We start from the raw sequence: 57,671 nt of genomic DNA, 5'->3' as shown, positions 1-57,671 counted from the left end.
TTGCCTCGACACCAATACCTCACGGGCTGAGCTTGCGCGGGGTGCCGCCGGTACCGGCGGTAAGCCCCTGCGAAAGCCGCTCGACGATGGCGCTGGTAGCCTGCATCAGGGCCGCACCATTATCTTTAACGCCGGTGGGTAGCGTGCGCACCTGGATATCCTTCCACAGGCGCCGCCCCTGTTGATCGATCAGTTCGAACTGCAGGACCACTTCGGCGGCGGCCCCCTGGCTGAGGCCCAAAAAGCCGCCGCTCACGTAGGTGCTGCTGCGCACCAGGCCGAGCATGACCGCGTCCACCCCGAGGGTACGCGCGAGCAACTTCGGGTCGCTGGTGAGCAGTTGGGCAGGCTCGATCCCCAGTTCGGCGAGGCGGGCAAAAGAGGCGTCCGGGTCGCTCACCTCCCAACCGAGATGGGCGAGTTTTTCGGCGAGCACCTGACCAAGGCTCTCCGCCCGGTTGGCCTTTTCGTTGTAGAGCGCCGAGTCCGGCCCCAACAGGGCCACCCGGTGGATGGACGCGAGCGATTCGTGGCGGGCGATAGGCGGCAGGTCGGCGCCGGGCTTGCCGTTTTCGGCCAGGGCACCCTTCGAAAACTGGTTAGCGACGTCCTGGGCAGTGATCACCAGGGCATTGCCCAGCATGGTGCTGTCGACTTTGCCGCTCAAAAACGGGTCGTCGCGGTTGGCGACTTCCGCCTTCCAGGTCGAATGGCCGTCGCGGTCGAACGCCTCCGCCCGGGCAACGACCGTGGGCGATTGCAACTGCGAGAGCACGAAGGGCATGTAGGGATTCCACAATCCTGCCAACCGCTCGATGGTGCGATCGGGCATCCCGACGCGCAGCGGCTCGCCCACCAGCACATAATCGGCACCGAGCAGCGAGGCGACCTGACGCACCGCCTCCGGATCGCCCGTGCGCAACTGGTCGGGGCTGAGGGCGAGGGTATCGAGGACCGTCTTAATCTGCAGCGGCGGCACGATCTCGAAGCGGCGGGTGCGCAGCAGGCTGCCCGCCACCACCTCCGACACGTTCGGGAAGCGGCCCCCGGCGCGGGCCTGGCCGGTCTCGAAGCCGACGACGGCCACCTTCGGCAGCGCGGCGGTGGGGGGCAGCGCGGAAGCAAGTATAGGCATCAACAGCCGGCTCGCCCCCGCCGGTCCGTCAAACTTATTGAGCTGCGGCAACTCTGCAGCCAGGGTGTCCCAGCGGCGCAGGTGGGTATTCTGGCCCGGTAGCCCGCCGTGAAGCGTCCACAGGTGCATCGAGTCGGGGTGCATGAACACGTCGCGCGGCGGTGCCGCCAGCGTCCGTTTGCGCACCGCCTTGCCCTTGAACGGATCCCACAGGAGCAACCCGCGGTCGTAGAGGATCCACAGGTGGCGGTTGTCGGCGGCGGGCAGCACCCGGGCGATGCGGGCATTTTTTTCCAGTTCAGTGCCCACGCGCAGGCGGCGGATGGCGGCGTTGGAGCGGGTATTGACGACGATGACGCTTTGGTCGGCGGCGATGAGGTAGAGCAGATTGCCGTCGGTGCTCAAGCTCATTTGCGTATGGCGCGGATCGAAGGCGATCGGCAGCGCCGCGCCGCGCTCGCCGGAAAGCGGGTTGATGGGATAAATCCGCCCGGCCGGTTCCGGCAGCAGTTCTATCGCCGCGACATACAAGCGTAAGCCGTCGCCCGCCACCGCCAGATCCGCAAGCCGCCCTACCCCCACGAAGGTCGAGAGCACGGCGAACTGGCGTGTTTTCGGCTCGAAGCGGTAGATAATCGTGTGCGCGTGCGGATCTTGCACCCCCAGATAGGCAAGCCCCGTGCGCTCCTCGTAGTCGAGGCCGAATAGACGCCACTGAGCGGCAGCGGCGCGCTGGAGCACCGGCAATTTTTCCCTGGGCAGGCCGTCGTCGTTTTTGGGCCGGTTCGGCCGCTCGTCCGGCACCATTGCCTCCGGCAGGGGCACGGTCGCCACAAGTTTGCCGGTGGTACCGTCCAGGACGCTGAGGGTGCTGTGACCGGCTACGAGCAACTGTCCTTCGCGGGTGCGCACGGCGTTGTGGTAGATGTCCGCCACCGGCACCGGCGTTTGCCCGAGAACCCTGCCCGTATCGAGATCCAGCCGGTGAACCTGCTGGTCGGCGGGGTCAATCAAAAAACCGCCGATATCGGCGGCGGCGTTCCCGGCTGTGCCCAACCAGGCGGCGAGCAGAGCGGGGATCAAAGCAGGAATGCGTGGAATGTGCATGACGGTGGGGAGATGGGGCTAGCGGGGGTCGGGAATCTGTTCGGCAGCCGGGGCGGTGCAGGCATGCTTGCGGACGGTGTCGATCGCTGCTTCGATCTGGCTGTCGCTGGCCACTCGGTCGGTGCGGCCCTGCGCCTCGACGTGATCGCTCTGCGGCAGGGCGCGCGCGGCGTAGTTCCCGGTGACACCCAGGGGCGGGCGGTAGGTCAGGAAGCGCCGGGTGCCCGCAAAGAGCGCGTTGCCCTGCTCCTCAGAGAGTTCCAGGTTGAGCAACCGCCCGAGTTGGAACATCGTCTGCAGAGTAACCACATCCGGGTGCCACCAGCGAAAGCCGCTCGCGAACAACCCCGAGCGCAGTTCGCGAATCGGCACGCGCACGGTCACCCGGCGGGTCTGGGGATCGACAAGGTAGTTGCTGTACTCGGGGTAGTCCTCGAACGCCTCGACGCGCACATGAGCCTGATCGGGATCGTCCACCAGCACAAAAGCGTCGATAGGCTCTCCCCCAGACTGTCTGACCAGGCGCCGGTTCCAGCGCAGGGCTCCCTCGCGCAGGCCGCTAACGGTCGTGGCGGGCACCGGCTCGGGGCTGTCCTTCATGGCGGCGGGCACATAAACTTTGAGCGGAAAGCAGTTTGCCTCAAAAGCACTGGCCCGGCTCAAGATCGTAAATTCGACCTCCCCCGGCGGCAGCGAGACGACCGTGCGGCCAATCGCCTCCTCGAGACTGCGGCGGGTGCGCTCGCGCTCGTCGCCCGTGAGCCCGTCGAGGCTGATTTGCGGTTTGACCAGCGCACCGCTGAGCAACACCGTGGCCTGCACACGGGCGGTTACATCCTGATAAAGTTTCGCAGGCAGCCGCCAGTTCTCCACCACCGCGTCACGCACCTTCTGGCCCGCCGCCGCGTCGCGCTCGACGCGCAAATTGACTTCAGGGGGGGCTTCCTGGGCGAGGGCGACCCCGATCCAGCTCACCCAGCCCGCCAGGGCCACCGACACGAAAAAGGCCGGGTTCATCTTTCCTCCTCGCGCAGAGCCGGGATCGCTACGCGTCACTTTAACAACTTCCAGCCGGTTGTAAAGGCTTTGAAGATGACAGACCACGGCAGTCGGTGCCGTGGTCTGTCGGGGAGCAATAGCGGGCGGTGCTAGCCGCCGATTTCGAAGCGCCCACCCACCCGGAAGGTTGTCCCCGGCGCCGGGATCCCGTCGATCGACTCGTACTGGCTGTCGGTGATGTTGAAGACGCTGCCCGTCAGGATAAAGAACGACGAGATTGGGACTTCTACGTTCAAGTCCAGCGTGAACCAGTTGGCTACGAACTCCGTCGAAGCGAAGCGCCGCTTGCCGCCGTCGTAGCGGCCCAGCAGTGTCGCCGTCAGCCCCTTGTTGGCGTAGGTGGCCGAGACGACCACATTGTTGAAGGGGATAAACGGATCTTGGAATCCGTAGAAGAACGGAAAGGTCGACTGGGTCGGATCGTCACTCAATCCGTAGGGCCGCGCGTCCTGGTTCGTCCACACCGCCCGCAGCGATACCTCGGGATTCACCTGCCACCTGGCGTCCACCTCGAGGCCCGAGGCGTAACGGCTGGCCAGGTTGCGCTGCTGCTGCAGCAAAGGGTTAAACCCGGGGGTGGCGATGAAACTGATGAAGTCTGGGTTGGGGAAGACGACCGTGCTGATCACCCCGTCGAGGTAGGTGTTGAAGTAGGTGGCGCGGATGCCGACGTTGGGGGCCGGCGTGAGGTCGATGCCCGCGTCCCAGGTGACGCCCGCCTCAGGCCGCAGATTCGGGTTCTGAAAGAACGGTCCTTGCGGACTGCCCACGAACAGGTCCGACAGGCTGGGCGAATTGAAAACGTAGGAGTAGTTGGTGCGGAACGAGATGAAGTTGGCGGGCGTGTAGCGCAGACCCACCGCCGGGGTGCCCACCGTGCCGTACTGGTTCGAATAGGTGAAGCGGGCGCCCAGGTTGGCCTTGAACTGGTCGCTGAAGCTGATGTCGGCAATGGCGAAGACCGAGGAGCGGGTGAAGGCCCGATCGAAGAAGGTGCTGCCGCCCGCTTTTTGCTGGTAGGAACGGTCCTCGCGGACGTTCACACCAAACTGGATGTTGCCGCCGGGGCTGAAGCGGTGGTTGAGCACCGACTCTATAGCAAAGAGCTGGCCTTCGAAGAAAGGCTGGGAAAGCGGAGGGATCGACAAGGAGGGAGCGCCGCCCAGGATGTCGGTGTTGACGCCGAACTGGGGGGGGACGCTCCCGTTGCCGGAGAACTTGAAGTAGTAGATGTAGCTGTTGAGGCTGGTGGTCGGGGTGATGTCGTAGTCCCACTGCAGGGCCACTTCCGTTTGTGACTGGCTGGTCACCGCGAAAAAGTCGATGGTGCCAATCGCCCCCTCCGCCGTCGGGTAGGCCTGCCCGGGGGCCAGAGGCACCCCCGAGAGCGAGCGGGTGTAAGTAAAGGGGGAGCCCCCCAAGATCAACAGGTTCGAGCGGGTGTTGACCAAAAAGCGTTGGGGGCTGCAGGCGACCTCGTTGCCGTTGGCGTCCAGGGGCAAGAAGCGATCCAAATTCAACGTGCCGTTGGGCAAGGTGCTCGGCCCGCCGAAGCAGCTGCTGAAGCTGTAGGTCCCCGGCCCGTTCTGGGCGTTGCGGCTGTTTTGCTGGCTGACGCGGAAGGTGAGCCGGTTGCTCGGATCGGGCTTGAAGGTCAGCTTGCCCGAGTAGGTGTCGCTGGCGTTGAAGGCCACATCGGCCACCCCCTGGACTTTGATAGGCGGTCCCACTTCGGGCTGCAAATAACCGAACAGGTCGACCGTCTCCGGCTGGTTCTCCGGGTCGGAGGCGAAGTTGGGGTTCGGCACGATCGTGCCCTGCGGATAGAACTGGGCGGAGTTGGGCAGGGTGTAAGAAAAGGGATAGTTATTGAAAGCGACGGTGCTGGTGAAGACCAGGTTGTAGCTGAAGGTGTCGTCGCCCCCGCCGTACTTGGCCAGGTAGCGCGAAAATCCGTAGCTGCCCGCTTCGTAAGAGAGCGTCAGCTTCGGCGGCCCCTTGGGCGTCTCGGTAATGAGGTTGATCACCCCGCCCACCGCACCGGAGCCGTAGCGCAGCGTCGCCCCGCCGGTGACCACTTCGATCCGTTCGAGGTCGGCTACCTGGAAGCGGGAGACGTCGGTGCGGTTGTTGGAGGAACGCTGCAAGGGTAAGCCGTCTTTGAGCACCTGGAAGCGTTGGTCGTCAAAACCGCGCAAAAAGTTGGCCCCGGAGTTGCGGATACCGCCCAGGGAGGGCTGTCCGACGAAGCCGGGCACCAACAGCAGCGCGTCGGTGACGGTGGTGGCCCCCTGCTTCTGGAAGTCTTCCCGGTTGATGGTGTAGGTGGTCGCGGTGGTGTCGCGCGCCCGGGTGAGCCTGCGGGTGGCGGTCACCGACACTTCGTCGAGAATGTCTCCGGCCGCGGCATCGTCGTCTTGGTCCGGGGTGTCCGCCGCCGGCTCGGGCGGGGCAGCCGGTGGGGCGGGCGGGGTGGCCTGGGCGGTGACGGACGGCACCGTCGCCGGTGCGGTCCAGTCCCAAAGCGGCGGCCGGTACTGCAGATCGGCTGCTGCGTTGCTGGTCTTCTCCAGCAATTTTTTCGCCGCCTCGATACCGACACTCCCGGCAGTGGGTAGCGCGCGCGCAAAGATATCTTTCGAATATTCGGATGAGGTTTCGACTGGCTTCGCCTGGGCGACGTTTCCCAGCAGACTCGCTCCCGCCAACGCAGGAATCAAAGCCGCAGCGAAAAACTGCGCGCTCCATCGGCGCTGATTTGTAATCATGATCCGTCCACTCCTTGCCGCTCATAGGTGCTCTACCCCGTTGTGCACGGGAAGCATCCTATGTATGTTTTGGTTCGATTCTACAGAGCTTTTTCGGCTGATCACAGAGTAGAGCCTTGCTGACAAAAACTTGTAGCTCACCGAACAATCACAACGACACAACCACTAGCTTCGGCTGCGGCAATCCAGCAATTGTCTTAAATTTGTATTTTTTACTGCGAGGTCTGGCTGTCGTCTCCGCCCATAAATGCTTTTTAGTGTGTTATCCACGACGACCAATCATGGCTCGATCCAGCAAAGTACTTGCTTTCGACGTGCGCACAGGCGATAAAGCAATGTGGCGAAATTTTTTGTTTGGTTATTTGTAAAATGATTAGAGATTATGAGTTTGTCGACTTGATTATTGACACTATTTATCCAGGTGATAACGCCTATATTGCTTGTTTGGCGAGCATTTGAGCTAGATTAAGTTTTAGCATTTAGCCGCGAATACTGTTAAATATGGCCAAAACAACTTGGTACTCTCAAAGACACACAAACTATGATGACACCAGGTTTCTAATAATTTTAAGGGCAGATTAAAGGCTCAATTGCTAAAGCCATGCTATGATCTTTAGACCACAAGTGGAAATCCATGAGGCGGAAGAGTAATCTTTCCGCCCATTTTTTTGCGAATAATTGTAAGAATATTGTTGAGAAGATGCATCCGGCATATGCGTGCAAATTTCACCAAATTCGATTAGCAATAGCGGGCGCACGACCGCTTCGCTGCGTACAGTGATGCAGCAATTTTTCTGAAAACGACAATTTTTTTGCATCACGCAATCGGCTGCTTTTGCGTACAACAAATTTGAAGATCGACAGCGGCACATCCGGTCAAGCCCGCATGCAGCGTCTTTCGAATTGTTGCGTTCGAGCTTGCGTACAGCCTCAGAAGCGTGCGCGGCAAAATGCGCATCTTCCTGCAGCGGCCTGGGCGGATTGGGCCGTTGACGAAGACCGACAGAGCGCTATTGATCGCCGATGAGCGAATCGAGTTCTGTGATCAGTGCTTCGAAGCGGGCGCGTTTGAGCGGATCTTCCCACTTGAGCTTTTTGATGCGGCGGTAGACGGTGGTCAGGCGCTTGAGCAACGGTTCCGGCTCAGGAGCGCCGCAGGTGGTCTTGATGAGCTGGCGCAACTGGCTGAGGCTGAGGTCGCGTTGGAGAGACTCCTTGAGCAGCATTTCCCGCTGGGTGCGATCTTTGACCTGGGCGAGGACACGGGCCTTGGTGTAAGCGAGCCGCCCCTCGCGCAACGCCTTGAAAACATCGTGGGGCATGTTGCGTAGCGGCAAGCGGTTGTTGACGAAGGACTCGCAGGTCATCTTGCCGACGGAGGCGAAGACCGCCTCGACGGTCTGGGCCTCGGTACTACCTATAACGTTATGGGTAGTTTTCTTGCGCGAGGCGTTCTGCAGACGATAGAGCAGCGAGACCGTCTGCTCCTCCGATTTGCCGAGCTTGAGCGCCAACAGCTGCAGGATGCTCTCGGTCTCCTCCAGAGGATTGAGGCTCTCGCGCTGCAGGTTCTCGACCAGGGCCTGCTCGACCGCCTCGGTGTCGCTCAGTTGGCGAATCACGACCGGCACCGCCTCCAAGCCCACTGCCCGGGCCGCCCGGAAGCGCCGTTCGCCGGCTACCAGTTCGTATTTGCCGTTCGCCAAAGGCCTGACCAGCAGCGGCTGCAAGATCCCGACCCGGCGGATCGATTCGATCAGTTCGCCCATGGCGGCCGAATCGAAGAAGCGGCGGGGTTGGCTGCAGCACACCACGATTTCATCGAGGCGAAGCGACCCACCAACGGTTTCTGTATGAGGACCTTCCAGCAGCTTGAGCTTCTCCTCGGGATGTATGCTGCGCTTGCTGCCCATCATCGCTGGTCCTCCCCTGCGGATTTGGCCTGCGGTCTAGAGCCTTGCCTTCATTCCATTGCGCTGCCGGGAGCCCGGGGGTAACTCCCGATGGGATTCTGATTGAAATAATCGGTCGAATAGAAGGTTGGGCTCGCGATCTTCCAAGTCTGACCGGCAATATAAAAATTTGTTCCCATGGACATTTCAATCAAGACGGCAACCGTTCGTGTGAAGTTCAATCGGGCATCTCTAGAACCACAATCGGCCACAGCAATCCCAAGACAAACTTTCTAGAAACTGGCAAAAACTGCAAGCTGCAGCATTTACCCGTCGGTTTCTCCTGAGACCGGCGTGTACTCGGACCAAGCTTCGGTGTAGGCGAACCCCTGGTCGAAGTTCAAAAAACTCGCTTCTCAGCTACACCGGATGGCCACCCACACCGCTCGAAATATCTACCTTGGATGTATCCAATATGGATAGTACGACCTCTATCTTCTGCCGTCAAGGTGCACCGTTTCGCCGTGGCCGTCCGCAGGGTCAAAACTGCCATTGCACCTCAAAACCCGTAGTCTGGTCGCCCGGCCCGAATTCCGATGCCGGGGTGTCGGTGTGGTAAATTCGCATGTCTGCATCCTCACCAACGGGGAACCGAGCGCTGTAGGTGAGTGGATCGGGTCCAAGGTCGTTGTCTTGGTACTGCACCCCCCAGTTCGACGTCGCCCAGTTGCACCCCGCCGCTGTAGGTGGTCGAGTCCGGACCGTTCCAGTCCTCGAAGCGGGAAATCCCCACCTGCGGCGCGCCCAAATCGAGCTTGGCGCCGAAGGTCGTCACGAACGTTTCATCTTCCTGGGAAGGACTATCGCTGTAACCGGTCTGCAAATTCAGTTCGAGCGCTCCTTCGGAGAACTGGACATCGAAGCCTTCAAACCGGGATTCCGCAGGTAGATAGAGCGGCTGAAGTATTTTGGTTGGATGAGCCAGCCTCCTGCTGAAATCCAGGTTCACAATCTCGACCACCTCGGCATCGTCGCTGGAATCATCGACTCTATCGGCCTGGTTGAAGAAGTTGACCGGCTGCTGGGCACCCATCCGCAGGAGCATGTGAGCTGCGGCCAAGTGCTCAAGGGCCTCATTCTCAACGGCCTCGGCTGCGTTTCGGCACCGCTGTACCTGTTCGAGCAGTTCTTTGTCGGTAAAGCCACTGAGCACCTGATTGGTCCAGGCGTGCTGCCCAAGCATTTTAATGATGACCGGTTGGGCCGGGTGCTCGCTAAGCTTTACGACGAGGGCACCACCAAAGTCTTCGTCCATCTGGCCCTCAAGGCGGCCCGGCAGTTTGGCGTCAAGACCGACAGTGTGCATCTGGACTCAACATTCTTTCATGTCGATGGCGAGTACACCCCAAACGGACGGGTGGCACCTCGCGCCGAAGACGAAGCGTAGCCGATTGTGATTACGCACGGTTATTTGCGGGATCACCGCCCGGACCTCAAGCAGTTCTTGCTCAGCATGATCACAAGCGGCGATGGGGACGTGCCGCTGTATCTGCAGGTGGGCGATGGCAATCAGGCCGACAAGGCCGTCTTCGCCCAGATAATCAAAGATTTTAAAGCTCAGTGGGACGTGGAAGCCCTATTCGTCGTGGACTCAGCTCTCTACAGTGCCCAGAACCTCAGCGAGTTAGCCGGGATGCACTGGCTGACCCGCGTCCCCTCCACTCTCAGCGCAGTCAAGCACGTGCTTGCAGCGCTCAAAGAGGAGCAGTTCGCCCCGGCCCAATCGGGCTATCGGGTGGTGGAGGTGGGCAGTACTTACGGGCAAGTCGTTCAGCGGTGGGTGGTGGTCGAAAGCGACGAGCGGCGCAAAAGCGACCTTGCCGCCCTCGAGAAGATACTAGGCGAGTCGGACGCCAAGACCAACAAGGAACTGGCCAAATTGTGCAAGGTGGAGTTTGCCTGTTAAGCCGATGCCCTGGCAGCGGCGGAACGCTTCGCCGGTGGGTTGAAGTACCACCTGTTGGGGGCAGTGCGGGCGCAAGCACAGGTGCGTCACCCCAAAAGCGGTAGACCAGCCAAAGCCAGCAGACCCGAAAAGACTGGGGTGTGGCTGCTCTCGGCCCAACTGCTGCGCAACCCAAGCGCCATCGAGGGGAAGCAGCACACCGCAGGCAAGCAAGTTCGTGCTGGCCACCAACGTGCTGGAGCATGAGCGGCTTTCGAGCACGCAGGTGCTGTCGCAGTACAAAGCCCAGCAGTCGGTAGAGCGGGGGTTTCGCTTCCTCAAAGACCCGCTGTTTTTTACCTCCAGCGTGTTCTTGAAGTTGCCCGAGCGCGTGGAGGCGTTGGCCCTGGTGATGGGGCTGTGCCTGTTGGTCTACAGTCTCGGGCAGCGGCAGTTGCGCCAGGCTCTAGCCGAAACGCAAACGACGGTGAAGAACCAACTGAAAAAGCCAACAGCGACCCCAACCTTGCGCTGGATCTTCCAAAGTTTCCAGGCGGTGCATCTGCTGGAGGTTGCAGGAGCCGGGCAGGTGTCGAACCTCAACGAGGAGCGGCGACGGGTGGTGCAACTTTTGGGCGAAGCATGTGGGCGCTACTACCTGGTGGGCTGAGCAGAGGAGGCACGAAAATACATGCGAGGCGAGAGACAATTATGAGCACAGAGAGGCTGAAAAGCCAGAAAAGACTGCGCCTGTAGCGGCAGGAGCCGCAGGAGCGATGAGTCGCTGGTAGGGGCTATGGCTGACATTCCGGTGAGAAGCGAAAATTCCAGCAATCACGCTTGAACCTGCGGAATGTCGGCTCAAAACCAAGAAATGCCAGAAAAAACAAAGCTCCGCTAAGCTTTGGATTCTCAAGGAGATTCAGTAACCGGATCAGAGCGACAGTTGAAGAAGCGCTGTACACAAAGAAACACAGGAGATGTTTTCCTCTAGCGGACTGCAGTTCCCTTCTTCCTCGATTAGACGCTTCGCTCGAAATCAAATCCGTCAAACAACCTCCCACCAAAACCGCACTGGACTGCGCCACCCAGGATTGAGCTTGATTGAGAACTCAGGCGCACAAGTCTAATTTTGCCGACGGGCAGCAATGACTTTATCGAGCAGATCAAGAAGTTGCTTGCGGACCGATTCGTGGGTGTATTCGTCATCCAGATGCGGGGCATGACCCGGCTGCTGAAAATGAGGTCGCTCACCGTAAATTTGTCCCCATTTTATATCAACTTGCCTCACAAGATCGTAGAGAAGTTGTTGATTGCCGATAATCGCCTCCAGCATCTCCTGCAAAGCAGTAAGGGGGGAGCCCATATGCCGACTCACCTGTGTTTTCTCCATCTCTACCAGATTGAGCAAGGCGGCTTTCAAAGCCCCTGAAGAATCGCAAACATGGGCGTCTATAAAGAGATTTATCTCTATGGTTGCCTGTACCAGTTTCGGGACAATGGATTCGCCTTTGAAGAAGGAGCCACCTTCTCTGGCGATCGCAGCAGCCAGGGAAGACTTCTGGCCCTGGAGGATTTCTTTTTCGATTTCACGATTTTTATCGTTGTCGTGATCCGGTGCCATGGCGTCTGAAAACTGTAGCTCACTAGAATCCTACATGAGCAGGCCGACAGCGCAAGATAGTCTCACAGTATAGAGAATGCCCACGCCTGCGACCCGCTGACTTGCAGCGAGCAAAGCTGTCTGCTCCCAGAGTCCTGGGCTAGCTTTTGGGAAGCACACCAGTAAAATTTGGGGAGGAATCATCATGAGCCTGACGGAACTTTTTCGCCGCTTCAGCGAACGCTTGCAGGATGGAGCCAGTGTGCGCTCCGTGTACGGAGCGCCGATTACTGTTGCAGGCCGGACGGTTGTCCCGGTGGCCCGCGTTGGATACGGCTTCGGAGCAGGTGCCGGAGGCCGTGCCCAGCAGGCCGAAGCCGAACAGCCCGACGTTCCCGGCGGTGGCGGTGGCGGTGGGATGGGGGCGGTGCCTGCAGGCGCGCTGGAGATTACCGCCGAGGGTACGCGATTTATTCCATTCGCGGATTACAAGATCCTGGGAGCGGCTCTGGGTATCGGTTTTTTGGTAGGGCTCACCGTCGGGCGCAAACTCGCCCGCTAGTTCCCCGCCCCTGCACAAAGAACCATGTCGGAAAAGCTTACCGGGCAGCTTTGTTGGGAAAGGAGCACTCGAGCACGACACAGCCTGTGTCGATCAGGAACGGCCCGTGGGCTTCTCCCGGCGGTCGGCTGGCATAATGCCCGGTCTCCAGCCACATATCGAAGGCCCGGTCGTACAGTCGGCCGCTGACAATAAACACTTCTTCGGGGTAGGCATGGCTTTTGCCGCCGAAAGGCGTCGTGTCGGCACCTGTCGTTCTTTGCATGCTGCAGTACCGACAGCACAGACCGGACGTGATACTGTCGAGGCGATTTGCACTTCTACGATTGCCGCGCCCGGCAACGCGCTCCGAAGCGAAGGCATACCCGTGTACCGATTCCAGCTCATCGCCCACACCCAGATCGGCGAGTGCATCGGCCTCGTCGGTTCCGCCCCCGAACTGGGCCGGTGGGATGTCGCGAAATGCATCCGCCTGTGCACGAGCGCCAAACTCTATCCGCTGTGGCGGACGGACGCAGCGATCAAGTTTCGGTCGGCATCGAAGGGGATTCAGTCCCAGAGGGTCGAATACAAATACATCCGCCTCGGTCCGGATGGCAGCGCGCAGTGGGAAGCGATCGGCCCCGACCGTTGGGTGCCGGTTGCTTCCGGCCGCCGCTCCTGCGTCACGGTGGACGATGGTGCCTTTGGTTACCTGCAGCCCCATCCGTTCGGGTGCGCCAAGCTGCCCGCCGTCGCTCACCGCTCCGAACAGGGCGCAGGATTGAAGATTGTCGTCATCGGCAGTTCGGTTGCCCTGGGCTACAAAGCCTGGTTGCTGGAGGGCTGGGCCTCGCTGTTGGGGAAGAGCCTGCTGCAGAAGTACGGGCACCAGTTGGTGAACGTGTCGGAGGCGGGCGCGAACGTCGGCACGACAGCGGCCCGGTTCGCCGCGGCGGTGGCCCCGGAGCGACCCGATGTCGTTGTCATCTCCCTGTCGTTGGGCAACGAGGGATTTGCCCACTGTCCCCCCTCCGAACGGCGGACGGGGGTGCGCCGCTTCGAGAGCGGGTTGCGGCGGCTTGTGCAGATGGCGCAGGATCTAGGAGCGCTTGCTATCCTGGGCGGGGTCTATCCCCATGGCGACTATTCCCCCGAACACCACCGGCTGTTGTGGGAGACGCACCTGCGCATGGCCCATTGGGGTGTGCCGGTGCTGGACTGGCTCGCAGCGGTGGACGACGGACGGGGGTGCTGGAAGCCGGGGATCAGCTTCGACCCGGCCCACCCGAACACCATCGGCCACCGCCTGATGTACGAGGCTATCGACCTGCGCTTGTTTTGCGTCGGCAAAGACGCACTGGAAGAACAGAAGCGGCGCTTTCGACAGCGGCCCGAAACCCCCATCTATCTCGACGGCCTGGGATTTCGCGTCTCGGGCAGCAGCGGGCAGCAGCGCCTGTGGATCGCCAATGCGTCGCCCCACGTCTACACCGTCGACACCGGCTGGCAGGAACTGCAAACGGCCCTGCGCTGCAAGGCGGTATTGACACCGGGCGTCTATGTTGCGGAGGAGGCCGCTCAGGGAGAGCCCGCCTTCCTGGCGGTGGGGGACGACGGCGCGATCGAGACGACGATCGTCGTTCCGCCCGGCGCCGCACTGGAATACAGACACGCCCTCGAGCGGTACCTGCAGGACGAACGGGCACTGCTGTTCCACGACGGGCACCTGTGGATTGTGCGGGAGGACGAACACCGCTTTCGGGTGATCAACGAATCGGACCACGAGTACAATATCCATCCAATGTGGCCGGAGGTGCGCGCCGCCTTCAAGGCCCTGCCGCCGGGCGTCTACGAGGACCCACTCGATCACCGCGCGCCGTTTCGCACCGCGATGATCGGCCACAACGGCCTGGAAAGCCGGGTCAAAGCGCCGCCCCGCTCCGCCGTGTCCTTCCGATACACCTGCGAGTTGTCCGCGCGCCGCCGCGTCGCGATCGTGCCGCTCGGCGACCGGTGTGCCGTCCGGATGTTGTTGTACAAGATCGGGTACGATGGGCCGGCGTTTCCGTTCGACCTGACGCGCACAGCCTCCATCGCCGAAGTGGCAGACATGGTCGCCCGCCGCTTCGAAGGCATGTGGGACCCCGCCTTGCTGTGCTACAGCCCCGAGGCAGGCAGGATTTACCACACCCGCTGGACGGGGCTGTCCTTCGCCCACGAAGTCGAAGCCACGGACGATGCCCTGCACGATCTGTCTCCCGTCCACGAACGCATGCGCATCCGGTACACGGCGCGCTGCGAACGGTTCTGGTACACCCTGCGCAGTTGCGACGAAGTGCTCTTCGTGCGCACGGGCGTCGCCGATCGCGGCGGTGTGATGGACCTTGTCGAAAAACTCGAACAAGCATGCGAGGGCAAGCCGTTTCACCTGTTGGTTCTCTCCGCACAGTCCTCGCAGGAATTTTCGGGACTGCCAAAGGTGGGGCACTACGATCTGGAGTTCAATCCCGACCGCATGTACGAGGATCCAGGTTACTGGTTGTTCTGCACAGAGACGATGCGCGGCATCCTCAACGCGCTTGACGTCTCGAGCAGGAACTTGTTCTGGTGCCCACCCACTCCCCCTCAGCCTGCCCCGCAAGGGCTTTGCACCATGGGGTAATGCAATACCCGCGAGAAAAAACAAAATTTGGCTCTCGACAGCAGTCGTCCCATTGTCCCACACCGGGTTTGCTACCTTTGGGACAGCCATTCCCCACAGCACGGCCATGGTGCACTTCGATGCCTCGCTACGCCTGCCCACCGCTCTGGAGTTGCCCGACTCCGATGAGACGCCCGTGGATAACGAACTGCAAGACTCCGTTCCCGCCGTGCTCAAAGCCGTCCTGGCACTCCTCTGGCAGAATCGTTCGGACTGGTTTTTCGGCATCGACATGGGCATCTACGCCAATACCGAAGCGCCCAGAACCGCGATTGTCCCCGACGGCTTTTTAAGTCTTGGGGTACCCCGGTTCAGACCTGAGTACGGCAAGCGCGGTCGCCCCAGCTATGTGCTCTGGGAAGAAGAGGGCATCGTGCCGGTCTTTGTCCTGGAGGTGGTCTCGCAAACCTACCGCGGGGAGTACACCAAAAAGCTCAAAGAATACCAGGACCTCGAAGTGCTGTACTACGCGGTCTACGACCCGGAAGGTTTTCAGCCGGAGCACGAGCGGCTGGAGGTGCATCACCTGGTTGGGGGGGCGTATGTGCGGATGGTCGGTGAACCGGTCTGGCTGCCTGAGATTGGTCTGGGTATCGGTCGATCGCAAGGGCAAATCGATGGCTGGCAGCGTGAATGGCTGTTCTGGTTCGCTGAAGGGGGCGAGCGCTATCCGGTGCCTGAGGAATATCAGCGCTACCGGGCGCAGGAGGCCGAACAGCAGGCCCAGCGGGAGCGGCAGGCGCGCCTGGAGGCAGAAAAACGCGCCCAGGCGCTTGCTGAACGGCTGCGGGCGATGGGCATTGATCCGGATAGTCTTTAACCAAATGTCCAGACAAGCAAACTCTACAAAACAAAAGGGCACAGCCGCCTGGACCGTGCTTCCTGCGCTTATTGCAGCAATAGACGTCAGATCACCAGCGAGGCATGGTGGGCCGGGTCGAGGATGTGGACGGTGTCCACGAAGCGGACGGTGTTGGATTGGCTGGAGATGACCATCGTCTCGGTGCGGGCGGAACCGGTGAAAAAGCGCACGCCCTTGATAAAATCGCCGTCGGTGATCCCGCAGGCGGCAAAGAGCACATTCTTGCCGGAAGCGAGTTCTTCGGCCTCCCAGACTTTGTCGGGCTGCTCGACGCCCTGGGCTTTGAGCTGCTCTTCGATTTCGGCTTTGGTGCCCTTGAGCAGGCCGGTCTGGACCACATCGGGATCGTAGATGAGCTGGCCCTGAAAGTGCGATCCTAAACAGCGCAGGGCAGCGGCGGAAATTACCCCTTCGGGGGCCGCGCCGATGCCCATCAGCGCGTGCACGCCGGTGCCGTTGATGCCCGCCGAAAGGGCCGCCGAAATATCGCCGTCGTCGATGAAGCGCACCCGCGCCCCCGTCGAGCGGATCTCGCTAATCAAGTCTTTGTGGCGGTCGCGCTTCATGACGATCACCACCAAATCTTCGATAGCGCGATCGAGGCACTCGGCGATGATCTGCAAATTCTTGGTGGCCGGGTAGTCGATATGGACCTTGCCTTTGGCCTGGGGCGGAGCGGCAAGCTTTTTCATGTACAGGTCAGGTGCCCCCAACAGACCGCCTTTTTCGGAGATGGCCAGTACCGCCATCGAACCCTGCCGGCCCTCGGCCACCAGGTTGGTGCCCTCGCAGGGATCCACGGCGATGTCGATTTCGAGCAGTTCGTCGATACTGCACATCTGGGCGGCGTTGGGCTGGGTGCAGATACCCACCTGCTCGCCGATATAGAGCATCGGGGCGTCGTCGCGCTCGCCTTCGCCAATCACGATCCGCCCGCGCATATAGATTTGGTTCATGCGGTCGCGCATCGCCTTGACCGCGACACCGTCCGCCTCGTTTCTGAGTCCTTTGCCCATCAAGCGGGCCGACGCGATCGCGGCCTGCTCGACTACCTCGATAATTTCCAAGCCAAGGGTTTTTTCCATGGCCGCGCACCTCATCTACATCCGCGGTCCTCAGTGTACCAGAACGCCCCGGACGCCTTGAAAGGGATTGCCGGAAGCCTCCGAGGCTCCTGGCAAATCCCCCGGCCGGCCCATACACTGGACGGGTGGAGGGCTACCCACCTGCAGTGGGCGAGGAGGTATCTTGATGCGCGCAGTACTGATGGCGGGCGGTTCGGGCACACGGCTGAGGCCCCTGACGTGCGATTTGCCCAAGCCGATGGTTCCGATTCTCAACCGCCCGATCTCCGAGCACATTCTCAACTTGCTCAAGCGCCACGGCGTCGATGAAGTGATTGCGACGCTATACTATCTGCCGGATGTGATGCGCGAGTATTTTCGCGACGGCAGCGACTTCGGTCTGCGCATGACCTATGCGGTCGAAGAAGAAAAGCCGCTCGGCACCGCCGGTTGCGTCAAAAATATCGAAAACCTGCTGCACGAGACGTTCATCGTCATCTCGGGCGATTCGCTCACCGACATCGACCTTTCGGCGGCCGTCGCCTTTCACAAAGAACACGGCTCGAAGGCGACGCTGGTGCTTGCCCGGGTACCCGATCCGATGGAATTCGGCGTCGTGATCACCGACGCCCATGGCCGGATCGTGCGCTTTTTAGAAAAGCCTTCCACCAGCGAAGTGTTCTCAGATACGGTCAACACCGGCACCTACATCCTGGAGCCGGAGGTGCTCGAATACCTGCCCGCCGACACCGAGGTCGATTTTTCCAAAGATCTCTTTCCGAAGTTGCTCGCCAAGGGCGAGCCGATGTACGGCTACGTGGCCGAGGGCTACTGGTGCGATGTGGGCAGCCTCGACACCTACCGCGAAGCCCAGTACGACGCCCTGGCGGGCAAGATTCGCCTGGAGCACGGCTACCGGCAGCACGCCGAGGGCATCTGGATAGGCGACAACACACTCGTCGATCCGAGCGTCCACCTGGAGCCGCCGCTGATCATCGGCCACAACTGCCGCATCGGCCCGCGCGCCCGGCTCTCCGCGGGCACGATCATCGGCGACAACGTCACGGTGGGGGCTGCGGCCGACCTCAAGCGCCCGGTGATCTGGAACGGCGCCATCATCGGCGAGGAAGTGCACCTGAGGGGTTGCACGATCGCCCGCGGGGCGCGCGTCGGCAGGCGTGCGCAATTGCTCGAAGGCTCGGTGGTCGGAGCGCTCACCACGGTGGGCGACGAGGCGGTGATCGCTCCTGAGGTGCGCCTCTGGCCTTCGAAGAAGGTCGAAGTGGGCGCCCATGTGACGATGAACCTGATCTGGGGCACCACGGCGATCCGCAATCTGTTTTCGCAGCGCGGTGTAAGCGGCCTGGCGAACGTCGAGATCACCCCCGAATTCGCCGTCAAGCTGGGGGCCGCCTACGGCGCCACCCTCAAGCCCGGTGCCCAGGTGCAGGTGAGCCGAGACCAGCGCGCCATCTCGCGGATGATCTCGCGCTCGCTGGTCTCGGGATTGATGAGCGTCGGAGTGAACGTCCAGAACCTGGAGGCCACCGCCATCCCGATCGCCCGCTACGTCGCCCCGATGCTCGAAGTGAACGGCGGCATCCACGTGCGCGTCCACCCCGAGCACAACGACCGCACCCTGATCGAATTTTTCGATTCCCAGGGGATCAACCTCGGCAAGAGCCGCGAGAAGAAGATCGAGTCGGCCTTCTTTAAAGAGGATTTCCGCCGCGCCCGCATCGACGAAATCGGCGAAATCACCTACCCCTCGCGCACGCTCGAATTCTACGGTGCCGGGTTTATCGATCACTTAAGCGCAGTCGCCTTGCGCAACAGCCCCGCCCGGGTGGTGATCGACTACGCCTACGGCGTATCCGGGGCGGTACTGCCGACTTTGCTGGGCAAACTGGGCTGCGAGGCGGTGGTCCTCAACGCCGCCCTCACCCCCAACGCCCCTCCCACCAGCAAGCAGCGCGAGAGTTTGCTCACCCAGTTGGGCAACGTCGTCGAAGCGCTGCAGGCCACCTTCGGGGTGCAGATTTTCGCCAACGGCGAGCGCTTCACGCTGGTGGACGAAGCTGGGGCCGCCATCAAAGACGAGCAGCTGACGGCGCTATTGGTCGAACTGGTGCTCACCGACAGCCCGCGCGCGGTCGTGGTCGTTCCCACCGAGGTCTCCGGCGTCGTCGAGCAAATTGCCCACCGCCACGACGGCCGCGTAGTGCGCACCAAGGCGAGCCCGACCGCGCTGATGGAGGCGGCGGCGGCCACCAACAACGTCGCGCTGGCGGGTTCGGCGGAGATGGGTTTTATCTTTCCGCAGCTGCACCCGGGCTTCGATGCGATGTTCGCGGTGGCGCGTCTTATCGAGATGCTGGCCGAGCAGGAGCGCTCGCTCTCCCAGACCCGCCAGGATCTGCCGCGCATCCACCACCGCCACCACGTCATCCACTGCCCCTGGAACGCCAAAGGGGCGATGATGCGGCAGTTGGTCGAATCACACCCCGAGGAGAGCCTGGAGTTGATGGACGGCGTGAAGGTGCACTTTTCTAAAGAAGACTGGGTGCTGATCTTGCCGGATGCGGGCGAGCCGCTGGTGCATATTTACAGCAACGGCCACAACCGCGAATCGGTCGAGCGCATGGCGCGCAAGTACCGCGAAGTGGTGCAGGAGTTCACCCGCGACCGCCGCTAGCTCGCCTGTCGGCCTGTTCCCTGATATCTGGGGCCATCGGCGGGAGAATTTAGGCTTTGGCCCCTTCGCCCTCAAAAGCCTGGTCGAGCAGGGGTTTCAATTCGCCGCGGTTGTGCATTTCGATCAAAATGTCGCAGCCGCCGACAAATTCGCCGTCGACGTACACCTGGGGAATCGTCGGCCAGTTGGCGTAGTCTTTGATGCCCTGGCGGATCTCAAAATCGTCGAGCACGTTGACCGCTTCAAACGGGTGACCCAGCGAAGAGAGAATCTGCACCGAGGCGGCGGAGAAACCGCACTGCGGAAACTGGGGGGTACCCTTCATAAAGATCAGCACTTTGTTATTTTTGACAAGGGAATCGATTTTTTCGTGTGTTGACTGGGACATGGTTTCAAGCTCCTGGCCATCAATACTTGATCTTAACGCAGCAATCCGGGAGGTCCGATGCTGGTCCACCGCCTCAACGCCCTGAAGGACAACTATGTGTTCGTGCTGGAGGACGAAGCGGCCAGAACGGCGGCCGTCGTCGATCCCGCCGAGGCCCGGCCGGTGCTCGAAGCGCTCGTCCGCCTCGGGCTCAAGCTCGTCGCCATCTTCAATACCCACCACCACCACGACCACGTCGGGGGCAACCGCGAACTGCTCGAAGCCTATCCCGGCATCGCGGTCTACGCTTCGCGCCGGGACCGCGGCCGCATCCCCGGCCAGACCGTCGAACTCGAAGACGGCGACACGGTCGCCTTCGGCTGTGAGCGGGCGCGCGTGATCTTCGTTCCCGGCCACACCCACGGCCATATCGCTTACCACTTTGCGGGTTGCGGGCACCTCTTCTGCGGAGATACGCTTTTTGCCGGGGGCTGCGGCCGTCTGTTCGAGGGTACCGCCCGGCAGATGCAGCACTCGCTGGGCCGTCTGCGCGAACTGCCGGGGGAAACCCAAGTCTGGTGCGCCCACGAGTACACCCTGGGCAACCTGCGCTTTGCGCACACCCTCGAACCGGACAACGCCGAACTGGCGGAGCGGCTGCGCACCGTCGAAGTGCTTCGGGCTCGAAAAATAGCGACGGTTCCCTCGACAATGGCCGCGGAGCGGGCGACCAATCCTTTCTTGCGCTGGGAAAGCCGTCAATTACAACGGGCGGCGGGGGCGATCGAGCCGGAGGAGGTGTTCGCCCACCTCCGGGCTCTCAAGGACCGCTTTTAGTAGCGGTTGGCCCGGCGGGTCAAGATCATCGCGAGGGTCTCGGCATCGTCGAGAGCCGGTTCGCGGTGGGCCTCGCAGGGAATCACCTGGCTGGTGATGCGGATGGAGCTGCGGGAATCTTGAACGGCCACCTGCCAGCAGTGGCAGGGAACCTGATCGATGGAGCGCTCACCCTGATAAAGAAAGAGGACCGTTCCGAAGGAGGTGCAAAAAAGTTTGGCGTTGGGCACGAGTGGAACCCTCAGAGAACCCCGCTGCAAAGCGCGGGCGCCGCTAATGGCCGGTTCTTTCATAGCATACCTCCAAATTTAGATTTCGTTACATCCTCGGCGAGGGCGGCCGCGAACTCGGAGATGCCGGACAAGTTCTACCCGAGGGCTGATCACCGTTTTGCGATTGCCGGTACACTCTAGACACAGTCAGGAGCGAGCCATGCCAGTCAAGATACGCCGGGATTTGTTGTACGCAATTCTTTCGCACATCCAGGCCCTTGAGCAGCAGGAAGTGCAGCCGAAACCGGCCATGTCCGAGCGCGACTTCGGCCACCTCGACGCCACACCGGCCGAGATTATCGGGCACATCGATTATCTCTATCAAAAGCGCATGTACCGGGGCGATTTTGAGCCCGGCTCCTACGGCGATCGCCGCCTGGAGCACGGCGTATTCGACGAGCGCAAGCAGGTGAGCGAAGACAACATCGTCGAGCCGCCGCCCGCCGGGTCGGTCTTCGAGGAAAAAGACTATCCCGCCCCCGAAGCCGCCCCCAACATCCGCGATGTCACCCCCATCGACGGGGCGGTGGATGTGGACAACGTGCGCCTTACCGCCGTCGGCAAAGCCGCCCTCGCCGAACTGGAGCGCGACGGCCACGCCCCGGAGCCTTCGAATTTGAGCTAGCCGGCCCCGGCGGGCTAACCTCCTCGCTCCTGCAACTGCCTGAGTTGATACTCGATACGGTCGAGGCGGCTTTTGAGCGCTTCGATCTCGGCCTGGTTCGGCACGTCGTACTCTTTGAGCACCGTTTTGATCTGGCGGCGGAACTGCTCTTCGAAATTGCCCTGCTCCTCGCGCAGCCGAAAGAGCAAGTCGTCGAGAAATTCCTTGGCGTCCTCCTGGCGCAGGCGGCCGTCGCTCACCCATTCGTCGACGGCCTGCTGGAGCCGCTCGGTAATTACGGCGGTGGCGCCGACACCCATCAACAGCAGCTGTTTGAGAACGTTGTTTTCCATGTGTTTGGTTTCACCGATCGGTCGAGGTGGAGGAGCCGGACGTAAGCCGGGTTCTGTTCCACCGCAGCAGAGCCGCGGCGGGGCGGTCATCTATCTGGGACGCCGGTTGCCCGGCGCCTCAAGCGGCGTGTTGGGGGACGGTCAACGAGCAACCCACGTGTCCCCCGCCTTGCTCAGGACGGGGTTTACCGAGCCGGCACCTCTCGATGCCGCTGGTGCGCTCTTACCGCACCTTTGCACCCTTACCTGCGGGGCGCAAGCGCCCCCATCGGCGGTATGTTTCTGTGGCACTATCCTCACGCTCGCGCGCACTGGGCGTTACCCAGCAATCCGCTCGTTGGGGAGCCCGGACTTTCCTCAGGCCGGTTGCCCGGCCCGCGACCACCGCACCAACTCCTCCACCTCTATTTTAGGGCGGCGGTGCGGCCGGTTTGGCATCCGGCGGACCGTTGCATCCACCCGCCGGTGGTGCATAGTAAAGGATGTGCCCAATCCCCCAATGTGCCATGCTGCGCGCGATTCAGCCCGAAAAAGTCTATCCCTCGATTCAGCGCTACCTGGAGTTGCTGTTCATGCTCACCTGGCGCAACCTCAAGGTGCGCTACCGTGGCTCCGCACTGGGCATTTACTGGTCGCTGCTCAATCCGCTGATCATGACCGGGGTCTACACGGCCATATTCGGCACCACGTTCGCTTCTTACTACAACGATTCGCTGCTGAGCTATCTGCTCGCCGCCTTCACGGGCCTGGTGGTAATCAACTTCTTCAACATCACCACCCTCCAGGCCCTGCCGAGCGTGGTCGCAAGCGGCGCGATGCTCAACAAAATCCGTATTCCCTTCAGCGTTCTCCCCCTTTCGCTGGTGGGTGCCAATATTTTTCAGTACGTGGTGGGTGTGCTGCCGCTTTTGGTGGTGATGACCTTGTTCATCACCGGGCAGCCCGCCCACGTGCCGTTGCTGCTTTTGCCTTCGCTGGCCCTGGCGCTGGTGGCGACCGGCATCAGCCTGATGGTGAGCGCCCTCTATGTCTTTTTTCGCGATTTGCCCTATATCTATGAATTGGTCACTTTTGCGCTGTTTTTGAGCAGCCCGGTGTTCTATCCGGCGGCCATCGTTCCGGATTCTGTCAAGCCTTTTCTTGCAATCAACCCGCTCACGCCGATCATCGAAAGCCTGCGCCAATTGATCTTAGGCGGCACCGCCATCGACTGGGGTCTACTGGGTTTCGCCCTGCTGTCGGGTGGGGTGGTCTGCGGCCTCGGTTGGGCGCTGTTCCACGCCTGGTCCGATCGCTACATGGACTTGTTGTAGCCTGGTCAACTGCGCTAGTCTGCCTAAAGGTTCATCCGCAACATCCCATTGGAAGCCATTCGACTCAGCAACGTTTCTCTCTGGCGGCGCACCCAGGAAGAATTCTCCTACGACCTCAAAAAAACTGTCCTGACTATTTTGGACGGCCGCTACCGCAAGCCCGGCCGCAAGCAGGTGCTCGCAGGCGTTGATCTGACGATCGAAAGCGGCGAGAAAGTCGGGATCGTGGGCTCGAACGGCTCGGGCAAATCGACCCTGCTCAAGGTGATCTGCGGCATCCTCAAGCCGACCACCGGCGAGGTGCACGTGCGCGGGGCGATTGCACCCCTGATTGAACTGGGGGCGGGCTTCGACTCGGATCTGTCGCTGGTCGACAACATCGTGCTCTACGGTGTGCTGCTCGGGTTCTCGCGCCGCGAGATGCGCGCTCGGGTGCGGCCTATCCTCGAATTTGCCGACTTGGCCGCTTACGCCGATGCACCGGTTAAGACGCTCTCCTCGGGGATGACCGCCCGGCTTGGCTTTGCCATCGCCACCGACGTGCCGCCGGATATTTTGATCCTCGACGAGGTGCTCTCGGTGGGTGACGAGCGCTTTAAGAGCAAGTGCCGCGGTCGGCTGGAGCAGTACTGGGGAGAAAATGCGACGGTGCTAGTGGTTTCCCACGATTTGCCCTATATCGAGCAAAGCTGCGAGCGGGTGGTGTGGATGAACGGCGGCCGGGTGATGCGCTCCGGTCCCCCCGCCGAGGTGATCGCAAGCTACTTGCACTCGACGCAGATCCCCGCCGGCGCCGAGCGGGGCTGAGGTGCCCACGAGCGCTTCGCAAATGTTTCAGGCTATGCTTTTATCTGGCCATTCGCTCCGGTCCCAGCGCGCATGATTGGCAAAGTAGGCGGGGATCCCACAGCAAGAGTCCTGAAGATTGTGGACCTCTATCTGGTCTCGGAGTTGCTGCTGCCGTTTTTGTTCGGGGTGGCGACGTTTGCCTCCCTGGGCATGATTGTCGGCTCGCTCTTTGAGCTGGTGCGGGCGATGCTCGACAACGGCCTGTCGGTGACGGTGGCAGCCCAGGTGTTCGCCCTGCGGCTTCCTTCTGTTATTGTCATTACTTTTCCTACAGCGATGCTGCTCGCCACGCTCCTGGCCTACGCCCGGCTGTCCGGCGACGCCGAGACGGTGGCGATGCGCGCCTGCGGGATGAGCGTCTACCGGCTGGTGCTCCCGGCCCTGGCGGTCGGTTTGCTGGTCACCGGGGCCACCTTTATGTGCAACGAACTGGTGGTACCGGCGAGCAACGCCGAAGCGAGCCGGTTGCTCTTCCAGGCCATCGACCGCGACAAGCCCGATTTTCAGAAGGACAATATCATCTACCCCGAGTACGGGTTTGTGACGCCGCGCGATGGTCGCCCCACCTACCACACCCTGGTGCGGCTGTTCTATGCCCGTCAGTTCGCCGGGGGAATCATGCGCGAACTGACGGTGCTCGATTATTCGCAAGATGCCATCAACCAGGTGATCACCGCCGCCGCCGCGGTCTACGACAACCGCTCAGGATCCTGGACACTCCAGGACGGCACCGTCTATGTGGTCGCCCCGGACGGCTCCTACCGCAATGTACTGCGCTTCAAGCGCCAGCAAGTCAAGCTCAGCGAGCGGCCCGAGCAGTTCGGGGGCGGTGCGCGCCCGGAGGATCTGCCCATTGCCCAGCTGAGCGATTACATCCGCCGCCTGGAACTCTCGCAGCAGCAGGTGCGCACTCTGCAAGTCAGCCTCCAGCAGAAGTACGCCATACCGGTCACCTGCTTTGTCTTTGCTCTGGTAGGCGCGACTTTGGGCCTCAGGCGGGTACGCACCAGCAACGCCCTCGGTTTGGGGCTGAGCATCTTGATTATTTTTGGCTACTACTTGCTGATGTTCGTCGCCCAGGCCCTCGGTCAGACCGGAGTGATCGCTCCCTGGTTGGGAGCCTGGGCACCCAATCTCGCGACCGGTGCCCTCGGGGTGCTGCTGCTGTGGCGCACCGCCCGCTGAGGGCGCGCTTGCGGCGGGTGCGCCGCCAAACGTAGTAGGATACAAGCTTTGAAAGTCCCGTGGAACCAGGGGGATAGACGGTGGCCTCGGTCATTCTCTGCTGGCTGTACGTAACCGCGCTGGGCAGCCTTTGCGGCTGGTTGCTCCTGCACCGGGCGGACCGTTCTTCGGAGGCGGTGCCCCCGGCGGTGGTGCCGATGGTGGGGCTCGCGGCGGTGACGGCGGCGGCAGGTTATCTTTCGCTGTTTATCGGTCTTGGGCTGGTGGCCAACCTGCTGGTGTGGCTTGTCGCCCTTGCTTTGCTGTGGCGGCGGCGCGCCGCTGTCGGGCCGGCCGTGGGCCGGGCGCGCGAGCAGGCGGCCAAGACCGATTTCTGGTTTTGGCCGGCGGCGGGTGTTCTGGCGGTCGTCCTGGCCTTCACCTCCATCGGCAAGCCCTGGCTTGGCCAGGGCTTTTTTAACTACGACACCGGGCTGTACCATGCCCCTTCGATCCGCTGGATCGAAAGCCACGGTGCGGTGCCCGGCCTGGGCAATCTGCTGCCGCCGCTGGCGGTCGATTCGCAGTGGTTTGTGGCGAGCGCCCTGTTCAGTTTCGCCTGGCTCTACAAGCATCCCCTGCACGCTCTGTTGGGTTTTGCGGCCTTCTGGGGTTTCTGCTTCGCCTTGGGGGGGGTGCGCGAACTGCTTACCGGCAAGCAGGACACCCGGATAAGCAGTGTCTTTCGGGCACTGTCGCTGGTCCCTTTGCTCGAACTGGTGGGCAACATCGCCTCGCCGACCACCGACGAACCCGCCGCGATCTTGACTTTGGTGGTGCTCGCCCTGGTCTGCCGCACCCTCGAAGCGCAAGGGGCAAACCGCGACACCCGCACGCTCCAACTGGCCGTCGCCACCCTTGCACTGTTCACCGTCGCCATCAAGTGGAGCGTGCTGCCGCTGCTGCTGCCGGTGGGCTATCTGGCCTGGCGCCAGTGGCAAAAAGAGGGCGCCCCGGCCCTGCTGGGCTACGCACTGCTGGCGGTGGGCCTATTCACCCCGAAGCTGGTGCGCAGCGTCATTCTCTCGGGGTACCTGGTCTATCCCTTTGCGGCCGTCGACTGGTTCGGTTTCGACTGGAAGATGCCCCTCGGGGTGGTCCAGGCCGAAAAGCGTTCCATCGAGGGCTGGGCGCGTATGCAGTTTCGCGATCCCGCCGAAGTGATGGCAGGCGGGATCGGCTTCTGGTTTCCGAGTTGGTTCGAGCAGTTCCGCACCACCCCGATCGCCTGGTGCCTGTTCGCGGCGGCGGGGGTGTTCGCGCTCTCGGCCGTGCTGTTGCGGGGGCGCTTCGTGACCATCCTGCGGCACTACGGGATCGTCTATCTCACCGCCGTGGCCGGGGTGGCCTACTGGTTCTGGGCGGCGCCGTTTTTGCGCTTCGGCTACGGGTTTCTGGCCGCACTTGCCATGGTGCTGGTGCTCCCGGCGGCGGACGCTCTGGCTGCGCGCCTGCCTCGGCTATCCTTCCGCCTGCGTCCGCAGGCCGTGGCCACCGCCGCCCTCGCCGCCCTCGTGCTGCTCACCGAGGGTGAAAAACGTCTACTGGGCACGGGTCTGACCTGGACAAAGCACTACCTGGAGACCGTCGAGCAGATCTACACGGGCTACCTGCCGATTGGATTGCTCTACCATCAGGTGGGCTATCCAAAGATCGAAACGCTGCTGTTGCCGATGCGCAATGCCTGGATCTATCGGCCCCTGACCGGTCAGTTATGCTGGCACGCGCCGCTGCCGTGCACTCCCTATCTCTACGGACGGATCGAGTTGCGCGACGGCTCGCTGCAGGGCGGCTTTCGCGCCCGGCCGGAGGACCAAACCACCCCGCTTGGCGATTTTGACGGTCGGCGCCTCGAGCGCGAACAACAAAAGCAACCTTAGGACCACGCATGCTCGCCGACTTGCTCCCTGTGCCCACAGGCCCCCTGACCATCCCCGTGACCGGCGAGACAGCCGTGCGCCTCTCCCTGGTGATCCCCACCTACCGCGAAGCCCAAAACATCGAAGCGCTGCTCGTGCAGTTGACCCGGTTGCTGAAGGCTGCCTTGCCCGGAACCTTTGAGCTGATTGTCGTCGACGACGACAGCCCCGATTTTACCTGGAAGCTGGCCCAGGGCCTGACGGCGGATTATCCTCACCTGCGGGTGATGCGCCGCACCGACGAGCGCGGTCTGGCGACGGCCGTGGTCCGCGGCTGGCAGGCGTCGCGCGGGCAACTGTTGGGGGTGATCGACGGCGATCTGCAGCACCCGCCCGAGAATTTGCTGAAATTGCTGGCCGCCGCCGAGCAGGGGGCGGATCTGGCGGTGGCCAGCCGCCACACCGAGGGCGGCGGCGTAAGCACCTGGCGTCTCGCGCGGCGGATCGTCTCGCGCGGCGCCCAGCTTATCGGTCTCGTCCTGCTTCCCGGCGTGGTCGGTCGGCTCAGCGATCCGATGAGCGGCTTTTTTGTGGTGCGGCGCGCCTGTCTGGCGGGCAAGCCCCTCAGTCCCCTGGGCTACAAGATCTTGCTGGAGGTCCTGGGCCGCGGCGACATCCGCACCATCCGGGAGGTGGGCTACGTCTTTGAGGAGCGCACCCAGGGCGAGAGCAAAGTGACCCTGCGCCAGTACGGCGAGTACCTGCTCCACCTGTTGCGCTTGCGCCTTTCGCGTTGAACCGAAGCTTTCGATCTTGCCAAGAGCGCGGGCAGGACAAATCGCCGTGAAGGCCGGTGCAGCAGACGTTACGGTACCCTGGTGTTGGGCGGCAAGGCTCTCAAGGCAGGCGGGCTCGGGCCGCAGCGAGGGCTGTGCTCATGGGGCCACCCGCCGGTACAGATACGGCGTCGTAACCGCAAGACCCAGCACTTCCGGCTGCGTCACGCGCTCGGAGCGGCCGACAAAGAGCACGCCCCCGGGGCGCAGGGCGTGGGCGAGCCGGCGCAACAGGCGGCGTTGGGCGCCCTCGTTGAGGTAAATCAACACGTTGCGGCAAAAAATCAGATCCCAGCCGCCATCGAATGACCGCCTAAAGACATCCTCGCAGCGAAACTCCACCGCCCGGCGCAGGGGCTCACAGAGCGTATATACACCGTCCGCCGCTTGCGCGTAAGGATGCAGGCGCTCGGGAATCGTTTTTTCGAGGGCCGACCGGTAGACACCCCGGCGCGCCTGCTCGATCGCCGCCGCGCTGCAGTCGCTGCCCACCAGCTTGCTGCCCGCAAGCCGCCCGGCCCCATCGAGGCACACGGCCAGCGAGTACGGTTCTTGCCCCATCGCACAGCCCACCGACCAGGCGCTCAGCGGCCCGCCTCCGGCCAACCGCGGCAGTACCCTGCTCTCCAGAACCTGCCACTGCTCGGGATCGCGAAAGAAACTGCTCACCGAGGTGACCAGGCTCTCGCGCAACCGGGCAAAAGCCTGCGGGCAATCGAGCAGATGGCGGCGGTAATCCGCCCAACTCTCCACGCCGGCCAACTGGCGGCGAATCACCAACCGCTGGTGCAACTGGTGCGATTTGTAAGCAAAAATATCGATGTTGGAGACGGTTGCCAGCCAGAGGCAAAAACCGTTCCACCCCGCCTCCTCTTCATCGATCGCTTCGGCCGCAGCCTCCCCCCGTGGGGCGGGGGTGGAGAGCTTGGCGACACGCGCCGGCAGGCCCGCAGCAGAAAGAGGCTTGAAATTGTCCGTCATAACCGGAGAGGAAAATATACAAGGTCGGCGCGGAGGCCGATCCGATGGGCCGCCTTCGATATTATCGGCGACGGACGGACAAACACCACAGGCTCAAAGGCGGCCCATCGGTCTAGCGGCGACGGACGTCGCGGGCAAAGTCCAGGATGTGCCGGGCGGTGTGCTCGGGTTGTTCGAGGTGGGGCGTGTGTCCGCACCCGGAAAGCCAGCGCAGGGAACTGCGGGCGATGGCCCGCCGGAAACGTTCGGCGTCGGCGGTGCCGAGCACGCCGTCCGCTTCGCCCCAGAGAATCAAGGTTTGGTGGGCGACCCCGCCGATGCGGGGCGCCAGAAAGTCGTACCCGCCGCTGTGGGAAAAGCGCAACAGCGCCTCCTGCCAGTGGGGCTGGGTGGTGTGCAGGGCGCAGCAGCGCCGGGCGGCGCGCTGCAGGTCGTCCTCGCCCCCCCAGGCGGGCCGGTTTTTAAACGCCCGCCACAGTTCGAGCGCCAGGCCGTCGAAGGGCGGCGAGAGCCATCGGTAGACCGCCGGGCCGCAGGTGAAGCCGACGCTGTCGATGAGCACCAGCCCGGCGACGGCCTCGGGGTGGGTGAGCGCAAAATCGATAGCGGCAGCCCCGCCCATCGAAGCGCCCACCAGCACCACCGGCTCGCCGATCCGCTCCAGCCAGAAGGACCACAGGTGCGCCTTGAGGGCGGCGGCGCTGCAGGCAAGATCCGGCCGCCTTTCAGTAAAGCCGAAGCCCAGCAGATCGATCGCCCAGGTCGAGCGGTGGGCGGCAAGCAAGGGCACCAGCCGAAAAAATTCGAGCAGCGAACTGTCGAAACCGTGCAGCAGCAGCACCGGCGGCCCGTCTGCACGGCCCGCGCGCACGAAGCTGGTGGCGACGGACTGGGAACCGGAAGGGCAGAGGACGGGGACGCGCTCGATGCGCTCCAGCAACCAGCGCGCCTGCGGATGATCGATATCCGCCGCGTCCGGGGCAAAGGGCGCCGGGACAGAAACTAATTGCTGCATGGCGCCGCCTCCAGGCGGTACTCCAGTTGCCCATACAGAGTCTCGAGGTGGGTGCGCTCCTCGTCGGTGGCCTGCCAGTAGCCGCGGCCGTGGGCCTGGGCCAGTTGCCGGGCGATCTCGGCTGCGGCATAGGGGTTGGCGGCGATCAGGCGATCGCGCATCGCGGCGTCGAAGACGAAGCGGCGGGCCACCTGGCCCCAGGTGGCGGTGCCGACGCTGGCGGTGGTCGCGTCGAGCCCGAGCAGATATTCGACCCGGTCGGCGATTTGCTGGGCGCCCTGGTGGCCGTGGGCGAGCATGCCGTCGATCCAGCGGGGATTGAATAGGCGGCTGGTCACCCCCTGGCGCACCGCCTCGGGGAGGGTCTTCACCTCGATGCGCTCGCCGGTGGTGTCGGCGATGAGCACCGCCGGGCGGCTGCCGCCCACCAGTTGGGAGGCGCGGGCCATGCCGCCGAAAAATTCGTAATAGTGATCGAGGTCGGTGACTTCAAATTCGTGGCTGTCGCGCACCTGGCTGATCAGCCGCACGCGCCCGAGGGCGCGCTCCAGCGCCTCCGGCGCTTCGCAGGCCCCTTGACCGTAGAGATAGCGGGTGCGGTTCAGGTACATCCGGGCCAGGTCCGTTTCTGCTTCCCAGGCACCGGTCTCGATCAGGCTGCTCAGCCGGTTGCCGTACTCGCCCGGGGGCGGACCGAACAAGCGGCCGTGGCGCGGTACCCCCGCCTCACCCTCACTCTCCAGCGTGTGGCGGCGCACGAAATTCTGCTCGGGAGGCTCCGCCAGCCCGGCCACCGCCTCAAAGGCCCGGTCGATCAGCTGTACCAGATGGGGAAAGAGGTCGCGAAAAAAGCCGCAGATATTGACCGTGACATCGATGCGCGGGCGGGCGAGCACTGCGAGGGGGACGATTTCGGGCTTCATGGCAAACCCGCGACCCCGGTCCACCCGCACGCCGATGTAGTGCAGAATCTGCCCGACCGTTTCGCCCAGGGTCTTGCAGGTCTCGAAACCCCACAAAATTACCCCCACCGCCTTGGGGTAACCGCCGTGCTCGGCCCGGTAGCGCCGCAAAGTCGCCTCGGCGATCTCCGCTCCCCGCTCGCAGGCGCTCTCGGTGGGCAGTTTGGTCGGATCGAATTGAAAGGTATTGCGCCCGGTGGGGTAGGTGGACGGGGTGCGCACCGGATCGCCCCCGAGCCCCGGCTCGACGTACCCCCCCGCCAGGGCCTGGATCAAGGCTGCGCTCTCGTCGGTGCAACCCACTTGATCGGCCAGCCAACGCAGATAGACCAGCGATTCGGCCAGATCTCCATCGCGGGGATCGCTCCCCAGCACCTGCCGTTCGATAACGACCCGCGCCTGGTGCGCGAGGTTCTCCAGTTCGGGGCCGGGCCGGTCGAGCAAACGGTCGTAGTCGAGGCGCGAGCGCAGCGCCAGTAGCCGCGGCAGGGCCGGCGCCTCCGGGCGGTCGTAGCGGGCCACCAGCGCCAAATAATCGACTAGGGCTTCTCCGGTGAGACGGTGGCCGAAGGTATGCAACCCAAGCGGCACCGCCACCCGCTTGAGGGCGAACAGTTCCCGGTGCAGCGCCTCCAGGGCCGCTTCGTAGGGTGCGGGATCGAACAGCTCGGAGGTATCCTGCAGGGCCGCTTCGTCGACGGCTAGGGGCACGGCGTGCTCGACCGAGATGCGGACCATCTGCCGCAGGACAGCTCGGGCGCGCGGCGGGCTCACCCGCAGTTGCTCTTCGTACTCGGCGAGCAATTCCTCCAGCTCAAGCAAATGGCCATAGAGGCCCGCTGCAACGAAGGTGGGCGAGGCGTGGCTCACCAGCTGCGCGTAGCTGCGCCGCCGGGCGATCGTCCCTTCGGAGACGTTGACCACGTGGTAGAGATAGACGTGGGGCAGATCGCCCATCAGCGCATCGGGAACCGAATCAGCCCCCAGGGCCACCTGCTTGCCCGGCAGAAATTCGAACGTGCCGTGGGTGCCGACGTGGACGACGGCGTCCGCCCCCCAACCGTCCGCCTCCGCCAGATAGCGGTAGAAGGCGATGTACTGGTGGTGGGCGGGCAGGCTCTCGTCGTGGTGGAGCTTGGCCGGATCCTCGTGGATGCCCCGCGAGGGCTGCACGGCGACCAGGACATTGCCGAAGGCGATCCCCGCCATCAGCAAGTCGGTGCCCTCCACCATCAGATCCCCCGGCGGCGGCCCGAAGACCTGCTCGCTGTCCCGGCGCAGGGAGGCGGGCAGTTTTTCGTACCAGCGCAGATAGGTCGCCAGCGGCACCCGCAGGGCGTGGCGGGCGGTGCGCTCGCTACCGACAAAGCCGCCATTGTGCAACAAGCCGCGACCGAGCAGCAGATCTTTGAGTGTCCCGGCTTTGGGCACCTCGAGGCTGTAGCCGGCCCGCCGCAGTTGGACCAGCACGTTTTCGACCGAGGCGAACACATCGAGAAACGAGGCGGTGCCGAGGGTGCCTTCTCCGGGTGGATAGTTAAAGAGCACTACGGCGACGCGCTTGTGGCGATTGGCCTTGCGCGTCAGGGCGACACGCTTGAGGATGCGCCGCGCCAGGTGCTCGCCGCGCCCCGGCACCGGTGCCACCTGCTGAGCGGGATCGAGGCCGTAGAGCATCACCGGATCGATCGCCCCGTCCAGTTCGGCGAGCGCCACCGTGGCGAGCGTCTCGACCGGAGACAGTCCGTCTTTGCTCGCCTCCCAGCAGGCGATCTCGCGGCTGTGGGAGGTGATCGCCACGTAGTAGGGCACATCGAGGGCACCCAGCAGGTTCACCGTCTTCTGGGCATCCCCCCCGAGCGGTCCGCCATCCAGGCGAAACCACAACAGCGAGACGATCGCATCGCAAATCGGCCGGCCGTCCTCAAAGAAGTGGGCCTTGAGGGCATCCGCCGTGCGGATGCCGTCGGCAAAAAAGCACACGACATTGGCACCCTCGGCCAGGGCAGCGAACAGTTCGCCGCCCCCTGCGAGGTTGGCGGCCAGGGTGGTGCCGCCGTAGAGCAGCACCGCCACGGTGGGTCGCTGCGGGTCCGGGGGGTGGGCGGTGCGGTACTCGCCGTAACCGGCGTAGCGCGCACCGGAGGCGGGGTCGATGAACCCGCATTCGGGATAGATCTGCGGCGGCGCCGGTTGGGTCTCCACCCCGGCGTATTCCGCCGCCACGAAGCGCAGCAGGTTGGCCAGATTCTCAGATCCCGAGTGGGTCCAGTACTGGACGCAGCGCTGCCAGTTGGCGGCGTGGCGACCGCCGACGCGGCCGTTGGCGGAGGCGGCCGGCGGGTAGCCGCCGGGCTGGAGGACAAAATCGCCCATGCGCAACAGTCCCAGGGCCGCCCCATCCCCCGCAAAGACCGCAATGAAAGCCACGGCCTGCCCTTCGCTCTCGCGCCGTGCCCGCTGCACCAGGGACACAGCCTGCTCGGGGGTGCCGCGCAGATCGAACAGCACCGCCCGTGCCCCTGCAATGCTCGCCAGTACGGTCTCGGCGGCCAGCGAACGGTCCTGAAGGCGATGGGTCAAGAAAACTTCCACCTCAAAGAGCGGACCTTCAGCTTCCAGCAGCCGCAAGGCTTCGGGCAGACTTCCCAAGGCCGTGGCTGAGGAAATGAGCACCAGACGGGGTACGGACATGGTGGTCCTCGCATGAAGGGTTCGTTTTGAAGGGTGCGCGGGGGTGAAAACGCCTCAGGACCAGACGGCGCGCACCGTCAGGTACGCCCCCAGGGCAAAGATGAACCAGGCGCTGGCCTGGCCGACCAGGGGTGCGTAGCGTTCACTGCCGTCGATGCGCTTTTCGAGCCAGTGGACCGAGAGCACCAGGCTGAGGCCCAGACCGATCAGCACCGAGGCCAGCCCGAGGCTGAAGACCACCACCAACCCCAGTCCCTGCAGAACGTCGGACAGCCCGCCCGCCGCCACCGCCGTGAGCAACACCGCGAGTGCCCCCGGACAGGGCACCACCCCCCCGGAGACGCCCAGGGCAATCAGCGCCCGGGTATCGAGCCGCTCGCCGGTGCGCACGCTCCCGTGGGGATGATCGTGGGAGTGGCCATGCTCGTGATCGTGATCGTGCTCATGATCATTGGAGTGGCCATGGTAGCCATGGTCATGGTCGTGCCGCATGTTGAGCGCGTGGCTGAGGCGATGATTCCAACCGGCCCAGAGCCGGGCAATCGCCCGCTGCCACACCAGCCAGGCACCCACCGCCAGCACCAATAGCCCCGAAATCAGTTCCAGATAGTGCTCCACCCACGCAGGCGCAAAATAGCGGGCCGCCACCAGCGTCAGCGCCGCCAGCAAATAGACGCTCAGCGTATGGGTGAGGGTGACCACCAGCCCCAGGACCACCGCGTCCCAGGGCCGGCCGCGGCTGCCCACCAGATAAGCCGCCATCAAGCTCTTGCCGTGGCCCGGCTCCAGCGCGTGCAGGGCTCCCAGACCAAAAGCGGATACAACGTACAGCATTCCAGACACGGCCATTCTCCGGGCAAGCCTGCTGTGTAACTTAGCAGACCGGGGGTGTGCTCTGCGCAACGGCGACGGGCTCGTTCAAGCTGCGGGCAGTCCATGAACGAACAGTTTCAGTTTGACCGAAGACATTGCTCATTTTCCAGTTCGGAGAATGTCCAATCGCTGCCCAATCCTCGCCGATGCTTCTAAAGAAGTAGACAGCCGTCCATCACTGTGCAGATAACGCCGCCGGGGGACTGGGATAGGCTTGCGGCAGAGCGAGCCGTGACACTATCTAGCGCCCAATTTCGGAGCACATCCATGGCCAGGCACCCCAACATCCCGCCCATCATCGAAACCCACGATCACGAGTATCGCGGCAGTGGCGTCGAGAGCACCGTGGCCGTTGCAGGTCATCCGCTCCATCCGGTCATCGTCACCTTCCCGATCGCCTTTCTGGTCGCCGCCTTCGGGAGCGACCTGGGGTACTACCTGACCCAAGACCCGTTCTGGGCGCGGGCATCCCAGTGGCTTTTGGGCGCCGGTATCGCCGGGGGAGTGATCGCCGCGATCACCGGCATGACCGACTTTTTGCGCATCAAGCGTGTGCAGGCCCGCTCGGCAGGCTGGATCCACATGGCGACCAACGTCGTGGTGCTGGGTATCTCCGTGCTCAACTTCCTGCCGCGCATCGACGACCCGGTAGGACCGATCTTGCCCCTGGGCATCGTCGCTTCGGCGGTCGTGGCTGTGCTGTTGGGCGTCTCCGGGTGGTTCGGGGGCGAGTTGTCCTTTCGCCATAAAGTGGGAGTGATCGGTGAGCAGGATCGCACCACTTCTTGAGCCCAACGTTCAAAATTCCTTGTATCAGTCAGAGCCTTGTGCGGTTCGCACAAATATTCATGATTTCTCCGCACGCTCACGGTAGTCTACGGGTTGTTTTCGTCAATATCTTTCAGGGCGATATTTATTCAGCCGAAGAGCAGTGACTGCCCCAAAGTGAGAATCTGGAGGTCCATATGATCTGCAAGCAGCGGACCGGTCGTGCCGCGCGGATTTGTAGCGGTTGATGACCGCAGAATTCAAGCGGCGGCTAATTTTCAGCCGCCGCAACCACCGGAATTTTTTGGCCTTCAGCAATTGCTCGAAAGATAGCAGAACCGGGTTAAAAAAAGATAAATAACCCTGTGCAATACCTGAGGAAGCGCTATTCTCCTGGTGGCCTCTTCGGATGATGTTTATGAGTGCCGTAAAGATTGCAATCAATGGTTTCGGCCGCATCGGCAGGCTGGTATTGCGGGCGGGTCTGGACAATCCCGACCTGGAGTTTGTCGGCATCAACGATCTGGTCCCGCCCGACAACCTCGCTTACTTGCTGAAGCACGACTCTACCCACGGCCGCTTCAAGGGCACCGTCGAAGCGCACCCGGACGGCATGGTCGTCAACGGCCGATTCATTCCGTGCACGGCGATCAAAAACCCGGTCGAACTGCCCTGGGGATCGCTGGGGGTCGATTATGTCGTCGAATCGACAGGGCTGTTTACCGGGTACGACGGGGCTTCCCACCACCTGGCGGCCGGGGCGCGGCGCGTGGTGATCACCGCTCCGACCAAAGACCCTGAGAAGGTGCCGACGCTGCTGATGGGCGTCAACCACGACCAATTCGATCCGGACCAAGACTTGATCGTCTCCAATGCCAGCTGCACGACCAACTGCCTGGCACCGGTGGCTAAGGTGATCCACGAGCGCTTTGGCCTTGCTGAAGGACTGATGACCACCGTGCACGCGATGACTGCGACGCAGCCCACTGTGGACGGCCCGAGCAAAAAAGATTGGCGCGGCGGCCGGGGCGCGGCCCAGAACGTTATTCCCTCCTCCACCGGGGCGGCCAAGGCAGTGACGCTGGTACTGCCCGAGTTGAAGGGCCGGCTCACCGGCATGGCCTTTCGGGTGCCCGTACCGAACGTCTCGGTGGTCGATCTCACCTTCAAGACCGAGCAACCCACCAGCTACAAGGCGATCTGCGCCGCGATGAAAGAAGCCTCGGAAAACGAACTGGCGGGCATCCTGGGCTACACCGAGGAGCAGGTGGTCTCCAGCGATTTTATCGGCGACGCCCATTCGAGCATCTTCGACGCCGGGGCCGGTATCGAACTCAATTCCCAATTTTTTAAAGTGGTCAGCTGGTACGACAACGAGTGGGGCTACTCCTGCCGGGTAAACGATCTGATCGTCGCGATGGCCCACAAAGAAAAACCCGCCGATTCCTAGAGGCAGGCGGCTCCAACCCCATCCCAAGGGATTTTTATGCAAGATCGACTGTTCGTCTCGATGGAGCACCCGCGTGCCCTTCCAGAAACGGATCTGATCAAAGGGGCGATCGTCGGAGCCGGCGCAGTCGGCATGGCGATCGCCTATTCCATGCTCATCCAGAACACCTTCGACGAATTGGTGCTGGTCGATATCGACCGGCGCAAAGTCGAAGGGGAAGTGATGGACCTGGTCCACGGCATTCCCTTTGTCGAGCCGTCCGTGGTGCGCGCGGGCACCCTCGCCGATTGCCGGGGGGTGGATGTGGTGGTGATTACGGCGGGGGCCCGGCAGCGGGAGGGGGAGACCCGCCTGTCGCTGGTGCAGCGCAACGTCGAAATTTTCCGCGGTCTGATTGGCGAGATCATGGAGCACTGCCCGAACGCCATTTTGCTGGTGGTCAGCAACCCGGTGGACGTGATGACCTACGTGGCGATGAAACTGGCCGGATTGCCGCCCTCGCGGGTGATCGGTTCCGGGACGGTGCTCGACACCGCCCGATTCCGCTATTTGCTCGCCGAACGGCTCAGAGTCGATCCGCGCAGTCTGCACGCCTACATCATCGGCGAGCACGGCGACAGCGAGGTGCCTGTCTGGAGCCGCGCCAACGTCGCCGGGGCTTTTTTGAGCGAGATCGAGCCGGCGGTGGGCACCCCCGACGACCCGGCGAAGATGTTCGAAGTTTTTGAGCACGTCAAAAACGCCGCCTACGAAATCATCGAGCGCAAGGGGGCGACTTCCTGGGCGATTGGCCTCGCCACCACCCAGATCGTGCGCGCCATCACCCGCAACCAGAACCGGGTGCTGCCGGTGAGTGTCTTGATGAGCGGCCTGCACGGCATTGAGGAGGTGTGCCTGGCCTATCCGGCGGTGCTCAACCGCCAGGGGATCGACCGGCTGGTGAAATTTTCGCTCTCGCCGGGTGAGGAAGAGCAATTGCAGCGCTCGGCCCGGGTGATGCGCCAGACTCTCGACGGGATCCAGTTTTAACCCTAATTTTCGAGGTAATGCGTTATGCAGCCTTTAGACCGTCGAACGAAAGTCGTCGCGACGATCGGTCCTGCGAGCAGTTCGCCGGAAGTGCTTCGGCAGCTGGTGAAGGCAGGAATCAACGTCGCGCGCTTGAATTTTTCCCACGGCAGCTACGAAGACCACGCGCGCATGGTCAAGCTGCTGCGGGAGGTCTCCGAGGAACTCGACACCCCGATTACGCTATTGCAGGATTTGCAGGGGCCGAAGATCCGCGTGGGCCAGATGCCCGAGGGCGGGCTGGCTTTAGGGGAGGGCGACGAGCTGACGCTGTTGCCGGTGGCGGAATTTGCGGGCGAACCCGGCACGGTATCCATCGACTACCCGTATCTTGTGGAGGAGGCGACGCCGGGTACCCAGGTGCTCCTGGACGACGGCTTGCTCGAATTTGCCGTGGTTGAGGTGAAGGGCAACGCCGTGCGCTGCCGGGTGGTGCGCGGGGGGGTGCTCAAAAGCCGCAAGGGGGTCAACCTGCCCAGTCTGGATTTGCGCCTGCCCTCGATGACCGAAAAGGACAAGCAAGATCTCGAATTTGGACTGGAGCAGGGGGTCGATTGGGTGTCTTTGAGCTTCGTGCGCCGGGGCGAGGACATTCGCGTGCTCAAAGGACTGCTCGCTGAACACGGGGCCGCCGATGTGCCGGTGATCGCCAAGATTGAGAAACCCCAGGCGATCGCCAATCTGGAGGAGATTCTCGATGAAGTGCAGGGAATCATGGTGGCCAGGGGCGATCTGGGCGTTGAGATGAGCCCGGAGAAGGTGCCGCTGCTGCAAAAGCGGATCATTCGGCTTTGTAACCGGCGGGGCATTCCGGTGATCACCGCCACCCAGATGCTCGACAGCATGATCCGCAATCCCCGGCCGACCCGCGCTGAGGCGAGTGATGTCGCCAACGCCATCCTGGACGGCAGCGACGCGGTGATGCTCTCGGGCGAATCGGCGGTGGGCGATTTTCCGGTGCAGTCGGTGGAGATGCTCGTGCGCATCGCCAAAGAAGTCGAGCGGGAGTTTACCTTCGACAACAATCCGCCCGCCAAATCCGATGAAATCCACGCCCTGTGCGAATCGCTGGGCACCATCGACAAGATCTTGGCCCTGCACTGTATTGCCACTTTTACTACCACCGGCTTCAGCGCTTCGATCGCGGCCGCGGAGCGGCCGAAGGCGCCGGTGGTCGCCTTCACCCCCGACTTGAAGGTGTATCACCGGTTGAATCTGGTCTGGGGCGTGAAGCCCTTGCTGTTGGAGCACCCGGCGGCGGAACTCGAAAAACTGATCGAGCAGATGGAAAGCTGCCTTGTCGAACGCAACCTCGCCGCCCCCGGCGACCGGATGCTGGTGCTGGGAGGTAGCCCCGTCCAGAGGGCGGGCGGCACGAATTTTCTGAAGATCCATACGCTGCACTAAAGCGGTTTTCAATGGCCTAGATAACGGCAACCTTGACGCGCAATGGTTTCAATCCAAACACTGACCTGGCAGTTGGTTTGGCACGACAATCTGTGGGTGCGAGAGGTGGAACCCCCTTCGGGTTCCCCTCTCGCGCTCTCCTCCTCCCCGCGTCGAGGGGGTGCCACCCCCCCGACACCCCCGGACTTCAGGGCACGGTTGGGAACGAGCATTGGCGGGTGGGATGGGCTTATTCTTCCAGGGCCTGCACGACGCGTGTCGACTGCGGCGGAGGGGATGGCTGGTCGCTGGGCTGTGGTGTTTTTACCCTGACACCTGCTCTAGGAGGCATCGGCGGCGAGTTTGACCCCAAGCACCTGTGAGTGGCCCGCCCGGGCGAGAGTGACGCCGATGGCCCGGTCCGCACGCTCGATCATCGGGCGCCGGAGCGAGACGACCAGAAACTGGGTCGAATTTGCCTGCTGGCGGACCATTTTGGCGAGGCGCTCGACGTTGGCGCCATCCAGGAACATGTCCACCTCGTCGAAGGCGTAAAAAGGCGACGGGCGGTAGCGCTGCAGCGCAAAGATAAAGCTCAGGGCGGTGAGCGATTTTTCGCCCCCCGACATTGCCTCCAACCGGCGCACCTGCTTGCCGCGCGGGTGGGCCACCAGCGTCAGGCCGCCTGCGAAGGGGTTGTCGGGGTCTTCGAGGGCCAGGTGGCCGTCGCCGTCGGAGAGTTCGGCAAAGAGTGACTGGAAGTGGGTGTTGACCGCGTCGAAGGCCTGCATGAAGGCGCTGCGCTTAAGAGTGTCACAATCTTCGATGCGCAGGAGCAGTTCGCTGCGCTCGCGCTGGAGGGTGGCCAGTTTCTCGCTCAATTCGCCCTGGCGCTCGGCGGTGCGGTCGTACTCTTCGATGGCGAGCATGTTGACCGGTTCGAGCGCTTCGAGGCGGCGCTGCTTGCGCAGACGGGTCGCCTGCAGCTGCTCAAGACTTAGATCCTCGGGGGGCGGTGGCACGTCTTCGGCGGGTGGCCCGAGTTCGTCAAGGCGCTCCTGGGCGGCGGCGAGGGCGGCGGCGCGCTGACCCTGGTGCAAGCGCTCCTGCTCGCGCTGGAGGTTGAGTTGTCCCTGGCGCTGCTGCAATGCGCGCCCGTGCGCTTCGAGGCGGTCGCGCTCGCGCTTGATGTCCACTAGGCGCTCCTCCAATTCGGCAACCTGGGCGGCAAGCTCCGCTATCACCCGGTCGAATTCGGCCAGCCGCGTGCGGCTCTCTTCCTCGCGCTGGCCGAATTCGACTTTTTGATCTTCCCAGTCGAGGCGGCGCGAGAGGAGGTTCTGGCGCTTTTCCTGGGCTAGCTGCTCGTCGAGGTGCGACTTTTGCAAATCGGCCTCGGCATGGCGCAACTGCAGTTCCCAACGGCGCACCTCGGTCTCCAGTTCGCGCAGGTGCTGCTGGCTCTGCTGCCAGCGGTGGTGGTTGTCGGATTGCTCCAGCTTTGCAAGCTCCTCGCGCACCTGGACAATCTGCTCGCGCAGCGGCCCTAAGCGCGCTGCCAGGTCGGCCTGTTCCTGGCGGTCCGCTTCGAGGCCGACCTGGCAGCTATCGAGAAACACCCGCAGTTGAGTCGCTCTCGCCTGCTGGGTGCTGTGCTCACGGCCCAGTTGCTCGGCGCGGTTTTCGATGGCGACCAGTTCGCGCTGGGCCGCTTCGGCCGCCGATTGCAGTTCGTGGGCGCGCTGCTCGCGTCGCTCCAGCCGCTCGGCCAGGGTGGCAAGCAAACGGTCGAGATCGCCCAGCCGGGCGCGCATCTCGGCCAACTCGGGCGGTTCGCTGAGGGCAAAGCCGCTGCCGCCGCGGCGGGCGTCCAGGCTGCCGCCGGTCATCGCCCCGGATTTTTCGAGCAGTTCGCCCGCCATCGTCACCATCCGGTAGCGCCCGAGCTGGCGGCGGGCCAATTCCAGCGACCGGAAGACGACCGTGTCGCCGAAGACCTGCACGAAGGCCGCCTCGTAGCGCCGGTCGAATTCGATCAGATCCAGCGCGTAGCCGATCGCCCCTTCTTCGTGCAGGCGCTCCAGGTAGCGGCCGGAGCGCAGCTTGTTGAGCGGCAGAAAGGTCGCCCGCCCGGCCCGGCGCGATTTGAGCAGTTCGATCGCCTGGGCGGCCACCGCGTCGTCTTCGACCACGACGTTGTTGAGCCGGTTGCCGGCCGCCACCTCCAGAGCACCCTGGTACTGGGCTTCCACCCGCCCGAGCTGCGAAATCAGACCGTGGACGCCTTGGATGCCGGAACCGAGCACCTCCTGGGTGGCGCGGCTGCCCTCCGCTTCGCGCCAGACCTGGCGCTGGGTCTCCAGGCGATCGAGTTCGCGGGCTTTCTCGGTGCGTTCTTTTTCGAGGCGCCGCTGGGTGGTGCGGTCGGCCAGGATCTGCGCGCGCTCCGCTTCGAGATCGGCGCGGGTCTGTTCCAGGCGGGTGCGGGCGGCTGCCAGGCGCTCCTGGGCGACTTTGGCTTCCGTGGCAAGCTGGGCGTGGCCCGCTTCGATGCGCGCCAGTTCTTCGCGGTGGCGCTCGCCCTCCCCGGTCGCCTGCACCAGCCGGTCGCCCAGCCGGTCTAGGGTGCGCTGTAGAGGGTCGTGTTCGCTTTGCAACTGGTCGAGGCGGCGGCGCAGTTGCGACTGCTCCTCCACCCAGCGCCGGGAAGAAGCCGACAGCTGCTCCAGGTCGTTGCGGCTGGTCTCAAGGACCTGCCGGTCGCTCTCCAGCCGTGCCGTCCACTGGGCGACCAGGGCCTGCTGATCCTGCTGGCGGCGCGAAAAACCGGTGAGGGTGAGCGCCAGTTCGCCCAGTTCGAGTTCGAGCTGTTGCTGGCGACCCTGCGCCTGACGCTGCTGTTGAGCAAGATCGGCCAGGGCCGCTTCCGCCTGGGCGCGCTGGGCCTGCACGCTCGCCATCTGCGTGCGCAGCGCCACCTGCTCGTTCTCACCCATCGCCTTGACCCGGGTATTGGCCGTATCGAGTTCGTCGAGGGCTTGCTCGCACCGCTCGGCCAGTGCTTCCGCCTCGCGGTCGAACCCGGCAAGCACCGCCTCTGCGGCGGCCAGCTGTGAGGTGATCTGGGCAATTTGTGCTTCGAGAGAGCGCACAGAAAGCAGGTGCTCCCAGAGCGCCAGTTCCCCCAGTTCAGCGCGCAACTTGCGGTACTCCTCGGCCTTGGCGCGCTCCTTTTGGAGGCGCTCCATCTGCTCGAGCAGTTCGCTGACCACCGCCTGGATGCGGTCGGAGCGGACCTCGACTTCGCCCAGTTCGCGGCGGGCCGCCTCGATTTTGCGGTCGAATTCCGCCACCCCGGCCAGTTCGTCGATGATTTCGCGCCGCTCGCGGGCGGGCATCGCGATGATGCCGGTGACGTCGCCCTGGAGCACGACGTTGTAGCCTTCCGGATAGATATGGTGGCGGGCCAGCTCCTCGTGCAGATCTGTGAGGGTGCAGGGGCTGCCGTTGAGCTGGTAGCTGCTGGTGCTGTTGGGGCCGTTCACCTTGAGGCGGCGGCAGACGGTCAGCTCCCCGCCGCCCGCTGCCGCATCGAGGGCAAATGTGACGGTTACCGCCACTTCGCCCTTTGCGGCCCCCTGGTGGATTAGATCCGAGAGCTTCTCGGCGCGCATCCCCCGGCTGGTCGAAAGCCCAAGAGCAAACAGCAGCGCGTCGATGATGTTCGATTTGCCCGACCCGTTCGGCCCCGAGACGACCGTAAAGCCTTCGAGCAGGGGGATGCGGGTGTAGGGGCCGAAGGACTTGAAGCGCTCAATCTCAAGACACTTCAAATGCATACAGGAAACTCGTGGGCAAATGTCCCATTGCGGTTTCAGTGATTCTACATATAGCGTCGTATTTCCGCAAGCCCCCCGGCCCAATACACCACCATTAGGGAAGTGCCGGACACTCGGCTCTACAGAATGTCAGCAGTCCAAGCACATAAGGGGCGAATGCACCGGGGCCGAGTGCATTGCACAGCTGCAGATCGGTGCTCACCATCCGGCAACCGCAGTGCACGGCCAGGGCCAGATGGAGACTGTCGTAGACGCTGCGGCCTGTACGAAGGGCAATCGCCAGGGCCGGAAGGAATGGTTTTATTGCTATTTTGGGTGCCGTTGCTTGGCATTGAACGGCAGAACGGTACGAAATGGATGTCGGGGAACCGCTCGAAAAATTGTTCCACGGCACGTTTTCGGATGTAGCCAAGCTCATCAGTGTCGAAGGTTTCAAGCCAGGACGTTTTGGCACGGTCTTTTTCGCGGAAGATTTGGAAATTGCAAAGCAATTCTCCACACAAGCACTTCCGCTTTTGGGGCAGAGAAGCTCAATTAACCGAACCGCCTTTTCAGTAATCCAGTTGACAGTTCCTGTATCAATAGCCGATCAGCTCGAAATTAGCTATAGGTACAGGAGGCCCATCGGCGAATTCACAGGAAGCATCTACTGGGAGGGATACGAAAGGATCTTGAAACAAGAATATATACAGCAATTGAATGATGCGATCGCTCGCCGTACAATAGATCTATAGGGCGAGGATCGGCCTATGAGCGTTGCTTTGGAGCACTTGATCAGCCGTCTCGACGAGAATCGGCTAACTCCAGAAACTGAGCTACAGTTTCTCCGTTGCGGAGAAGAGGCTTTCCAGTTCTTGCTGGACTGTATAAGGAGCAGCAGGCTTTCAGCCAGGCAAGTGGTACGAGGACTTGACATACTATTCTTGCTCGTTCGTGAGCCTGCCCGTCCACACTACGACAAATTTGCAAAACTTTTGTACGAGCTTTCCGAAAGCGACGAACTAGAAATCAGAGACGCCGCACTCGGGTTGTTGATGAGGCTCGCCATTGCGAAGAAGATTTCCCCTCGGTTGCCACTCGAACTTGCCGAGCCCACGGTTGTAGCATACGTGGTGGAAAGAGCTTTGAAAAGAGGAATAGCCGACGACACTCTAGAAGACAATGCTTACCTGTTCCTTAGAAAAGTCGGTGCCACTAGCACGGTGAGTCTCTCCCTGCTCACCGAATCCACGCCCCTCTTGGCGGCGCAGCCTATCGGAGGTCTCACCCCTCAGCAGCTACGAAATGCGAAATCGGGCAAGATGCTTGTCGCGAAGTATTTATCCTGGGTCAGGAGTGACCTGCCCACGCACAGCCTCGGTCGCTTATCGGAACTCGTTGAGAAGATCGGTGCCAAGCGGGCTAAGTTAACTTGGTTCGACAGCCTCTTTGCAAGGGCCTCGTCGCGACTTCTCGAATTGCTTGCGGCACTCCTTGGCCCATTGCTATTACTGTCGCAGCTTGTGAGTGCAATAGATCTCAATGCACCGTTTCTGTTTGTTTCGCTTCTTTACTCCATATTTGCAATCCTAACCATTTCCTTTGTGTCGCTTCTCCCACGGATTGGTGCAACAGCGGAGAAGCCTACGGCCATACGTGACACACGCACCGTGACTGCTGTTGCAGTTCTTAAAAGGCTTTGGTGTGAGAGCAGTTACCCGTTGAAGCTGCTTATCTCTGTACTAGTGTGGGTTCTTCTAAATTGGTCGCTTTTCAACTTTGCCTCTTCTGCTGCCGAGAGCGCTACCAATGCTGAATCGAAGCAGATTACTGATGCGTTACGACTTTGTTGTCTATTGGGAACGGTCGGCTACTCAGCGGCCCGCTTATACACTTTGAATGTTTGGTTGTACTGCACTGCAGTGGTTGATGCCTGGACACGCAGAGACCTCTCAACTTGGCTTGCGGATAGAAGTCTTAGCCTGTCAGCAGCGCTGCTCGCAACGGAAGACCTGACAGAGAATGCCTTTTCAGGTGGAGAAAAGCAGAAGATCGTCCAGCAGTCGAACGAAATCGTACAACAATTCAAGGTGTGGCTTAGGAAGCGTGGCTTTGATCCCGCCGAAGACATCGTATTCACTGAGTTACAAGACGCTGTGCGGGTGGTAAAGTCGCTCTCACCTGAATCGAGCGAGAGACTCAGAAAAGCCCTCGGCCGTGTCCTGGGGGCTATAGCCATAGCGGATCCCGCCGAGGAAGGTAAAGTACTTTATATGGTGACCATTTTAGTTTTCCTAGCTTCTATCTTTGCCCCAGTGATCGCTGCTGTTGTACAAACGGCCAAACCGCAACTCAACCCGGAAATATTACTTAACCCTTTAGCTTCTGCTTTCTCAAATGAAATGGGAAAGCTCAGCAGCGTAATTGAAGTTCTAACCGGTGGCTTGTTTGTCTCGCTAGCGCTATTGGCAGTCTGGTGGGTTTATCACCTCTTTGAAATAAAGCAAGCTAGATATGCGGATGCACCTCCTTGATGATTTTTTGTAAGAAAGTTTTCCTGCATCAGATGGCCAGACAGATTCGGGTAAACCAGCTCGACAATGTTTACACCTGAATCTTGCCTCTGTCGAACAACCAGCCAGATACGAATCTGTCGACTGGTAATGTTTTTTTCAACTGACTTCCTACAATATTCCCATGCGGAGTGGTTGGAGACGAGCTGTACAGACGAGTATTCTCCTCTTCGAGTTGCTTAAGCTGTTTTCACCGAGGGTTCTTCAGAGAGCGCCGTCATTAGTGTGCCTGTGAGTCCATAGTCCACCGTCTGGATCTGTTGAGCTTTCTTAAAACGCAGCGCTTGATATTACACCAAAATTTCTCATCGAGAACTCTGGGGCTGACAGTTACATGGAGGCAAGAAAAGCTCAAAGCGGCTTGTCGAACCTGAAAGGCTTGAAGCGGGTGGTGGGAATCGAACCCACAACTACAGTTTGGAAGACTGTGGTTTTACCACTAAACTACACCCGCAGTTTTTGGACATTATAGCCCGCTCACCCGATGGACCGCCCAGGGCCAGTCTTTGAGCCGCAGGTCGGCAGGCCGGTCCTGCCGTAGTGGATTAATCGTAATTTAACCAGGGCCGCCCAAGGCCCGCGCACACGCCCGCCCCCCGAGAGGACAAAGCCATGGACCAAAAAGAAGGCGCAGGACACCACAAGATTACCGAGGAAGCGACCCGTAAGCTTTTTGGGACGCGCGACACCATCGACGGCATGGGCCAGCAGGAGTACTTCCAGCAGCTCGACGAAGGCCAGGAACACGCCGATCGCAGTCCCATCAGCAGCCCGCTCGACTGGGGGGAGACCTGGAAGCCGCACTGGATGGCCGAGGACGCCCAGCGCGAACACAGCATGGCGGACCCGAACCTGAGCCCCGAGCAGAACCTGCAGGCCATCCGCAGCTTTGTAGGCGGGCAGCTCAATAATGCCCACGCCGCCCACAGCGCCTCGCGCGACTTTGCTGCCCTCGACGGCGACGGCGACGGACACTTAACAAGTACTGAGATCAAAAGCGGCATGGGCGACAAGAAACTGGCCGAATCGGCAGCCTACCTGAGCCGTGAACTGGGCAATCTCGAAGAACTGAGCAACGACGAATTGGGCGACGAGAACGACGGGTTCACCCAAAAAGATCTCCAAAAAGCGGAGATGCGCAGCCTCGGGGCCGCCACCCACGCCCTCGAAGACAGCTACAGCAGCGCCCATATGTTCCGCGACACCACCGACCCGTCCGATCCCCACGCCAGGGTCGAAGGCATCAACGTCTTCAACCCGCTGGACGAAGAGACGACGACGGGGGCGGCAGACGGCGCCGCCGTTGGAGCGCTGTTCGGCGGACTGGCAGGGGCGCTCGTCGGTGCTGTGGCCGGCGGACTCATCGGGGTCGGCCAGGACGAAGATATGGGCACCCACGATCACCGCTTCGACGAAGTGCCGGTGGACGAGGAAGGCCGTCTGGCGCGCGCCTCGGACCTGGCCGCGGCGGCGGCTTCCGCCGAGATGCTCTCCACGTACTACGAACACCGCGACGACGATGACGCTGCGGCCCACCAGGCGTTCGCGGATAATGTCGCTTCTTTCTATCAGGCGAGCGACCAGGGTGTGAGCGTCTTCGAAGACAACGACGATCCGGCCTGGCAGCAGGAGCGCGACGAGCGGCTCAACGCCACCAACAATGTCGCCGACTACGACTGGGTGGGCGGGACGTGCGAAGAGGAGGCGAGCCCAACGGCTTCTGAAGTGCCAGACTCAGGCCAGTACGAGTCCTGGGAACCCGAGCAGGAAATTTGCGAATAATCCGAGTACTTGGGGTACTGTGCCCTACCCCCCGGCACTCCCATCAGGGCCGGTCTTTGAGCTTGAGTTCCTGTAGCCGGGCGCGCAGACGGGCCATAAAATCAGCCCCGGGATCGCTTTTGCCGGTGAAATACCCCGCTACCCGCTCGCGCCAGAGGAGACTGCCGCGAAAGCGGCCGTACTCGTGGTGACCAATCAGATACGCAATCGTCGGGTGACGATTTGCCAGATCCCGCACCAGCCAGGCGTTGGCCGCCAGTTGGGCGTCGGTGAGCGGGCGGCGGGGGCCGCCGATATTTTCGATGCCGATGGCCGTCCAGTTGAGGCCGATGACGTGGCGGGCCAGGCGCTTTTCGTCCATCAGCCGGTAAATCGTGCCGTCGCGATCCACCACGAAGTGAGTCGAGACGTTCAGCGCGCCGCCTTTTTTAAGGTCGGCGCGGACGGACGGCAGCCGGTCGGGAGTGAAAGTGGCAAAGGCGCTTGTCAAGTTTCCGTCGCCAGTCCAGTGCACCACCACCATACGGGGGATAATGGCGATGTCCCTGGCTTCGGGATCGTAGTGAAGGCGGATGTAGTCGAGGGTAAGGGCGCGGCGGGCCGGACCGAAGAGGATCGGCCTGTCGACGACCCGCGGCTCGGTGGCCCCGGCGGACGTGCAGAGTAGGCCGAACCCCAACAGCAGGCTCAACAAGGGTAGACGCATGGCGGAATCGAATCTGCCAGCCATTCTACCGGCCCGCTTCGGTGCACAATGGAGGCATGTTCGGAACTTTTCAACAGTCGACCGTGCGCGTGCAGGTGGCGGCAAACGGTGCCGTCCTCAAGCGCTGCCTCACCGAGTTTGCGCTGCTGCGCCGCTGGGCCTGGACCCAGCGCTACCCCGACAGTCTGCCCAAGGCGATTGATGCGGGGCTCGAATTCGATTCCTATGCCGGTCCGGTCAAGCTCAGCCACAAAGTCGGCGACTTGACCGACAACCGCCTGGAGATGGTGCTGTGGAACGGCGTCGACGGCTACAGCCGCTGGCTGTGGGGCGACGGCTGGGTACAAAGCACGCTCGAAGGGGTCTCGCTGCTGCCGCTGGCGCTGGGTCAAACGATTCTGCTGGATAGCCTCGCGCGCTTCGCAGCCGAACTCGAAACCGAGCAAACCCAACAACCCGCCTGAATCCGGCGGCCGAGTCGGGAATCGACCGGCATCCTTTAAACTAAGGACGGCTACGGATGGGCAAGACAGCCGCTGATACGGAGAACGCTATTGCTGCTTCCTAGAGCGAGTGGAATCCTCCTGCACCCGACCAGCCTGCCGGGTCCCTACGGGATCGGCAGTTTGGGCAGCGAGGCCCGTGAATTTATCGACCTGATGGCGATCACCGGCCAGCGCTTCTGGCAGATCTTGCCGCTGGCACCGACCGGCTACGGCAACTGCCCCTATATGTCCTGCTCGGCTTTTGCAGGAAACCCACTGCTGGTGGACCCGGAGGATCTGGTGGCGCAGGCACTCATCGACAAAGACGACCTGGCACCGGACGAGCTGAAGACGACCGCCGGCTGGCACCACCCGAAGATCAACTTCGAGGAGGCCGTCGCCTACAAGACGCGCTTACTCGAGACCGCCTGCGAAAATTTTGCCGCCAAAGGCGACAGCGACAAAAAACTCTTTTGGGCCTACTGCGAGCGCGAGGGCTGGTGGCTCGACGATTACGCCCTGTTCATGGCGCTCAAAGAAGCCAACGACACTCTGCCCTGGCAGGAGTGGGACCAGGGATTGGCGTTGCGCGAGGGGGCGGTCCTCAAGCAGCAGTCGCGCGAGTTGCGCGACCGGGTGTTCTATCACCAGTTCAGCCAGTATCTATTTTCCCGGCAGTGGAGTGCCCTCAAACAGTACGCCAACGGCCGCGGCGTGAGCATCCTGGGGGATCTGCCCATTTATGTCGCCGCCGACAGCGCCGATGTCTGGGCGCACCCGCATCTGTTTCAGCTCGACGAGAGCGGCAATCCGACGGTGGTGGCCGGGGTGCCGCCCGATTACTTCAGCGCCACCGGCCAGTTGTGGGGCAACCCCATCTACGACTGGGAGGCGATGGAGCGCAACGGCTACGCCTGGTGGATCAACCGCATCAAGCGCATGCTCGACATGGTGGACCTGGTGCGCATCGACCACTTTCGCGGTTTCGCATCGTACTGGGAAGTGGAGGCGGGCCGGACGACGGCCATCGACGGCCGCTGGATCAAAGGCCCCGGCCCACAACTGTTCGATGCGATCGAAAAGGCCCTGGGCAGCCTACCGGTGGTGGCGGAGGATCTGGGGGTGCTCACCGACGAGGTCGAAACACTGCGGGATCGCTATGGGCTGTTCGGCATGAAGGTGCTGCAGTTTGCCTTCGACGGCATGGCCAACAACATCCACCTGCCCCACAACCACGTGCGCAGTTCCATCGTCTACACCGGCACCCACGACAACGATACGACCGTGGGCTGGTACAACCACTCGCCGCGCTGGGTGCACGAGGCGACCGAGCGCTATCTCTACCTCAATACCGGCTGGGAAATCCACTGGGCGTTGGTGCGCTGCGCCCTTGCCTCGGTGTGCAATCTGTCGATCTTACCGATGCAGGATGTCCTGGGTCTGGGCAGCGAGGCGCGCATGAACACTCCCGGGGTAGCGGAGGGCAACTGGGACTGGCGGGTCGGCACCTTCGAGGCGGTCGAACCCTGGATGCGCGAGCGTCTGGCGGATTTGACGGCTCTTTACGGTCGTTGGTCGGGCTGATCCTGGCCGTGCTACCTTGGTGTTTCTTTGGCCGAAGTCCTTGGTTGTTGTGGAAGCGATTGATTTGATTTATCCGGTAAAACTGCCGGTCGCCGAGAAGCGGCTGCCCGCTTTCGAGCGGCTGCAGGCGGCGTTGGTGATTGGCGGGCAGGCACGAGTGGTGCCGCGGCTGGTGGTCACCGGGCTTGGGCCGGGCGGCGAACTGCTCGAAGCCCAGCCCATCTTCGGCCATGAACTATTCAACCTCGGCCTGACGCAGATGATTGGCGGCTACGGCGGGCATTGTCTACTGGTGGCGGTCGGGGTCCAGGCGAGCCTTGAGCCGATGGGTCTGTTGCTCGACAGTCTGGCGGTGCAGGCTTTTCACCTGGTGCAATCGCGGCGGGCGGGCGACGGCCGCGAGCAGCTGCTGGAGCAACTGCGATCGGAGTTGTTTTTGAAGGTGCCCAACGCCGGTCCGCTGGACCTGTTGCGCACCGAAGAGGTGATAGGCCGCTGCTGGCGCGAGTTGCTCAACCACCGCGAAGCTTTTGGCCGGTTGCGCTCGGACCTCCAGCACGACCTGCAGCGGGCTTTGCAAAGCGGCCCGACGCCGCAGTGGACCTGGCGAATCACGCTACTGAACGGCCGGCTGCGCGCCCGCCAGGTGGCGACGCGCTAGAGCGGGCAGGTGACGGACCAACCCGGCTCAGCAAGCGGCGATCTCCGCCCGGACGGTTGCTGGTAGGATTGAAGGATCGCCCTGGTGGAGCGAGCCAGTCGGGAGGTCCGTGGCAGCTATGGGTTGGATGGTTCGAGTCGGGCCGGCCGCTATCCTGCTCGCCGCGGCCGGTTGCCGGGATCTGCAAATCGAGCCGGTAAAAATCGAAATCGCCGATCTGGCGGTGGCGCCCTGCGACACCAACATTTTGCTCAGCCTGCCCCCCAACGAGCGCAAGGTCAATTGCTACGAGGTCCAGGGCACGGCCTTCAACCCGAGCACTCGGGAACTGCGCAAGGTGAATCTTTACGGCGTCATCGAGGACGCCGAGGGCACCATCGTCCGGGAGGGCCGCATCGGCAGTCTGCCCGACCTGGGGCAGGGCAAGAAGATTCCTTTTTTGGTGCGGGTCTTCTTTACCCAGAAACTGCGCGAACCGCTCAAACTGGACGCCTTTCGCGCCAAGGGGCTCACCTGAGGACCACAGGCGGCGCCGGTTTTTGGGCATAGTCGGCTTTGCGGTCCTGCCAGAGACGGGTGAGGAGGCCCTGGCGGGGACTGAACAAAAACGCCAGGACAAAGCAAGCGATCGAGACCACGACCACCGCCGGACCGGAGGCGATATCCAGGTAATAGCTCAAGTACAACCCCACCAGGCTTGCAATGGCCCCCAAAAGCACCGCGAGGCCCATCATCGAGGGCAGGCGGCGGGTGAGCAGATAGGCCGTAGCGCCGGGGGCGATCATCAAAGCGATCACCAGCACCACCCCCACCGACTGCATCGAGGCGACGATGGTGAGGGCAATCAGGCTCATCAACACCAGGTGCAACACCTCGGTCGGCAGTCCCGCCGCCTTCGCCCCGAGCGGGTCGAAGCTGTGGAAGAGCAGTTCTTTAAATAACAGCAGGATGGTCGCCACCACGGCGGCGGAGATGACGGCCGTGGCGAGCAGGTCCGACTCGCTCACCCCCAGGATGTTGCCGAACAGAAAGTGCATCAAGTCGACTTTTGTCTCGCTCTGGATCTTGGTGATCAAGATGATGCCGGTGGCAAAAAAGCCCGAGAAGACCAGGCCCATCGCCGTGTCCTCTTTGATCTTCGAGTGGGTATGAATGTAACCAATCAGGGCGGTGGAGAGCACCCCGGCGATGAACGCCCCCACGAAGATGTTGCCGCCCACGATAAAGGCGATGGCAAGCCCCGGCATCACCGCCCGGCTCACCGCATCCCCCAACAGCGCCAAGCGCCGCACGATGAGATAGCTGCCGGTGATGGCGCAGATGGTACCCACCAGCAAGGCCGAGAGAAGTGCCCGCTGCATGAACGGGTAGCGCAGCGGCTCGGCAAGCCATTCGAGCCAGCCCATTTCCACTAGCGCCCGCCCCCCGAATAGACGAAGCGGCCCGGCAGACCGCCGTAGGCTGCCGCCAGGTTCGCCTCGGTGAAGACGTCTTCGCGGGGACCGAAGGCTATCACCCGGTTGCGTAGCAGCAAAATGTCGTCGTAGTGATCCACCGCCTCGCCCAGGTCGTGGTTGACCACTAGCAGCGTCTTACCCTCGTCGCGCAGCTGCCTAAAAATCGCAAACAGCACCGCCTCGGTGGTCTGATCCACCCCCACAAACGGTTCATCGAGAAACAACCAGTCCGCCTGTTGAGCCAGGGCGCGGGCCAGAAACACCCGCTGCTGCTGGCCGCCGGAGAGTTCGCCTATCTGGCGGTTGGCGTACTCGGTCATGCCCACCCGTTCGAGGGCCGATTTCACCGCTTCACGGTCGGGCCGGCCGGGCCGGCGCAGCCAGCCGATGTGGCGGCAGCGGCCCATCATCACCACGTCCGCGACCGTCGCCGGGTAGTCCCAATCGACCGCCGTGCGCTGGGGCACGTAGGCGACGCGGTGCAGCTGCTGCCTGAGCGGCCGGCCGTCCAGGGTGACTTTACCCCCGGCGGGGATCAGATCCAGTACGGCCTTGATGAGCGTCGATTTGCCGGCGCCGTTCGGCCCGATGATCCCCACGATCCGCCGCGGCTCGACGGCAAGGTTCACCTCGCTTAGAGCAAGGTTGCGGCGGTAGCGGACGGATAGATTGGCGATGGTGAGCATGGCTGTCAGGTGTCAGGGAGAGAGCTACTTACTGGCAGAGGGGGGGACGAAAGCGGTGTAGGTGCCGCCCAGTGCTTCGACGATCGTGCGGGTGTTGGCGGTGAGCATCTTGATGTAAGTATCCCCCGCCGTCCCTTGCGCCCCGACCGAATCGGAGTAGAGAGTGCCGCCGATTTTGACCCCCGCGTCGCGCGCGAGCGACTGCAACAGCTCGGGGGCGGTGGAAGTCTCGATGAACACGGCGCGCACCTGCTCTTTGCGGATGGTTTCGACGAGTTGGGCGATCTTGCGCGCACTCGGCTCCTCCTCGGTGGACACTCCCAAGATTGAACCCGTCACCGGCAGGCCGTAGGCCCGGCCGTAGTACTGAAAGGCGTCGTGGGAGCTGACCAGTTTGCGGTTGGCCTCGGGGATCGTGGCGATTTGCTCCCGGATCCAGCCGTCGAGGGCTTCGAGGTCCTTGCGGTAGTTCGCGGCGTTGGCTTCGAAGCGCTCCTTGTCCTTCGGAAAAGTTTCAACCAGACTCTTCTCGATCGCACTCACGTACCGCACACCATTGGCCGCCGAACCCCAGGCGTGCGGGTCGGCGGCCACGATGCCCGCCGTTTTCTCCAATTTGTATGGCTTGATGCCTCCTACTTCGGCGACGGGAACCTTGGGAGCGGGGTTCTGCGTGGCCCCGATCAGCTTCACCAGTTGCGGCTCCAGGTTGAAGCCGTTGTAGAGCACCAGGTCCGCCCGCGAGAGCACCCGCGAGTCGCCCGGTGAGGGCTCGTAGACGTGCGGGTCGGCGCCGGGCTTCAAAATACTGTAGATGCTGTAGCCGTCACCGGCCACCGTGCGGGTCATGTCCGCCAGGATGGTGCTGGTGGCGGCCACCTTCGGCTTGTCGCCACTGAGGAAGGCTTCGTACTGACTGCCGGTGCCCTGCTGGGCATCCTGGGCATCACCGCCGGGGGCCGGGCCGCCCGCGCAACCCCCGAACAGCAACCCAATCAACAGAGAAAGTAACCATAGTCCACGCCTTTCGCCCTGCACCACCGTCTGTTCCTCCAACAACGCCGGTTAGATCATGAAAAGATCATGAAATCTTTCTCCATCAAACCCCGGCGCCCGGTTGTGCGCAATGGGTAACACTGCTCAATCTTTCGCAACGAGGTGCTCCCCGATCGATCGGGCAATTGTTTCATTTTTGTTTCACTCTTTGAAATCGCTGGTAACGTGGTAGTTGGCGATCCTTGCGTATTACTAATCTCAACTTTCATGTTGTCAGTACGCGATCTCAACGTGAGCTACGGCCTGCGCCCGGCCCTGGAGCGGGTGAGTTTCGATGTAGAAGCCGGGCGGCTGGTAGGGGTGGTAGGCCCGAACGGCGCGGGCAAGTCGACACTGGTCAAGGCGATCATGGGCGTGGTGCCCCGCCGCTCAGGCGCGGTGCTGTTGGAGGGTGAACCCCTGGAGAAAGTGCGCGAGCGGGTTGCTTACATTCCCCAGCGCGCGGGCATCGATTGGGATTTCCCGGCCCTGGTGCGCGAGGTGGTGGCGATGGGCTGCGTGCCCCGCATGGGCTGGCTGGCTCGGCCGGCGCGCGCGGACCGCGAGCGGGTAGAGGCGGCCATCGAGCGCGTGGGCCTTGCGGATCTGGCCCATCGGCGCATCGGCGAACTGTCGGGCGGCCAGCAGCAGCGGGCCTTCATCGCCCGCGCCCTGGTGCAGCAGGCGCGGTTGTTTTTGTTTGACGAACCCTTCGCGGGTGTCGATCAGTACACCGAGCGGTCGATTTTGGGGATTTTCGAGCAACTGCGCGATGCGGGTTGTGCGCTCCTTATCGTCAACCATGACCTGGGGGATGTGGTGCGCCACTACGACGATCTGCTGATTTTGCGCGGTGAGGTGGTCGCCTACGGGCCGCGCGAGGATGTGTTTACCCAGGCCAATCTCAACCGGGCCTACCTGGGGCCGGTGGCTGCCGTCTAGGAGGGACAGGCTGTGCAGGAACTGTGGCAGTCGCTGGTGGGCTTTGTGAATCTTTTGGTCGAACCGCTCGGCTATGAGTTCATGGTCAGAGCCTTGATTTCGGCGGTCCTGGTGGGCTCGCTGTGCGCGGTGATGGGCAGCTATCTGGTGGTGCGGCGGCTCTCGCTGTTGGGCCTGGTGGTCTCCAACTCGGTGGTGCCGGGAATCGCGGTGGCCTTCTTGCTCTACGTCAACATCTTCGTGGGCGGATTCATCTCGGGGATCCTGGCCACCGTGGGCCTCGGTTGGCTGCAGGGCAAAACGCGCATCAAAGAAGACGCGGCGATGGGCGTGGTGCTCTCGACCTTCTTTGGCCTGGGCATCTTGCTCATCACCAAAATCCAGGCCGAGCGCAAGGTCAACCTCAACAACTTCCTTTTCGGCAACATCCTGGGCATCAACACCTCCGACCTGATTACCAGTGCCGGGATCGCGGCGGTGGTGCTGCTGGCGGTCTGGGCGCTCTACAAAGAATTCTTGCTGCTGAGCTTCGACGCGCAGTGGGCAGAGGCGGCGGGGTTGCCCACCCGCGCGCTCCACTACGCGATGATGGCGCTCACGGCCCTCACGGTGGTCGCATCGATGCAGGCGGTCGGGGTGGCCCTGACCATTGCCTTGATGGTGATCCCGGCGGCAACCGCCTATCTGCTGACCAATCGACTGGCCACGATGATGGGCCTCTCCGTGGGCCTTGGGGTAACTTCCAGCGTCGTTGGTCTGTACTTGAGCTACTACCTCAACCTGTCCTCCGGCCCGACCATCACTCTAGTAAGTGGCCTATTCTTTGCCACCGTGGTGCTCGCAGGACCGCTGTTGCTCAAGGTGCCCACCGGCAGTTTTCTCGGCCGCCTCAAGGGAATGGTGGTACTGGAAGGCGCCTCAGGCGCGTTGCGGCCCCCCGAACCGGCTCCTCCTGCACCGCAGCCCGAAGGCCCGGCGGCGGCGACCAAACCGGCGATGCGCATCGTGCGCGACAGCGACGGCCGATTGAGTTTGCAGCCCGACCAACCGAGCGGGGTAGAGCGATGAGCGCGGTAGAACAAAAAATCAACGAACTGGAGCAACTTACCCAGACCGCGGAGTTTCAAGCCCTCCCGCCCGAGGAGCGCCGCCGGATTCTTGATGACTATTACCGGCGGGAACTGGCCCCGGCCTCGGTGGACCGCGCCAGCTTCGACAAAATATTCGCCGCCGCCTGGCAGGCCCCGCCGCCTGTCAAAGCGGCCTCTGAACGCAAGCAGCTTAACCTCACCCCGGTGTGGTTGACCCTGGGATTGGTGGGTGTGACGGCCGTCGCCCTCACTGGCCTGGTGTTCTGGACCAATAACCTGCAGGATATCAGTACCCAGGACGACGCGACGCTCATCAAGAGCCTGCGCGGCGGCGATCCGGTGCGCGAGGACGAAGTGGCCCTGCGCCGCTCGCTGCCGGACACCGGCCCGGAAGTCTGGGAGATCGAAAAGGCCCTGGAGCAGATCGCCGAACCACTCAAAGACGGCGGCTGGCTGGAAGCGAAGGAGCGCACCGCCCGGGTGGTGGATTTGCTCAACCGCTACGAACCGCAGATCCTCGCCCGTGTTCCCGCCAATGCGCGCAATCGGGCCGTGCAGGCGATTGCCCAGGTGCGCGCCAACATCCGCGCCCTCGAAGACAAGATTCAGGCAAAGGACATCACCGGTTCGACCCTCCAGGCGCGGCGGACTTTCTGGTATCTCGACTTATTGGAACTGGCGCTCCTCGAGGAGTTCCGGCCCGAGGTGCCCGCCGAGTACCGCAATTTGCCCAGACTGGAGGGGGGCTGGGCGATGGTGCGCTTCACCACCGACCGCGGCCCCTTCGTGGCCCTGGTGGACGGCTTCAACGCCCCGGTGACCGCCGGCAACTTTCTAGATCTGGTGCAACGGGGCTTCTACAACGGCCTGAAGATCACCCGCGCCGAGCGGTTCAACCTGGTGCAGACGGGTGACCCCAGCGGCAAGGGCACCGGCGGCTTCACCGACCCGGCTACCGGCAAATTGCGCACGATTCCGATGGAGGTGCGCCCGGCGCGCAAAGAAGCCGAGATCACCGCTTCGCAGGTCATCCAGCGGCGCGTCGACTACGTCCAGGATCGCTTCGAACTCGACCCCATCAAGCTGCGCGAGGAGATGAGCAACCTGCATAAGCGCTATATTGCCGACGACTGGAAGCCGGTGCCCTACGGCAAGACCATCGAGAGCTACCCGGCGCTGTACTACGGCCCGCCGGGAGTGTTCTCAATGGCGCGCTACGAAAAAGATCCGAATTCCGCCTCCAGCCAGTTTTTCATCTCCTTCTCCGACCCCGAACTCAACCCGACCGGCAAGAACCTCTCCGACGGCAAGTACGCCAACTTCGGCTACATCACCCAGGGCATCCGTACCCTCCGCCAGCTCAAAGTCGGCGACACCATCCAAAAAGCCGAGATCTTGAACTGCAAAGCAGCGGCTTTCAACGAATACCGCGAACTGCCCCCGGCGGGCTCTTCGATGTACGCCACCCGCGAAGGCCCCGCCACCAACCTGGAGACGAGTTGCCTGCCCCTGCCCGCGCCGCGCCTGGTGAGCGGTCCCTAGGGCCTGGGTATACTGGGTCTGTCCGGCCCCGAGGCGAGGTGTACGGCGATGACCTTTATGCAGCCCGCTTACCCATTGCCGCCGAAGCAGACGCTCCCGACCATGTACGATCTTCCGAGCGAAGATCCCGAGGAGCCCGGCTTGCCCGACGAGTTTCACAGCTGGCAGCCGCAATTGCTCTCGCAAACTTTTGTACCTGCCACCTACCCGCCCGAACGCGTCT

At 62.5% G+C, this 57,671-nt stretch carries 44 protein-coding genes, 1 tRNA gene, 1 other RNA gene and 3 pseudogenes (1 of these 49 running past the window's edge); 27 read left to right on the top strand and 22 right to left on the bottom strand.

Features of this window, described 5'->3' with window-relative positions:
* Positions 1–19: 19 nt before the first annotated feature.
* The 5 genes from GLL_RS17310 to GLL_RS17290 form a co-directional block, all read right to left on the bottom strand.
* The gene (locus GLL_RS17310) at positions 20–2,242 is read right to left on the bottom strand and encodes a hypothetical protein (RefSeq protein WP_011143343.1); all 2,223 of its coding nucleotides are present in this window, start codon (positions 2,240–2,242) and stop codon (positions 20–22) included.
* Positions 2,243–2,260: 18 nt separating this feature from the next.
* Positions 2,261–3,259 (bottom strand): TonB C-terminal domain-containing protein, encoded by a 999-nt coding sequence (locus GLL_RS17305; protein WP_164929269.1) that lies wholly within the window; start codon positions 3,257–3,259, stop codon positions 2,261–2,263.
* A 131-nt stretch (positions 3,260–3,390) separates the two neighbouring features.
* Positions 3,391–6,069 carry a TonB-dependent receptor plug domain-containing protein gene (locus GLL_RS17300; RefSeq protein ID WP_011143341.1) on the bottom strand — a complete coding sequence of 893 codons (2,679 nt, stop codon included), beginning with the start codon at positions 6,067–6,069 and terminating at the stop codon, positions 3,391–3,393.
* 1,010 nt (positions 6,070–7,079) lie between these two features.
* On the bottom strand, positions 7,080–7,985 hold the full coding sequence (locus GLL_RS17295) for a ParB/RepB/Spo0J family partition protein (protein ID WP_011143340.1): 906 nt from the start codon (positions 7,983–7,985) through the stop codon (positions 7,080–7,082).
* Positions 7,986–8,598: 613 nt separating this feature from the next.
* Entirely contained in the window at positions 8,599–9,066 is a 468-nt protein-coding gene (locus GLL_RS17290) for a hypothetical protein (protein ID WP_231848480.1), read from the bottom strand.
* Between GLL_RS17290 and GLL_RS17285 the strand changes: the two are divergent.
* Positions 8,959–10,576, top strand: a pseudogene (locus tag GLL_RS17285) (IS1634 family transposase). The gene GLL_RS17290 and the pseudogene GLL_RS17285 sit on opposite strands and share 108 nt — an antisense overlap.
* A 456-nt stretch (positions 10,577–11,032) precedes the next feature.
* Here the strand turns inward: GLL_RS17285 and GLL_RS17280 are convergent.
* Entirely contained in the window at positions 11,033–11,530 is a 498-nt protein-coding gene (locus tag GLL_RS17280) for a hypothetical protein (RefSeq protein WP_011143336.1), read from the bottom strand.
* 184 nt (positions 11,531–11,714) lie between these two features.
* Between GLL_RS17280 and GLL_RS17275 the strand changes: the two genes are divergently transcribed.
* Positions 11,715–12,071 carry a spore germination protein GerW family protein gene (locus tag GLL_RS17275; protein WP_011143335.1) on the top strand — a complete coding sequence of 119 codons (357 nt, stop codon included), beginning with the start codon at positions 11,715–11,717 and terminating at the stop codon, positions 12,069–12,071.
* Between the two features lie 37 nt (positions 12,072–12,108).
* Here GLL_RS17275 and GLL_RS17270 read toward each other — a convergent pair.
* Positions 12,109–12,321 (bottom strand): annotated as a pseudogene (locus tag GLL_RS17270) (hypothetical protein); the annotation flags it as partial.
* 117 nt (positions 12,322–12,438) lie between these two features.
* Here GLL_RS17270 and GLL_RS17265 point away from each other — a divergent pair.
* On the top strand, positions 12,439–14,715 hold the full coding sequence (locus GLL_RS17265; protein WP_164929267.1) for a DUF1796 family putative cysteine peptidase: 2,277 nt from the start codon (positions 12,439–12,441) through the stop codon (positions 14,713–14,715).
* Positions 14,716–14,821: 106 nt separating this feature from the next.
* A complete protein-coding gene (locus GLL_RS17260; protein ID WP_011143333.1) occupies positions 14,822–15,574 on the top strand; it encodes a Uma2 family endonuclease in 753 nt (250 codons plus the stop codon).
* Positions 15,575–15,660: 86 nt separating this feature from the next.
* Here the strand turns inward: GLL_RS17260 and glpX are convergent, their stop codons facing one another.
* A complete protein-coding gene (glpX, locus tag GLL_RS17255) occupies positions 15,661–16,701 on the bottom strand; it encodes a class II fructose-bisphosphatase (RefSeq protein WP_011143332.1) in 1,041 nt (346 codons plus the stop codon).
* A gap of 166 nt (positions 16,702–16,867) precedes the next feature.
* Between glpX and GLL_RS17250 the strand changes: the two genes are divergently transcribed.
* Entirely contained in the window at positions 16,868–19,375 is a 2,508-nt protein-coding gene (locus GLL_RS17250; protein WP_011143331.1) for a mannose-1-phosphate guanyltransferase, read from the top strand.
* A 49-nt stretch (positions 19,376–19,424) separates the two neighbouring features.
* On the opposite strand, the gene grxD is transcribed toward GLL_RS17250, so the two are convergent.
* The gene (gene grxD, locus GLL_RS17245; protein WP_011143330.1) at positions 19,425–19,763 is read right to left on the bottom strand and encodes a Grx4 family monothiol glutaredoxin; all 339 of its coding nucleotides are present in this window, start codon (positions 19,761–19,763) and stop codon (positions 19,425–19,427) included.
* Positions 19,764–19,820: 57 nt separating this feature from the next.
* On the opposite strand from grxD, the gene gloB reads away from it, so the two are divergent.
* Entirely contained in the window at positions 19,821–20,579 is a 759-nt protein-coding gene (gene gloB, locus GLL_RS17240; protein WP_011143329.1) for a hydroxyacylglutathione hydrolase, read from the top strand.
* Here the strand turns inward: gloB and GLL_RS17235 are convergent.
* Positions 20,576–20,872 (bottom strand): hypothetical protein, encoded by a 297-nt coding sequence (locus tag GLL_RS17235; RefSeq protein WP_011143328.1) that lies wholly within the window; start codon positions 20,870–20,872, stop codon positions 20,576–20,578. The two genes, gloB and GLL_RS17235, sit on opposite strands and share 4 nt — an antisense overlap.
* Positions 20,873–21,011: 139 nt before the next feature.
* Here GLL_RS17235 and GLL_RS17230 point away from each other — a divergent pair, with 139 nt between their 5' ends.
* Positions 21,012–21,476: a hypothetical protein gene (locus tag GLL_RS17230; RefSeq protein WP_011143327.1), complete on the top strand. Its 465-nt coding sequence runs from the start codon at positions 21,012–21,014 to the stop codon at positions 21,474–21,476.
* A 14-nt stretch (positions 21,477–21,490) separates the two neighbouring features.
* Here the strand turns inward: GLL_RS17230 and GLL_RS17225 are convergent, their stop codons facing one another.
* Complete coding sequence (locus GLL_RS17225; RefSeq protein ID WP_011143326.1) at positions 21,491–21,808, bottom strand: phasin family protein; 318 nt, start codon at positions 21,806–21,808, stop codon at positions 21,491–21,493.
* Positions 21,809–21,834: 26 nt separating this feature from the next.
* Positions 21,835–22,206: RNase P RNA component class A (gene rnpB / locus GLL_RS17220), an RNA gene on the bottom strand.
* Positions 22,207–22,314: 108 nt separating this feature from the next.
* Between rnpB and GLL_RS17215 the strand changes: the two genes are divergently transcribed.
* The 5 genes and pseudogenes from GLL_RS17215 to GLL_RS17195 form a co-directional block, all read left to right on the top strand.
* Positions 22,315–23,121, top strand: coding sequence for an ABC transporter permease (locus GLL_RS17215; protein ID WP_011143325.1), 807 nt, complete (start codon positions 22,315–22,317; stop codon positions 23,119–23,121).
* 48 nt (positions 23,122–23,169) lie between these two features.
* A complete protein-coding gene (locus tag GLL_RS17210) occupies positions 23,170–23,928 on the top strand; it encodes an ABC transporter ATP-binding protein (protein WP_011143324.1) in 759 nt (252 codons plus the stop codon).
* 72 nt (positions 23,929–24,000) lie between these two features.
* Positions 24,001–25,155 (top strand): LptF/LptG family permease, encoded by a 1,155-nt coding sequence (locus GLL_RS17205; RefSeq protein WP_011143323.1) that lies wholly within the window; start codon positions 24,001–24,003, stop codon positions 25,153–25,155.
* Between the two features lie 80 nt (positions 25,156–25,235).
* Positions 25,236–27,074 (top strand): LIC_10190 family membrane protein, encoded by a 1,839-nt coding sequence (locus GLL_RS17200; RefSeq protein ID WP_011143322.1) that lies wholly within the window; start codon positions 25,236–25,238, stop codon positions 27,072–27,074.
* Between the two features lie 8 nt (positions 27,075–27,082).
* A pseudogene (locus tag GLL_RS17195) lies at positions 27,083–27,847 on the top strand (polyprenol monophosphomannose synthase); the annotation flags it as partial.
* A 141-nt stretch (positions 27,848–27,988) separates the two neighbouring features.
* Here GLL_RS17195 and GLL_RS17190 read toward each other — a convergent pair.
* The 4 genes from GLL_RS17190 to GLL_RS17175 all read right to left on the bottom strand — a co-directional run bounded on the left by GLL_RS17190 (position 27,989) and on the right by GLL_RS17175 (position 34,375).
* Entirely contained in the window at positions 27,989–28,870 is an 882-nt protein-coding gene (locus GLL_RS17190; protein ID WP_011143320.1) for a CheR family methyltransferase, read from the bottom strand.
* Positions 28,871–28,982: 112 nt separating this feature from the next.
* The gene (locus GLL_RS17185) at positions 28,983–29,885 is read right to left on the bottom strand and encodes an alpha/beta fold hydrolase (RefSeq protein WP_011143319.1); all 903 of its coding nucleotides are present in this window, start codon (positions 29,883–29,885) and stop codon (positions 28,983–28,985) included.
* Positions 29,873–33,541, bottom strand: coding sequence for a cobaltochelatase subunit CobN (locus GLL_RS17180; RefSeq protein WP_011143318.1), 3,669 nt, complete (start codon positions 33,539–33,541; stop codon positions 29,873–29,875). Before GLL_RS17180 ends, GLL_RS17185 begins: the two co-directional genes overlap by 13 nt.
* A 54-nt stretch (positions 33,542–33,595) precedes the next feature.
* Entirely contained in the window at positions 33,596–34,375 is a 780-nt protein-coding gene (locus tag GLL_RS17175; protein ID WP_164929266.1) for a high frequency lysogenization protein HflD, read from the bottom strand.
* 306 nt (positions 34,376–34,681) lie between these two features.
* On the opposite strand from GLL_RS17175, the gene GLL_RS17170 reads away from it, so the two are divergent.
* The 4 genes from GLL_RS17170 (at position 34,682) to pyk (ending at position 39,107) form a co-directional block, all read left to right on the top strand.
* On the top strand, positions 34,682–35,203 hold the full coding sequence (locus GLL_RS17170) for a DUF2231 domain-containing protein (protein ID WP_164929265.1): 522 nt from the start codon (positions 34,682–34,684) through the stop codon (positions 35,201–35,203).
* A gap of 397 nt (positions 35,204–35,600) precedes the next feature.
* Positions 35,601–36,632: a type I glyceraldehyde-3-phosphate dehydrogenase gene (gene gap / locus GLL_RS17165; RefSeq protein WP_011143315.1), complete on the top strand. Its 1,032-nt coding sequence runs from the start codon at positions 35,601–35,603 to the stop codon at positions 36,630–36,632.
* A 96-nt stretch (positions 36,633–36,728) separates the two neighbouring features.
* Complete coding sequence (locus GLL_RS17160) at positions 36,729–37,661, top strand: L-lactate dehydrogenase (protein ID WP_164929732.1); 933 nt, start codon at positions 36,729–36,731, stop codon at positions 37,659–37,661.
* A 24-nt stretch (positions 37,662–37,685) separates the two neighbouring features.
* Entirely contained in the window at positions 37,686–39,107 is a 1,422-nt protein-coding gene (pyk, locus tag GLL_RS17155; protein WP_011143313.1) for a pyruvate kinase, read from the top strand.
* A gap of 320 nt (positions 39,108–39,427) precedes the next feature.
* Here the strand turns inward: pyk and smc are convergent, their stop codons facing one another.
* On the bottom strand, positions 39,428–42,925 hold the full coding sequence (smc, locus tag GLL_RS17150; protein WP_011143312.1) for a chromosome segregation protein SMC: 3,498 nt from the start codon (positions 42,923–42,925) through the stop codon (positions 39,428–39,430).
* Between the two features lie 353 nt (positions 42,926–43,278).
* Between smc and GLL_RS17145 the strand changes: the two genes are divergently transcribed.
* Entirely contained in the window at positions 43,279–43,659 is a 381-nt protein-coding gene (locus GLL_RS17145; protein ID WP_164929264.1) for a hypothetical protein, read from the top strand.
* A 15-nt stretch (positions 43,660–43,674) separates the two neighbouring features.
* Positions 43,675–45,438 (top strand): hypothetical protein, encoded by a 1,764-nt coding sequence (locus GLL_RS17140; protein WP_011143310.1) that lies wholly within the window; start codon positions 43,675–43,677, stop codon positions 45,436–45,438.
* A 422-nt stretch (positions 45,439–45,860) separates the two neighbouring features.
* Here GLL_RS17140 and GLL_RS17135 read toward each other — a convergent pair.
* Positions 45,861–45,931, bottom strand: a tRNA-Gly gene (locus GLL_RS17135).
* Positions 45,932–46,089: 158 nt separating this feature from the next.
* Here GLL_RS17135 and GLL_RS17130 point away from each other — a divergent pair.
* Positions 46,090–47,259 (top strand): hypothetical protein, encoded by a 1,170-nt coding sequence (locus GLL_RS17130; protein ID WP_011143309.1) that lies wholly within the window; start codon positions 46,090–46,092, stop codon positions 47,257–47,259.
* A gap of 43 nt (positions 47,260–47,302) precedes the next feature.
* Here GLL_RS17130 and GLL_RS17125 read toward each other — a convergent pair whose 3' ends face one another.
* Positions 47,303–47,965, bottom strand: a complete 663-nt coding sequence (locus tag GLL_RS17125; RefSeq protein ID WP_164929263.1) for an N-acetylmuramoyl-L-alanine amidase — start codon at positions 47,963–47,965, stop codon at positions 47,303–47,305.
* Positions 47,966–48,021: 56 nt separating this feature from the next.
* On the opposite strand from GLL_RS17125, the gene GLL_RS17120 reads away from it, so the two are divergent.
* The 4 genes from GLL_RS17120 to GLL_RS17105 all read left to right on the top strand — a co-directional run bounded on the left by GLL_RS17120 (position 48,022) and on the right by GLL_RS17105 (position 51,212).
* Complete coding sequence (locus GLL_RS17120) at positions 48,022–48,429, top strand: hypothetical protein (RefSeq protein WP_011143307.1); 408 nt, start codon at positions 48,022–48,024, stop codon at positions 48,427–48,429.
* A 90-nt stretch (positions 48,430–48,519) separates the two neighbouring features.
* Positions 48,520–50,034: a 4-alpha-glucanotransferase gene (gene malQ, locus GLL_RS17115; protein WP_011143306.1), complete on the top strand. Its 1,515-nt coding sequence runs from the start codon at positions 48,520–48,522 to the stop codon at positions 50,032–50,034.
* A gap of 49 nt (positions 50,035–50,083) precedes the next feature.
* On the top strand, positions 50,084–50,695 hold the full coding sequence (locus tag GLL_RS17110) for a hypothetical protein (protein ID WP_164929262.1): 612 nt from the start codon (positions 50,084–50,086) through the stop codon (positions 50,693–50,695).
* A 127-nt stretch (positions 50,696–50,822) separates the two neighbouring features.
* Positions 50,823–51,212, top strand: a complete 390-nt coding sequence (locus tag GLL_RS17105; protein WP_164929261.1) for a hypothetical protein — start codon at positions 50,823–50,825, stop codon at positions 51,210–51,212.
* Here GLL_RS17105 and GLL_RS17100 read toward each other — a convergent pair.
* Genes GLL_RS17100 through GLL_RS17090 form a run of 3 tightly spaced genes read right to left on the bottom strand, consistent with a single transcriptional unit; the run spans position 51,205 to position 53,897 of the window.
* A complete protein-coding gene (locus tag GLL_RS17100) occupies positions 51,205–52,101 on the bottom strand; it encodes a metal ABC transporter permease (RefSeq protein ID WP_164929260.1) in 897 nt (298 codons plus the stop codon). The two genes, GLL_RS17105 and GLL_RS17100, sit on opposite strands and share 8 nt — an antisense overlap.
* A gap of 5 nt (positions 52,102–52,106) precedes the next feature.
* A complete protein-coding gene (locus GLL_RS17095; protein ID WP_011143302.1) occupies positions 52,107–52,838 on the bottom strand; it encodes a metal ABC transporter ATP-binding protein in 732 nt (243 codons plus the stop codon).
* A 24-nt stretch (positions 52,839–52,862) separates the two neighbouring features.
* On the bottom strand, positions 52,863–53,897 hold the full coding sequence (locus tag GLL_RS17090) for a metal ABC transporter solute-binding protein, Zn/Mn family (RefSeq protein WP_197530028.1): 1,035 nt from the start codon (positions 53,895–53,897) through the stop codon (positions 52,863–52,865).
* A gap of 204 nt (positions 53,898–54,101) precedes the next feature.
* On the opposite strand from GLL_RS17090, the gene GLL_RS17085 reads away from it, so the two are divergent.
* The 4 genes in view from GLL_RS17085 to GLL_RS17070 are tightly spaced (at most 48 nt apart) and all read left to right on the top strand, a layout consistent with a single transcriptional unit that may run on beyond the window.
* A complete protein-coding gene (locus GLL_RS17085) occupies positions 54,102–54,815 on the top strand; it encodes a metal ABC transporter ATP-binding protein (protein WP_164929259.1) in 714 nt (237 codons plus the stop codon).
* A gap of 12 nt (positions 54,816–54,827) precedes the next feature.
* Positions 54,828–55,883, top strand: a complete 1,056-nt coding sequence (locus GLL_RS17080) for a metal ABC transporter permease (RefSeq protein WP_164929258.1) — start codon at positions 54,828–54,830, stop codon at positions 55,881–55,883.
* Positions 55,880–57,448 carry a peptidylprolyl isomerase gene (locus GLL_RS17075; protein WP_011143298.1) on the top strand — a complete coding sequence of 523 codons (1,569 nt, stop codon included), beginning with the start codon at positions 55,880–55,882 and terminating at the stop codon, positions 57,446–57,448. The genes GLL_RS17080 and GLL_RS17075 overlap by 4 nt, the downstream gene beginning before the upstream one ends.
* Before the next feature lie 48 nt (positions 57,449–57,496).
* On the top strand, positions 57,497–57,671 hold the start of the coding sequence (locus tag GLL_RS17070; RefSeq protein WP_011143297.1) for a Uma2 family endonuclease. The gene runs 680 nt beyond the window's last position; 175 of the gene's 855 nt are visible here — the first part of the coding sequence; it begins with the start codon at positions 57,497–57,499; its stop codon lies beyond the right edge, outside the window.

This window comes from Gloeobacter violaceus PCC 7421, assembly GCF_000011385.1.
Classification (GTDB): domain Bacteria; phylum Cyanobacteriota; class Cyanobacteriia; order Gloeobacterales; family Gloeobacteraceae; genus Gloeobacter; species Gloeobacter violaceus.
Note: the sequence above shows the minus strand (reverse complement) of the source record. Positions and strands in the feature narration are given on the sequence as shown.

Bases quoted from the DNA above. Each gene is read 5' to 3' on its own strand.
- gap (WP_011143315.1), top strand. From the start codon at position 35,601: ATGAGTGCCGTAAAGATTGCAATCAATGGTTTCGGCCGCATCGGCAGG.
- GLL_RS17305 (WP_164929269.1), bottom strand. From the start codon at position 3,259: ATGAACCCGGCCTTTTTCGTGTCGGTGGCCCTGGCGGGCTGGGTGAGC.
- GLL_RS17280 (WP_011143336.1), bottom strand. From the start codon at position 11,530: ATGGCACCGGATCACGACAACGATAAAAATCGTGAAATCGAAAAAGAA.
- GLL_RS17180 (WP_011143318.1), bottom strand. From the start codon at position 33,541: ATGTCCGTACCCCGTCTGGTGCTCATTTCCTCAGCCACGGCCTTGGGA.
- GLL_RS17235 (WP_011143328.1), bottom strand. From the start codon at position 20,872: ATGAAAGAACCGGCCATTAGCGGCGCCCGCGCTTTGCAGCGGGGTTCT.
- GLL_RS17290 (WP_231848480.1), bottom strand. From the start codon at position 9,066: ATGCTCCTGCGGATGGGTGCCCAGCAGCCGGTCAACTTCTTCAACCAG.
- GLL_RS17105 (WP_164929261.1), top strand. From the start codon at position 50,823: ATGGTTCGAGTCGGGCCGGCCGCTATCCTGCTCGCCGCGGCCGGTTGC.
- GLL_RS17170 (WP_164929265.1), top strand. From the start codon at position 34,682: ATGGCCAGGCACCCCAACATCCCGCCCATCATCGAAACCCACGATCAC.
- GLL_RS17175 (WP_164929266.1), bottom strand. From the start codon at position 34,375: ATGCTGTACGTTGTATCCGCTTTTGGTCTGGGAGCCCTGCACGCGCTG.
- GLL_RS17190 (WP_011143320.1), bottom strand. From the start codon at position 28,870: ATGACGGACAATTTCAAGCCTCTTTCTGCTGCGGGCCTGCCGGCGCGT.
- GLL_RS17130 (WP_011143309.1), top strand. From the start codon at position 46,090: ATGGACCAAAAAGAAGGCGCAGGACACCACAAGATTACCGAGGAAGCG.
- GLL_RS17215 (WP_011143325.1), top strand. From the start codon at position 22,315: ATGCTGCGCGCGATTCAGCCCGAAAAAGTCTATCCCTCGATTCAGCGC.
- GLL_RS17100 (WP_164929260.1), bottom strand. From the start codon at position 52,101: ATGGGCTGGCTCGAATGGCTTGCCGAGCCGCTGCGCTACCCGTTCATG.
- GLL_RS17095 (WP_011143302.1), bottom strand. From the start codon at position 52,838: ATGCTCACCATCGCCAATCTATCCGTCCGCTACCGCCGCAACCTTGCT.
- GLL_RS17140 (WP_011143310.1), top strand. From the start codon at position 43,675: ATGAGCGTTGCTTTGGAGCACTTGATCAGCCGTCTCGACGAGAATCGG.
- GLL_RS17310 (WP_011143343.1), bottom strand. From the start codon at position 2,242: ATGCACATTCCACGCATTCCTGCTTTGATCCCCGCTCTGCTCGCCGCC.
- GLL_RS17225 (WP_011143326.1), bottom strand. From the start codon at position 21,808: ATGGAAAACAACGTTCTCAAACAGCTGCTGTTGATGGGTGTCGGCGCC.
- GLL_RS17145 (WP_164929264.1), top strand. From the start codon at position 43,279: ATGGATGTCGGGGAACCGCTCGAAAAATTGTTCCACGGCACGTTTTCG.
- gloB (WP_011143329.1), top strand. From the start codon at position 19,821: ATGCTGGTCCACCGCCTCAACGCCCTGAAGGACAACTATGTGTTCGTG.
- GLL_RS17230 (WP_011143327.1), top strand. From the start codon at position 21,012: ATGCCAGTCAAGATACGCCGGGATTTGTTGTACGCAATTCTTTCGCAC.
- GLL_RS17205 (WP_011143323.1), top strand. From the start codon at position 24,001: ATGATTGGCAAAGTAGGCGGGGATCCCACAGCAAGAGTCCTGAAGATT.
- GLL_RS17075 (WP_011143298.1), top strand. From the start codon at position 55,880: ATGAGCGCGGTAGAACAAAAAATCAACGAACTGGAGCAACTTACCCAG.
- GLL_RS17300 (WP_011143341.1), bottom strand. From the start codon at position 6,069: ATGATTACAAATCAGCGCCGATGGAGCGCGCAGTTTTTCGCTGCGGCT.
- GLL_RS17250 (WP_011143331.1), top strand. From the start codon at position 16,868: ATGCGCGCAGTACTGATGGCGGGCGGTTCGGGCACACGGCTGAGGCCC.
- GLL_RS17260 (WP_011143333.1), top strand. From the start codon at position 14,822: ATGGTGCACTTCGATGCCTCGCTACGCCTGCCCACCGCTCTGGAGTTG.
- GLL_RS17295 (WP_011143340.1), bottom strand. From the start codon at position 7,985: ATGATGGGCAGCAAGCGCAGCATACATCCCGAGGAGAAGCTCAAGCTG.
- smc (WP_011143312.1), bottom strand. From the start codon at position 42,925: ATGCATTTGAAGTGTCTTGAGATTGAGCGCTTCAAGTCCTTCGGCCCC.
- pyk (WP_011143313.1), top strand. From the start codon at position 37,686: ATGCAGCCTTTAGACCGTCGAACGAAAGTCGTCGCGACGATCGGTCCT.
- GLL_RS17120 (WP_011143307.1), top strand. From the start codon at position 48,022: ATGTTCGGAACTTTTCAACAGTCGACCGTGCGCGTGCAGGTGGCGGCA.
- grxD (WP_011143330.1), bottom strand. From the start codon at position 19,763: ATGTCCCAGTCAACACACGAAAAAATCGATTCCCTTGTCAAAAATAAC.
- GLL_RS17185 (WP_011143319.1), bottom strand. From the start codon at position 29,885: ATGCAGCAATTAGTTTCTGTCCCGGCGCCCTTTGCCCCGGACGCGGCG.
- GLL_RS17125 (WP_164929263.1), bottom strand. From the start codon at position 47,965: ATGCGTCTACCCTTGTTGAGCCTGCTGTTGGGGTTCGGCCTACTCTGC.
- GLL_RS17085 (WP_164929259.1), top strand. From the start codon at position 54,102: ATGTTGTCAGTACGCGATCTCAACGTGAGCTACGGCCTGCGCCCGGCC.
- glpX (WP_011143332.1), bottom strand. From the start codon at position 16,701: ATGGAAAAAACCCTTGGCTTGGAAATTATCGAGGTAGTCGAGCAGGCC.
- GLL_RS17275 (WP_011143335.1), top strand. From the start codon at position 11,715: ATGAGCCTGACGGAACTTTTTCGCCGCTTCAGCGAACGCTTGCAGGAT.